Consider the following 50,871-nt stretch of genomic DNA (forward strand, 5'->3'; position numbering starts at 1 on the left):
CCCTGCAGACGACGCTTGCGCTCGTTACGAATAACTGGACGGCGCACGAGCTTCACGACATTTCGACTCAGCGGCAGTCCCCAGTCGCGCATAGCAACCTCAATGACATGGCTCAGGATCGCGAGCTCGCGCACGGTAGTAGATGGAGCTACGGTTCGGAGGCGCTCGTCGCGGAAGGCTGAAATGTCTTGTGGAGAGAGCCCAACCATCGTTCGATATGCAATACCATGTCGCTTGAGGACGTCGATCCTCTGGATTTCCTGGACGGAACCGCGCTTGGTCGGCGAGACTTCTTGCTTGTAGCGCTCAAGGAGCTCGGCGAGCGTCGTCGACTCGAGGATCCGCGTGTCCGGAGCGGCACCGAAGCGATCGACCTGGGCTTCCAGATCGCGAGCCCACTTCTCGGCTTCCTGCTTCGTGTCGAATGACTTGCAGCGGGGCTTCATCCCACGCCGGCGGACCTGAGCTTGCCAACGTCCTCTGAGCTTCCTGATCGTCGCCATGTGATCTCCAACCGTGTTGTCGATCACGCGTAGGATGCCCCGGGAGGGGTGCCAAGAGCTAAGCCAACAAACGACAATCCCGGAAGACGAAGGTTTTAACGCCTAAGCCCCCTAACGAGGTCGCTTGAGATGCCTCAACCGCATTCAAATATTTTTCTTCCTTCTTGGTTGATTTTTCTTCGTGAATGGTTTCTTCTCTCCAAAGATCGATTGCAGGGAGATTCGCCATGGCAAAGCTTACACCATTCGGCGTCGAGCTTCGAAAGCTACGCCTTGACAGAGACATGCGGCTCTTGGACCTTGCTGTGAAGCTGGACCAGAGCACAGCATTTGTTTCTGCGATTGAGACTGGGCGCAAACAGATCCCGGACGGCTATCTTCACAAGATCTCACAGGCGATGAATTTGTCGGCAGAGGAGATCCGTCGGCTGCGTGGGGCCGCTGAGAAGACCCGCAAAGAAGTCAGGGTCGACAACTTGCGCGGAGAGCAACGCGAGCTAGTCGCAGCATTTGCTCGGAAGCTTGACGACGTTCCTAGTGATCTCATGGAGGCGTTGAAGAAGATCGTCTTGAAGTCGATCGGCGGAGAATCGCCATTCTTTCGAAAACGCCGGGGGATCGTGGTGCCCCCTATGTCAACCGACAAGCTGCGGAGATTTGCGGAAAAGATCCGGGAAGTTTTCGTCTCTGATGACCAGGTCGAGTTTCCTATTATGGAGGTTTTGGAGTTCAAGCTGAACAAGATCCTTCCGGACTTCTTTATAGACGTCGAAACGGCGGCAGTGATGGGCGACGACGAGGGCCGAGTATTGGCCGGCTCGAATTCAATTATCTTCCGGGAAGATGTCTATGAAGGCGCGTGTAGGGGGAACCGGCGCGACCGATTTACCGCGTGCCATGAGTTTGCGCACTTCCTTATGCATCGCGATGTCAAGTTTGCCAGATCGCGGGAGGATGCGGACAAGATTTACACCGATAGCGAATGGCAAGCGGATGAGTTCGCCGGAACTTTGATGCTATCGTCGCGACACGTCCACCTGTTCGCTAACTCTGACGCTGCGGCTGAAGCGTGCAACATGAACCCTGCCGCTGCTCGCGTCATGTGGTCAAAATACGTGAAAGAGGGGAGAATCAAATGAGATGAATTCGGAGGACTTACAGCCGGTAGACCGGGCCAGCAGTCCTCCGAAAAGCACTAGTTCCCATGTGTAAACCACTTCCTGATCTAACGGGGTCTAGCCACCCGGTTATTTCAGCAGTCGCCACAAGGGCGTCAGAGCCGGGGCGCGTGCGCCTCGATTCAAACTGATCCGAAAATGGTTTCGGGTCAGAACAATGACCGCGTAACGGACATCTTTGCAATTCGACCATGATTCATTTTAGGAATCCCGTCAACCGTTATTCGGTCATAGCCTTTCTAGAAAGGAAAGGATATGCACGACCGTAGGGTGACTCCGGACATGGTTCCGATCATCAAACTGGCCCGGATAAAGAAGATCCCATACTCTTGGATCTCGGGCTATTACGCAGGGCTGAACTTCGGCCGAATTGCAGATGTGATGAAGGGACGGATGTTCCCTGAAATTCCCCCTGCAAAACAACTACCTCCAGACTTCCCGGCAAGTTGACCTGAGAGGCGCGATCGTTCCGTGTCTCCTGGGAAGTAACCGATACTTACGGGAAGGAGGTGAATTTAGAATGCCTAAATCAACGAAAATCGGCCGCAGCGCGGTCACCGGTCGCTTTACCAAGGTCTCCACGGCCAAAGCAAAGCCCCGCACGCATACAGTCGAGACTGTGAAGAAGAAGTGACGCTATGCCTCGGGTCGCTGTTCATCGTTAGCAACGACCCGAGGTATTCACTCCCGACGCGGGCGTCCACTTTTCGACCTCCTGCTTCGTGTCGAAGGACTTGCAGCAGGGTTTCATGCCGCGACGGCGCACCTGGCTTGCCAGCTTCCTCTTGGTTTACGGATTGTCGCCATGTGATCTCCACTGGATATTGCAGATCACGCGTAGGATGCCCTCAGAGGGCTGCCAAGGATTAACCGGCGCAATCAACAACGGAGCCTCCTGCAATGCCAACCTAATCAGAGCACCATCGCGCGATGAAAGCGATCCGCTACACAAACTTTTCTGGCACGACTCATGCGATAGGGATAAAACGCACCAGCTACGGTTACAGAGAAGGAACTGCCGCGTTGCTCATGTTCAGCATCAAACCGAGATGGGCAAGACTGATCGCAAGCGGCGAGAAGACCTACGAGCTCCGCCGTAGACCCCCTCCCAAAGAAGCTGTTGGGCAAGTCGCCCTTATCTACAGCACTGCACCGGATTCGAAGGTGACATGTGCTTGCAATGTCGTTGAGATAGTTGCTCAATCGAAAGAAGTGCTATGGGATGAAATTGGGAGTAAGACGGGATGTCTGCGTTCCGAGTATCTGGCTTATTTCGATGGGCTAGAGGTCGCGAGTGCCATACGGCTGAGTTTGATGGAAAACATCTTCCCGGAAATGACGCGTGATGAGTTAGAAAAGAAATACAATTTCAAGCCCCCGCAGTCATGGAGATGGGCGGACTCTTTGAACGAAGCTGTTGTTAAACTATGATTTTCGCTGGCGGCGCATCGGGAACGGGAAAAACTACAGCCCTCGAGCGGTTTGTCGCTCGCCATCCTGATTTTGTGCACCTGCGGGCGAGCTCAATCTTAAGAGACTTCTGGCGACCGACCGAGAAGCCCTCCCCTCCGGAGCTCGAGGAAAATCAGCAGACCCTGCGAAACGCCCTGCTCGCCAAACGTCTCACAAGCAAGACTATACTCGACGGGCATTTGACAATACCCGTCGGCGACCACCTCTTCCAAGTGCCAGCCTCTTTTTTCAAGGACCTTCCCCTCCGCGCATTCGTCTTCATGCAAACGGAGCCTCGGCGTCTCCTGCAGCGAAAGGGCATCGAGGCAACAGCTGATGCTTTAGCAATGATGGAAATGCTGCAGAGATCAGAGCTCCAGCAAATGCGACACGTTGCGGCTGAACGTGGATGTCCAATCGAGGTCGTCAACCCGCAGGAGGAGGACGTGCTCGAAAGAGTGCTATTGCATTATGGCACCATCTAACGGTCCAGGCAGTCTACCATTGAAAACATACTCGCACCTGCCTAACCGGTAGTAATTGACAGCACGCTGCCGCAGCTCAAAACCATTTCTGGTCAACAAGCCCCAGAAATCCAGGATCGCTTCCTCTGGCACGGTCAACATAGGTTTCTCGCATTCTAGCCAGGCGATCGACTCATCGATGAGTCGTTGTCCGACGCCCCGCCTACGTTGGTCGGGACGAACCCACAACGTGCAAATCTTGCGCTCATGCGCCTCCTTCTTGAGGATCGCAAATCCCCGCACAGAATCTAGGTCCCGTTCGATGAGCAGCCGCCTGCTCCCATCCGAGAGGCCAGGAGCAACCTTTGAAGCAAACCAATGCTCAATATCGGGATAAAGCGCGTCGAACCCAGATATAAGGCTCAGACCGTTCGAATCCGGACGGGCTGGCGCTACTGGTGCGCTATCGACGTGATGTAGATGCATGAAGGCTCCCGGGCGAGGCGAATCGCTATAATACACTAGACGACATTAACTAGGTAGAGGACCGCTCACCTACGTCTAGGCCATATTGGCCACTTTTGATAGGTCAGCGCAAGGCCGGTGATTAATGCGATCCACCCTGTTGCGGCGACATATGCCCAACCAGTTGGCGGAAAGAATAATTGCATCCAAGTGAATTCCTGTGCTTTCGGCCTCTCGATCAGGAATGAGAAAGAAGAATGCAAACCACTTCCTAAACTTCCAAAAAAAACTACGAGGAATATATATAGTAGGATATTACCTTTTGACCTACGAAATTTGGCCAAAGTTACAAAATCCCCGACGTCACCCTCTCTCCCATCGCCGCTCTTTCGCCAATGGTAGATAAGCATATTGCGCGCAGAACCGTCGGGGAACTCACCGCCAAGATAGGCGTCCCACTCCGGTTCCATTCGTCTTATTTTCCGGAAGCTCGCATGGGAGGCGACGAGGTCAAAACTGATCTCCCGAACAAGAAAGTAGTGGATGGCGGTTATTTGAGGTGATCGCCAAACTCCCTCTTTTGCTCGTTTCTGAACCGCTTCTGGAATACTCCTCGCTTCATTTATTCGTATCTCAGTAATTTCTGACGTCGTGATCGAACTGAGCAGAAACCCGTCTTCACTACTAACATCCGAACTGAATATCTCCGCAGCCCTATTATTCAGTTTGAAGCGAATACGCATATAATGTTCGCCCGGCGACTGAAGTTTCGAGCAGAAATTCTCGTCGAATATAAGAATTGTCCCCTGACCGGCGGAATCTTGTTGGATGTCGGAGCCTTCATCGATCGGATGAACCGTCAAGAAGTGGTCACCGTTCTTCCGAATGAAGAACGATGGCTGACATTCCTGACCATCTTCCACGTCCAGCACTTCATTGAATACAGCGCTTGCTATTTCTCTTTGTCTAAGGCGATAGCCGAGATCCTCGACGGGACCGTCATCCAACGAGAATGGCACGTATAGCTGCAGCGCCGTTAGATCACGCAACTCATGTATCTGGATTCCAAGGTCGAGATAATTGATGTCCTTTTCGCGAGCTTTATGGCCCGTTCGCCTCCACAGATTGACGTGGAGTTCAAGCGCGGGGCGCTTGTCGATTACCGGCTGCCGCTGTGCTCTTCGATACCAAAGTGCCAGTGCGGGCAATCTGCCTTCATTTTCAGAACGCTCCCTCATTCTCGACGCTCAATCCCCATCCCCAATAGCTGAGGCGCCGACCATGCAGGAAGACAATGCCTACTTCAAGCGGGGGTTCGAGACCGCAGTCTTAGGCGACTCACTCATCACCAGGTTTCAAAGAATAACGCGCAACGGATCCGTAATCAGAAACCAAAGTGAAGCGGCGTGGCGTTGGATCTCCAGCTGGAGATGCGCCGCAAACGTGGCCCTTTCAGGCTGGTGATCGGCGGCATAGACGTCTGCGATGCCAAGCGAGAGACTCGCAGACGAAAAAACATATGCTAGATCAAGACCTTAGATGGCGGAGAGGGGGGGATTCGAACCCCCGATGGGCTTGCACCCATGCCGCATTTCGAGTGCGGTGCATTCAACCACTCTGCCACCTCTCCGCGGGCCGGTTGGCGCTCTCTCGAGCGCGGCCGGTTCATAGCGGCAGTTTCCGCCGCTGGCAAGGGCTCTTTAGAAGAATATCTGCGATATGGTGGCTTTCGCCTTGACAAGCAAGAGCGATTCTCTTAATCCGCGCAATGAGGTGGTGTGGTCCTGCCATGCCGCGCCGGGTACGAGCTTGTGCCCGTTCACTGGCGAAGGTTTAGGGTTTCCGAGGCGCTTCGCTCCACGTAACGACTGATAAAAAGACGGCCTTGTCTCTCGAGGCAAAGAGCCGGACCGAACATGAAAGGATAAAATATGTTCGCAGTCATCAAGACCGGCGGTAAGCAGTACCGCGTGGCGGCCAACGACGTCATCACCATCGAAAAGCTCGAAGGCGTTGCTGGCGACAAGATTGAATTCACCGAGATCCTGATGGTCGGCGCCGGCGCCGATGCCACCATCGGTGCTCCGTTTGTCGAAGGTGCCGTAGTCAGCGCCGAAGTTGTGGACCAGGGCCGCGCCAAGAAGGTCATCGCCTTCAAGAAGCGCCGCCGCCAGAACTCCAAGCGCTCGCGCGGCCATCGCCAGCACCAGACGATCGTCCGCATCCTGGACATCGCTGCCGCAGGCGGCAAGGCGAAGAAGGCTTCGAAGAAGACCGAAGCCGCCGCCGAAGAAGCTGCAAACTGAGTTCCAGGATCGAAGGTTTAAAGGAGAACACCAATGGCACACAAGAAAGCTGGCGGTTCGTCGCGCAACGGTCGCGATTCTGAGTCCAAGCGCCTTGGCGTGAAGAAGTTCGGCGGCGAAGCCGTCGTTGCGGGCAACATCATCGTGCGCCAGCGCGGCACGAAGTGGCATGCCGGCGCCAATGTCGGCCTCGGCAAGGATCATACGATTTTTGCGCTTACGGCGGGCAACGTGGACTTCCGTACGAAGGCCAATGGCCGCGTGTACGTGTCTGTAATGCCGAAAGCGGAAGCAGCGGAATAAGCCGGTAGCGCTCTAAAACAGCCGGCGTCTCATCGACCCGGCTGATGCACCCGCAAGGTTCAAAGGCCAGACTTCAAAAGGGGAGATGGGGCAATACCCAACTCCCCTTTTCGCGTCTCTGGAGGAAGAACCATGCAAACCGAGCTCTTGAGGGAAGACCAATCCCGGTCTCCCGAACAAAGGCTGAGGCCTCAGCGGTCAAGGACCGATTGCCCGATATTGTTATCGCCCCGGCTCGTTTTGCGCGCGCCGCATGAAGACGATATCGACGCCCTTGCCCATCTTGCCAACAACGCCAATATCGCCACCATGGTCTCGCGCATGCCGCACCCCTACACCACGGCGGATGCGGCCGATTTCGTGCGACGTGCAAAAGCCGGCACGATTGGCAAGTGCGTCTACGCGATCACGAAAGCGGACAACGGCGCATTCCTCGGCTGCTGCGGGATCGAGCCGCATGCCGACGGCAAGACGGTCGAGCTCGGCTATTGGCTGGGCGAGCCCTACTGGAACCAGGGCTATGCCACGGAAGCGGCGCAAACCTTGACCGATATGGCCTTCCGCACCCGCGACATCGATCAGATCGATGCGCGCTGCCGGGTCATGAACATGGCCTCGCGCCGCGTCATCCAGAAGTGCGGTTTCCAGTTCCAGGGCTCCGGCATGGTCGGCAGCCTGGCGCTCGGCGGCATGGTTGCCGTCGAGTGGTACCGGCTCGACCGCAAGACCTGGGTATCGCTGAGAAGCTGGGGAGGTGTCCGATGAACGCGCTCGTTTCCGAACGCTCGCGCCTCGTTGCCCGTCCCGATCCCGGCCCCTCTCCGGTGATCGAGACGGAGCGGCTGAGACTCCGCCCTCATCGGCTCTCCGATGCGCCAGCGATCGCCGAATCGCTCAGCGACTTTCAGGTCGCGCGCATGCTTGCGCGCGTCCCCGCTCCCTATGACCAGCAGGATGCGCTCGACTGGCTCAACCGCCAGACCGCCAATGTCCTACCGGACTGGACGCTGGCGATCACCGCGGGCGACGATGTCCATATCGGCTGCATCGGCATCGAGCTCCGGCACGGTCGATGGCATGTCGGCTATTGGCTGAACCGGTTCTACTGGGGCAAGGGCCTGGCGAGCGAGGCGGTTTATGCCGCCGTCGAGCGCTTCTTTCGCCGCATGCCGGAGGTGACGCTCCATTCGGGCGTCTTTGCCGACAATCCGGCTTCGCTGCGGCTGCAGGAGAAGCTCGGCTTCAAGGTGACCGGCTGCAGCCAGATCTATGCGCTCGCCCGCAACGCCATGGTGGCACATATCGAGACGCGGCTTGCGGCCGAGGGGCTGCGCCGGCCGGCGTGAACAATCCGAACCCCGCCGGCTCCTCTCCGGCGGGGTTTTCATGTTCAATGAAGCTCGAAGCCGACGGGGAGATGGTCCGATCCCGTCGCTTCGTAATCGGTCCAGGCGTCCTTCAGGCGCGTGATAAGGCCGGCGCTGAGAAAGCAATAATCGAGATGCATGCGCCTTTGCGGGTCGTCCGGATGGATCCAGCTATAGCTTTGCGGAGTCAGCCGACCCAGATGGGCAAGTGCGTCGACCGGATTGCCGACGCGGAGCGAACGTCCGTAAAATGCGTCGGCAGTCCCCGTCATCGCGTTGTATTCCGGCGATTCCGGCTCCATGTTGAAATCGCCCATCACCACGAATTCTTCGGGATGCGGCGGCTCGGCAAAGCCGAAATCGGCGGCTCCGGAAATCGCCCCGCCCTCGAGCGGATAGTTGATGAGGCGCTCTTTCAGGAACTCGATCTGGGAGATCCGCTCGGTGGGCGACACATGGTCGAGGTGTACGGAATAGACGCGCAGCGGGCCCGTGGGCGTGGCGATCAAGGCTTCCGTCGCGCCGCGCTGCAAATTCATCGGGCTCACGGTGCGCGTGCGCGGCAGCATGATCAGCCGCGCACACAGAATCGGCCAGCGCGACAGGATCATGTTGCCGAACTGAAAGCGGCGGTTGATGGCACGGCCGTTCTCGATCGATGAGCCGGCATCGAGGTCGCATGGCGCATGGAAAACGGAGAAATAGCCGGGAAGCAGCTCTTCGAAGGTCCGAACAAGATCGACATTGCCGTTGCGGTGGAAGTTGCGGGTCACTTCCTGCAGGGCGATGATATCGGCGTTGCGAAGGCAAGCGGCGATGCGCTCGGGATCGAAACGCCCGTCGAGACCGATGCCGTATTGGATATTGTAGCTCGTGAAGCGCACGATAGTCTTTGACCTCCAAGATAACCGCCTATATCGATGGCGGCAAATTAGCCGATACAGAAAACAGATGGCAGCCACATGAAATTTCTCGACGAAGCAAAGGTCTATATCCGGTCCGGGGATGGCGGCGCGGGCGCCGTTTCCTTCCGGCGCGAGAAGTTCATCGAGTTCGGCGGTCCGGACGGCGGCGACGGCGGTCGCGGCGGCGATGTCTGGGTGGAGGCCGTCAACGGCCTCAACACCCTCATCGACTTTCGCTACCAGCAGCACTTCAAGGCAAAGACCGGCACGCACGGCATGGGCCGCAACCGCACCGGCGCCAAGGGCGCCGACGTGACGCTGAAGGTGCCGGTCGGCACGCAGATCTTCGAGGAAGACAATGAGACGCTGATTGTTGACATGGTGGAGGAAGGCCAGCGCTATCGTCTCGCCGCCGGCGGCAATGGCGGCTTCGGCAATGCCCATTTCAAATCCTCCACCAACCAGGCGCCAAACTGGGCTAATCCCGGCCTCGAAGGCGAGGAGAAGACCATCTGGCTGCGGCTGAAGCTGATCGCCGATGCCGGTCTCGTCGGCCTGCCGAATGCCGGCAAGTCGACCTTTCTCGCCGCCTGCACCCGCGCCCGGCCGAAGATCGCCAATTATCCGTTCACGACGCTGCACCCCAATCTCGGCGTCGCCACAGTCGACGAACAGGAATTCATCATCGCCGACATTCCGGGCTTGATCGAAGGCGCCCATGAAGGCATCGGCATCGGCGACCGTTTTCTCGGCCATGTCGAGCGCACGCGCGTGCTGCTACACCTCGTCTCCGCGCAGGAGGAGGATGTCGCCAAGGCCTATACGACGGTGCGGCACGAGCTCGATGCCTATGGCGGCGGCCTTGAAGAGAAGCCGCAGATCGTGGCGCTGTCGCAGATCGACGTGCTCGACGATGAGGAGCTGAAGGCCAAATCGAAGGCCCTCGCCAAGGCCTGCGGCACGCCGCCGCTCTTGCTCTCGGCCGTCACCAACAGGGGCATGACGGAAGCGCTGCGGGCGCTGCGTGGCGTCATTGTCGCCGCCAAATCCGGCGAGGAGAACGCGTGAGATGACGAAGACCCGCAAAGCGATCGAGAAATACCGCCGGGTCGTCATCAAGATCGGATCGGCGCTGCTCGTCGACCGCAAGACGGGGCTGAAGAAGGCCTGGCTCGACGCCTTGTGCGCCGATATCGCCGCCCTCAAGGCGAAAGGCGCGGAAGTGCTCGTCGTCTCTTCTGGCGCGATTGCGCTCGGCCGCACGGTGCTCGACCTGCCGGCGGGCGCGCTGAAGCTCGAGGAGAGCCAGGCCGCTGCCGCCGTCGGCCAGATCGCGCTTGCGCGCGCCTGGTCGGAGAGCCTCTCGACCCATGCCATCGTCGCCGGCCAGATCCTGCTCACGCTCGGCGATACCGAGGAGCGCCGCCGCTATCTCAACGCCCGCGCGACGATCGGCCAGCTCTTGAAGCTCGGCTCCGTGCCGATCATCAACGAGAACGACACGGTCGCGACGACCGAGATCCGCTACGGCGACAACGACCGGCTGGCGGCCCGGGTCGCGACGATGGTCGGTGCCGATCTGCTCGTCCTGCTTTCCGATATCGACGGGCTCTATACCGCACCGCCGCATCTCGACCCCGAGGCGCGCTTCCTAGAGACGATCGCGGAGATCACGCCCGAGATCGAGGCGATGGCGGGCGGGGCGGCCTCCGAGCTCTCGCGCGGCGGCATGCGAACGAAGATCGATGCCGGCAAGATCGCCACCACGGCCGGCTGCGCCATGATCATCGCCTCCGGCAAGCCGGACCATCCCCTGGCGGCGATCGAAGCGGGCGCCCGCTCGTCGTGGTTTGCGCCTGCCGGCTCGCCGGTAACCGCGCGCAAGACCTGGATCGCCGGACAGCTTCTTCCCGCCGGCTCGGTGGCAATCGACGCCGGCGCGGAAGCGGCGCTGCGCTCCGGCAAGAGCCTGCTCCCGGCCGGTGTCAGGCAGGTCACGGGAACTTTCAGCCGCGGCGACACGATCGCCATCTTGGGCAACACCGGTCGCGAGATCGCCCGTGGGCTTGCCGGCTACGACGCCGACGAGGCGCGCCAGATCGCCGGCAAGAAATCGGCCGAGATCGGCGCGATCCTCGGCTATGCCGGCCGCGCTGCCATGGTGCACCGCGACGACATGGTGATGACCGCCCCGGCTGCCGCGCGGGCCGAGGAGGAACGAGATGAAAGAGAGGGCAAGCTCCATGCTTGACACGGTCGACAACGGAGAGGACGTCAACGCGATCATGCTGGAGATCGGCCGGCGTGCGAAAGCGGCCGCCCGACCGCTTGCGATTGCCAGCGCCGAGCGCAAGCATGCGGCACTCATCGCCATGGCGGATGCGATCCTCGCGAGGAGCGACGAGATCCTCGCCGCCAATGCGGTCGATCTCGAAAACGCCCACGAGTCGGGTGTCGCAAAAGCCTTCATCGACCGGCTGACGCTGACGGCAAGCCGCATCCGCGACATGGCCGACGGCATTCGCGCGATTGCCGAATTCAAGGATCCGGTCGGCGAAGTGATCGCCGAATGGGACCGCCCCAACGGTCTGCATATCGAGCGCGTGCGCACGCCCCTCGGCGTCATCGGCGTGATCTATGAAAGCCGGCCGAATGTCACGGCCGATGCCGGCGCGCTCTGCCTCAAGGCCGGCAATGCGGTCATCCTGCGCGGCGGTTCCGACAGCTTCCACTCTTCGCGCGCGATCCACGCCTGTCTCGTCGAAGGTCTGAAGGCCGCAGGGCTTCCGGAAGAGGCGATCCAGATGGTGCCGGTCGCCGACCGTGCCGCCGTCGGCGCCATGCTCACCGGCCTCAACGGCGCGATCGACGTGATCGTGCCGCGCGGCGGAAAGAGCCTCGTCGCCCGCGTGCAGAACGAGGCGCGGGTGCCGGTCTTCGCGCATCTGGAAGGCCTCTGTCACATCTATGTCGACGCTTCGGCCGACCTCGATATGGCAAGGAAGATCGTCGTCAACGCCAAGATGCGCCGCACGGGAATCTGCGGTGCCGCCGAAACGCTGCTGATCGACCGCAATGCCGCAGGTAACTTCGCAAAGCCGCTGCTTCAGGCGCTCCTCGATGCCGGCTGTGAAGTGCGCGTATCGGAGGAGCTGAAGGACCTCTTGCCCGGCCTGAAGGCGGCGAGTGACGAGGACTGGGCGACGGAATACCTGGATGCGATCATTTCGGCGAAACTCGTCGACGGCATCTCCGGCGCCATCGGGCACATCAACACCTGGTCTTCCGCCCACACGGAGGCGGTAATCGCCGAGGACCCGGCGATCGTCGAGCGCTTCTTCTCCGAGATCGATTCCGCGATCCTTCTGCACAATGCCTCGACCCAGTTCGCCGATGGCGGCGAATTCGGCATGGGCGGCGAGATCGGCATTGCCACCGGCAAGATGCATGCGCGCGGGCCAGTCGGCGTAGAGCAGCTCACGTCCTTCAAATATCGCGTGCGCGGCACGGGACAGGTGCGGCCCTGACGACACCCGGCGAAGTGAACCCGCGCTATCTGCGCATGCCTTATGTCGAGGGCGGCATGGCGGTCGGTCTGTTCGGCGGCTCCTTCAATCCGCCGCATGACGGCCATGTGCTCGTCGCCGAGACGGCGCTGCGCCGGCTCGGGCTCGACCAGCTCTGGTGGATGGTGACGCCGGGCAACCCGCTAAAGGACCGCAACAATCTCGCGCCGCTTGCAGAGCGCATCGCGTGGAGCGAGAAGATCGCGCGGAATCCTCGCATCAAGGTCACCGCCTTCGAGCAGAAGCTCGGGCAGAGCTACACGGCCCGCACGCTCGAGATCGTGCGGGCGCTGAACCGCGACGTACGCTTCGTCTGGGTCATGGGGGCGGATAATCTCAAGAACTTCCACCGCTGGCAGAACTGGCGCAAGATCGTCGGCACCTTTCCGATCGCCGTCGTCGATCGGCCGGGCTCGACGCTTGCCTATCTTTCGTCGCGCATGGCGAGAACCTTCGGCCACGCGCGCGTCGACGAAGACGATGCGGGAACGCTGGCCTTTCGCCACGCACCGGCCTGGACCTTCATCCACGGGCCGCGCTCGCCCCTGAGCTCGACGGCGCTGCGCTCTACAGCGCCGCGCGTCTCGTCAGACGCGCAAAGCTCGCTGTAGCTTTTGAATTGCTGCATGTTCATATCCATAAATCGGCTTCGATTTAAGAGAATACGCAGCCGCCAAATCGGGGTGATTTCCCATGATTCAATTCTCGTGTCTTGAAACCGTATAGGTTTGGTGCCTACATTTACGGACGGTTCGACCTGAAGCTCGAATCGAAAGTGCTTGTTCTGTTCATTTGGAAAGGAAAAACCCTGACAACAGCACACGCCAAGGGATATGCGATCTCCGCATTCCCGCGCCGCGCGGAAGCAAGCGACGAAGCCGCTGTCCGTGCGCTTCAACTGGTCCTCGAAAGCCTAGAGGACTCAAAGGCAGAAAATATCGTTACCATCGACATTGCCGGAAAATCGGCCCTGGGAGACTTCATGGTCGTCGTCTCCGGGCGGTCGAACAGGCATGTGATGGCTATTGCCGACCACCTGATAACGGACCTGAAGGACGACGGCTTCGGCAACGCCCGCGTCGAAGGTCTCGAGGGTGGTGACTGGGTGCTGATCGACACCGGCGATGTGATCGTTCACATCTTCCGGCCGGAAATCCGCGAGTTCTACAACATCGAAAAGATGTGGGCGGCTCCGGAGATCGAGGACGGCACCCTGCACTGAGACACGCCGCCCGATCCTGACCCATCGTCTCGGGACGGAGCGACGGCCAGTGCCGAACTTGAAATGCGGCTGTCATCGCCGATGAGCGGTGGCAGGCACAGCGGCGCGCGTTGACCAGAAAGTCGCTGCCACACTTTTAAGTTCTGCATCTTTTGTTGGGGACAGATCGGGTCATGCGTATCGGACTTTTCGCAGTCGGCCGCCTGAAGGCGGGGCCGGAAAAGGATCTCGCGGGCCGCTATCTCGACCGTTTCGCAAAGGCCGGGCCGGCCGTCGGCCTCGAACTCGCGCGCGTCGTGGAAGTGAATGAGAGCCGTGCCGCCAACGCCGGAACACGCAAACGCGAGGAGGCCGCCCAGCTTGAAAAGGCGCTCGCCGACGGCAGCCTGCTCGTGCTCCTCGACGAACGCGGCAAGGCGCTCGATTCGGAGGCCTTCGCCAGCCTCCTCGGCACGTTCCGAGACAGCGGCAAACGCGACCTGATGATCGCGATCGGCGGCGCCGACGGCCTCGACTCGGCGCTCCATTCGCGCGCCGACGCCGTGCTGTGTCTCGGCAAAATGACCTGGCCGCACCAGCTCGTGCGCATTCTCATCGCCGAACAGCTTTACCGCGCGGTGACCATCCTTTCGGGCCATCCTTATCATCGAGCGTGAACGACTTTGAGTGGCCTCCCCTCATCCGGCCTGCATTCCGCCTGCTCCGCCCACCAAGGAGCAGCGCCGCTCCACCGCCCCTCTCGCAGCAATAACGAGAATATGTATTGGTGCGCCCAACCAAATCAGATTAGGGTTTCCTAACTTTTTGACGCACGAGACTGGATGAGACCTCAAAGAAATAGAGCCGATTTGGTGCCGGGGGCGCGCTGGGCGCGGCGGATCGGCCGCGGCACTGCGATCGCGGCGGTGTTCCTGTCCATGATCGGTCCGGCGACAGCTCAGGACACGACTGTCGGCGCTCCTGCCGATACGAATACCGTGGAGCAGGGCCCGCCCGATCCGACCGCCGATCTGAAGCTGCGGCGCGACAGCACGGCAAGCGAGCTCGAGGCTCTGTCGAAGACGATCTCGCTTTCGCGCGAGCGCGCCCAGTCTCTCGAACAGACGATCGCCGAGATCGACAAGAGCAACGAGGCATTGCGTGCGGCGCTCGTCGAATCGGCCAAGAAGCGGCAGGAGCTGGATCGCCAGATTGCCGATGGCGAAAGGAAGCTCGGCGATCTGCGCGTGAAGGAAGACGTGGTGCGGCGTTCGCTTCGCGGTCGGCGCGGCGTGCTTGCCGAAGTGCTTGCCGCCTTGCAGCGGATGGGCCGCAACCCGCCGCCGGCGGTCCTGGTGACGCCGGAGGACGCGCTTGCCTCCGTCCGCAGCGCCATTCTGCTCGGCGCCGTCGTTCCGGAAATACGCGAACAAACCGAAAGTCTGGTCGCCGACCTGAAGGCGCTCGCCAACATCCGAAGCGGTATCGCGACCCAGCGCGAGGAGCTGACGGCGGCGATGACGGCCAGTCTCGAGGAAGAACGGCGCATGTCGATGCTCGTTGCCGAAAAGGAAAAGCTGCGGCAGCAGAATGCGACCGAATTGGCGGCCGAACAGCGCAAGGCTGAGGAGCTTGCCTTGCAGGCCACCAATCTCGAGGGCCTGATCGCCTCGCTCGAAACCGAGATCTCCTCGGTGCGCGAAGCGGCCGCGGCCGCGCGCGCCGAGGAAGAGGAGCGCCGCCGGATGAACGAAGCCGAGCGCGAGGCGGCGCGCGAGCTCGCCAAGAGCGCCGTGCCCGACAAAAACCGCATTGCGCCTGCATATGTCTTTTCGGAATTGCGGGAGAGGCTCAGCTATCCCGCCGCGGGGTGGCTTGTACGTCGTTTCGGCGACGCGGACGGCACCGGGCACTCGCTGCAGGGGATCATGCTCGAAACCAATGCAGGCGCGCTGGTGACCACGCCGGCGGATGGGTGGGTGGTCTATGCCGGCAGCTTCCGCAGCTACGGGCAGATGATCATTCTCAATCCCGGCGACGGCTATCACATCGTGCTCGCCGGAATGGAAAGCGTCAGCGTGCGCCCAGGGCAATTCGTCGTGGCCGGCGAGCCGGTTGCGACCATGGGTGCAAAAAGAGTGGCGAGTGCGGCGGCCTTGACGCTGGAAACGGACCGGCCGACACTTTACATTGAGTTCCGGAAAGACGGGAAACCGGTTGATTCCCGACCGTGGTGGACCGCAGCAGAGGTTGGAAAGGCGCGAAATGATACGTAGAGCTTCACTTGTTCTGGTCGGGGCGCTGATGGGGGCGACGGCGATGGGCGTCGTCTATTCGGCAACCATCCCGGCCGTGGCGGCCAATTCGTCGACATACCGGGAACTGGCGATCTTCGGCGACGTGTTTGAACGCGTCCGCGCGCAATACGTGACGCCGCCGCAGGACGACAAGCTGATCGAGAATGCCATCAACGGCATGCTCTCGTCCCTTGATCCCCATTCGAGCTACATGAACTCGGCCGACGCCGAGGACATGCGCACGCAGACGCGCGGCGAGTTCGGTGGCCTCGGAATCGAGGTGACGATGGAAGAGGATCTCGTCAAGGTGACGAGCCCGATCGACGATACGCCCGCCGCACGCGCCGGCGTGCTTGCCGGCGACTTCATTTCCAAGATAGATGGCCAGGACGTGCGCGGCCTGAAACTCGAGGAAGCGGTCGACAAGATGCGCGGTGCCGTCGGCACGCCGATCAAGCTGACGATCCTGCGTAAGGGTGCCGACAAGCCGATCGAGCTGACGATCGTGCGCGACGTGATCGCCGTCCGCGCTGTCAAGGTCCGCACCGAGGGCGATGTCGGCTATCTCAGGGTAATCTCCTTCACCGAAAAGACCTTCGACGACCTGAAGAAGGGCATCGAAAAGATCAAGGCGGAAGTGCCGGCGGACAAGCTCAAGGGCTATGTCCTCGACCTGCGCCTCAATCCGGGCGGCCTGCTCGATCAGGCGATCAATGTCTCCGACGCCTTCCTGGAGCGCGGCGAGGTCGTCTCGACCCGCGGCCGCAACCCGGACGAAACCCGCCGCTTCAACGCGACGCCCGGCGACCTTGCCGACGGCAAGCCGGTTATCGTCCTCGTCAACGGCGGCTCGGCATCGGCATCGGAGATCGTCGCGGGTGCCCTTCAGGATCTGAAGCGCGCGACCGTGCTCGGCACACGCTCCTTCGGTAAGGGATCCGTCCAGACGATCATCCCGCTCGGCGATGCCGGCGCGCTGCGCCTGACGACGGCGCTCTATTACACGCCGTCCGGCAAGTCGATACAGGGCACCGGCATCACACCGGACGTCAAGGTCGAGCAGCCGCTGCCGCCGGAACTCCTGGGCAAGGTGGAGGCGCAGGGCGAATCCGATCTGCGCGGCCACATCAAGGGCCAGAACGAGGACGGCGAGGGCTCCGGATCGGTCGCCTACGTGCCGCCGGAAGCAAAGGACGACATCCAGCTCAACTATGCGCTGGACCTCTTGCGCGGCAAGAAGACGGATCCGGCCTTCCCCGCCAATCCGGAACAGGCCGAGCTCAAGAAATAAGGGCCGACCGAGGACTGACAAAAGGCGCCGGGCTGTTCAACCCGGCGCCTTTCTATTATGCATCGGCGATACAGCCGGATATGCGATGATTCTCCCGCGAAGGTGGCTTTTGCCGGACATGATCGGGAAGAAGTGCACGGATTTCCTGTCGCTGGTCTTTCGAATCGGCCGCGTGACCGACGGGCGATTCAGGCCTGATCTGCAGCGCCGTGCGTCTTTTCAGACGCACAAAGGACGCTGGAGCACTTTGAATTGCTGCATGTTTTTGTCATTAAATCCGGTATGATTTAAGGAAACATGCCGTAAGCTCGACCGAGGCTCCGTTTGGGAACTGATCTCAATGCCCCGCTTGGCCAGAACCGGAAGGAGAAGCCGGCGCGCAAGCGCGATCTCGGACGCGTCCTTCGCTATTCGGGATTGAGCCTAGGGACGCTCGCCGTCATCGGACTTTCCGCGTGGAGCTCCCTTTCTCCCGACGGCTTGACGCGAAGGCCTGCGACGCCGGCAGCGACGGAAGCGACCGCTGTCGCCAATGAGAAACCGGCCGCAAGGAAGCCTGACAGCGAGAGAGTCACCGGGGCGCTCGGCCGCAGCGGCGCGCTCGCCGGCGCCCACGTTGAGAAGGTGCTGACCGATGACGGCGCGACGGTGACGAAATACACGCCGCGGTCGCGCGAAAGCGACGGCCCGGCGCTGACCAATGTCGGGCAACGCGGCCAGGACCCGCGCATGGCGGCGCTTCCGAACGAGGATTTGCTGGAGGACGGCCCCGAGGGCCGCCTGCCGATCATCGGCCCGGGCGGCTTACGACCTATGGACCAGTATGCGCGCCCCTGGTCCGGCGCGCGCGGCACCCGCATCGCGATCGTCGTCGGCGGGCTCGGCCTCAGCCAGACGGGAACGCAGCGCGCCATCCGCGACCTGCCGCCGGAAGTGACGCTCGCCTTTGCCGCGGCCGGCAACAGCCTGCAGCGCTGGATGCAGGATGCGAGGCGCGACGGGCACGAGATCCTGCTGCAGGTGCCGATGGAGCCCTTCGACTTTCCGGATAACGACCCGGGGCCGCATGCTCTCAGCGTTTCCTCGAGCGCCAAGAAGAACCTCGCGGAACTGCACCGGAGCATGGGCCAGATCACCAACTACACCGGGATCATGAACTATCTCGGCGGGCGGTTTCTCTCCGACGCGGATGCGCTGGAGCCCGTGATGCGCGATCTCGGCAAGCGTGGCCTCCTGTTCCTCGACGACGGCACGTCGGCTCAGTCGCTCTCCGGAACGCTTGCCAGCGCCTTCGACGTGCCGCACGGCTTTGCCGATCTCGTCCTCGACGGCGAACTCAGCCGGAGCGCCATCCTGCGCAGGCTCGACGAACTGGAGCGCATCGCGCGGCGTAACGGCACGGCGATCGGCGTCGCTTCCGCCTTCGAAGAAAGCGTCGCGGCAATCGGCGAGTGGATGGAGGAGGCCCAAGGCCGCGGCATCGAATTCGTCGGCGCGGCCGCGCTCGTCAAGGATCCGCAACAAAATTGAGTTACTGCATGTTTCCTTAATCGTATCCGATTTAAGGATAAAAACATGCAGCACTTCAAAATGTTACAGCGACCTTTGCGCGTCTGATAAGACGCGCGGCGCTGTAATCGAGGTCGCGGACACAGCTAAGGAAAAGTGGATATGGGTAAGGACAAAGGCAGGATCGTGAAGGCGGAGGACTTACCCTATCGGCAGTGCGTCGGCGTCATGGTCCTCAATCATGAGGGCCTCGTCTGGGCAGGGCACCGGCTTGCCGTCGGCAATTCGGAATATGACGGCTCGCCGCAGCTCTGGCAGATGCCGCAAGGCGGCATCGACGACGGCGAGGACCCGCTGAAAGCTGCCTATCGCGAGCTTTACGAGGAGACCGGCATTCGCTCGGTTTCGCTCATCGCCGAGGCGCCGGACTGGATCAATTACGACCTGCCGCCGCACCTGATCGGCATCGGCCTCAAGGGCAAATATCGCGGCCAGACGCAGCGCTGGTATGCCTTCCGCTTCGAAGGGGACGAAAGCGAGATCGCCATCAACCCGCCGCCCGGCGGCCACGATCCGGAATTCGACGCCTGGGAGTGGAAGCCGATGCACGAGCTGCCTGGATTGATCGTGCCCTTCAAGCGCAAGGCCTATGAGCAGGTCGTCGCAGCCTTTTCCCACCTGGTGCGCTGAGTGGTTAAAGAGGAAAGCTTGCGGGCATCTCGGCCCACCCACATGCGCGCCCCTCACCCTCTCTGTCATCGATGAAAAAAGAGCGCCGCGCTCCAGAGCGCGGCGCTCGCAATCGAAGAGACTTCACGCTTACTCGGCTTCGTCAGCCGAAGCGGCGTTGAGCTGGCCGTATTTCTCCTCGCCGATCTTGTCGAGCAGGTCGAGCTGGGTCTCCAGGAAATCGATATGGCCTTCCTCGTCGGCGAGCAGTTCTTCGAAGAGCTTCATCGAGACATAGTCGCCGGCGGCGTGACAGATATCGCGGGAGTTCTTGTAGGCCGTGCGGGCGTCGTATTCGCCGGCGAGGTCGGCCTTCAGCACTTCCCTGACATTCTGCCCGATGCGAAGCGGTGCGACGGTCTGCAGGTTCGGATGACCTTCGAGGAAGATGATGCGCGCGATGAGTTTGTCGGCGTGGTGCATCTCCTCGATGGACTCGGCGCGCTCCTTCTTGGCGAGCAGCGTGTAACCCCAGTCTTCGAGAAGACGGTAATGCAGCCAGTACTGGTTTACGGCACCGAGTTCGAGAAAGAGCGCTTCGTTAAGCTGCTCGATGACCTTTGCGTCGCCTTTCAATATCCGCCCTCCGGTTTTCTTCATGGAATTGTCTGAGGCGGGTCATGAAATCAAATATCTCGGCTTCCGTCGAGTGGCGGCTGGCGTGATATTCTTCGGTGGTGCGGATGATGATGTCTACGACGTTGGGGAAGCAGCCGCAGCAACGGCCGCGCTTTTCCATCGCATGATAAACTTTCGCCGGCACGATCAGCTGCCAACAGTCCTCATCGAGGAGGCTGATGATCGTGTCTTCGATCTCTTTTTCACTGATGAAATTGCAACTGCAAACCAGCATTTCGTCTTGCCTGTGACACGCAACGCTCTGATTTTCCGATAAAGCAAAAGAGGATATTTGCCGTCAACAAAAAACTCCTCTCCGTAAAGTTGAAGGGTGCTTTAGATCGATTCTAGACTTGACGAAAATTATCGCATTTTCAGCACATTAGAGGATTCTAAGGAGACGTTTTTTCCTCCAGAACTTGCAATTTCGACGTCGCAAGCTGCGACATTTTTACACAGTTCAGACTGCACGACAGCAATCTCATAGAGCGACATCGATGCGATAGCGGGCGATGTTCAATGGAAATTGCGACCTCTCGGCATGACCTCGGCCACGTCGCTCCCCGCATCGCCCTTTGGCGCCGCATCGGCAGAGAGGCCCAAACGCAATTGCCGGAGCTTCTTCTTGTCGCGAGCATCCGCGCTCGGCCGCAAGGTCTCGTCCGTCCGATCGTTGGCGCCGAATCGCCGCGCTTCCTTGCGCAGGAGGCCGAGCATCGGCGTTATATCCTCGAGGTGATCGGCGACCACGTGAATGACACCGCTTTGGCTCTGTAAGCGGCCACGCACCCTCACAAGTCGCGATCCCATGACCTGCGGTCGGTATTTCTGGAATGTCTTTTCCCAGACGATGATATTGGCAATCCCGGTCTCGTCCTCGATCGTCATGAAGATGACGCCCTTGGCCGAACCTGGCCGTTGGCGGACGAGCACAAGGCCGGCCACAGTTACCCATCTCCCTGTTGCCGTCTTCGCCAGATCTCGATTGCGAAGAATACCCATTCGCGCAAAATCCTCGCGCATGAAGGAAACCGGATGCGCTTTCAGGGAGAGCGTCAGGTAGCGGTAGTCATGGATGACATGTTCGCCTGCGGGCATGTCGGGAAGAGTAACTGCGGGCTCGGCCTGCAGATCCGTGGAATCCACCCCACCGAAAAGCGGCAGACGCTCGACCGCCGACTGCTCATCCAAAGCCTTCACCGCCCAAAGGGCCGCGCGCCGATCAAGACCGATGGAGCGGAAGGCATCGGCATCCGCAAGGCGTTCCAGGACTGAACGGGTCAGTCCGGACCGGGTCCAGAGATCATGAACGGAGCGGTATCCCTCCCCTCGATGCGCAACGAGCGCCTCCATATCCGTTTGGCTCAGCCCTTTGATCAGCCGGAAACCAAGCCGGACGGCCTTCTTGGACTTGATGGCCTCCCGCATTTCGGCGTGACGCGGGTCAACGGCATCCTTGTTGAACAGGCCTTCGCCTTCGAGCAGGGCGTCCCAGTCCGAATGGTTGATGTCGACCGGCAGCACCTTGACCCCGTGTTCGCGGGCATCGCGCACCAATTGCGCCGGCGCATAAAAGCCCATCGGCTGCGAATTCAGGAGGGCCGCGCAGAAGATGTCTGGATAATAGGTCTTGAACCAGGACGAGGCATAGACGAGCGAGGCGAAGGAGGCGGCATGGCTTTCGGGAAAGCCGTATTCGCCAAAACCCTTGATCTGGTTGAAGCAGCGCTCGGCAAACTCCCTCTCGTACCCGTTCGCGACCATGCCTTCGATCATCTTCCGCTCGAAGGTATGGATCGTGCCCGTCCGCTTGAAGGTCGCCATGGCGCGGCGCAGGCGATCCGCCTCGCTCGGCGAAAAGCCGGCGGCGGTGATCGCGATCTGCATCGCCTGTTCCTGGAACAGCGGCACGCCCAGAGTTCTTTCCAAGACCGCCTTCAATTCCAGACTCGGATAGTCGACCGCTTCTCCCCTGCGCTGCGCCTCGCGCCGCTTCAGATAAGGATGCACCATGTTGCCTTGGATGGGGCCGGGGCGAACGATTGCGACCTCGATCACCAGATCGTACATCTCGCGCGGCTGCAGGCGCGGCAACATGCTCATCTGCGCCCGGCTTTCGATCTGGAAGACGCCGACCGTATCGGCGCGGCAGATCATGTCGTACACGGCCTTCTGCTGATCCTGATAGATTTCGGCCAGTATCTTCTCTTCCCCGTAATGCGCCTCGAGGAGCTTGAAGGCCTTGGCGAGGCAGGTGAGCATACCGAGCGCCAGCACGTCGACCTTCAGGATCTTCAACTGGTCGAGATCGTCCTTGTCCCATTCGATCATGTAGCGGTCGGGCATGGCCGTGTTCATGATCGGCACGACCTCGTCGAGCCTGTCGCGGGTAATCACGAAGCCGCCCACATGCTGCGAGAGATGCCGCGGAAAGTTCATGAGCAGGCTGGCATAGGCAAGAACGCGCCTCGTCAGCGGGTCCGCCGCGTCGAGCCCCGCACCTTTCGCCTGCTCTTCGGTGAAGGGCGAGGTCCCCCAGCCCCAGATCGAGCTGACGAGAGCCGACTGCACATCCTCCGAAAGGCCGAAAGCCTTGGCGACCTCGCGCCCGGCGGAGCGCGAGCGATAGCTGATCACCGCGGCGGTGAGGCCCGCATGCTCCCTGCCATAGGTCCTATAGATATATTGGATGACCTCTTCGCGCCGCTCGTGCTCGAAATCGACATCGATATCGGGCGGCTCGTCGCGGTCACGCGACAGGAAGCGGTCAAAGAGCAGCGTAAACTTCTGCGGATCGACATCGGTGATGCCGAGGCAGAAGCAGACCGAGGAATTGGCGGCGGACCCTCGCCCCTGGCAGAGAATGTGCTCACTGCGGGCGAACTTCACCAGCTTGTGGACGGTCAGGAAGTAGGGCTCGTATTTCTTGTCGTGGATGAGTTCGAGCTCGTATTCGATCTGGCGCCTGACCTTTTCCGGCACGCCGTGGGGATAGCGTATCTCCGCGCCTTCCGCGACGAGCCTTCGCAAGCTTTCGGCCGGCGTCTCGCCTTCGGCGTTTTCGTCCGGATATTGATGGCTGAGCTCGTCGAGGCTGAAGGCGAGCCGCTTGAAAAGGCGCTGCGTATTGGCGATCGCCTCGGGGTAGTCGCTGAAAAGCCGCGCCATTTCCTTCGGCCCCTTCAGGTGCCTTTCGGCATTCTTCTGGATGAGGAAACCGGCGCTGGTGATCGTCACATGTTCCCGAATGGCGGTCACGACATCCGCAAGCGGCCGGTAGTGCGGATCGTGATAGAGCGCATCATTGGTGGCGAGAAGCCGGATGCCGTGCTTGCGGGCAACCGCCGCAAGCACGGCGAAATCGTGCCGGTCGAAGCCGTCATAACGCGGCGTCATGCCGAGATAGAGCCGGCCGCCCGCATGTTCCCGCAATTTTTCAAGCAGCGCTCCTAAGGTTTCCGGCTCCGGCCGCCCCTCTCCCTGCATGACGATCAGCAGAAGCTCCTCCTGCCATTCGAGGAGATCGGCGAGATAAAGCGTGCACTCGCCCTTCTTCGAGCGCAGGTTTCCGGCGCTGAGCAGGCGGCAGAGATGTCCCCACCCCCGCCGGTTCCTGGGATAGGCGAGAATGTCCGGCGTTTCGTCGGTAAAAACCAGACGGGCGCCCGGCTGGAAAGGATAGCCCTCCACTTTCGCCTTGGCATGGGCCCTGACGACACCGGCGACGCTGTTGCGATCGGCAATACCGAGACCTGAAAGCCCGACCTTCTTGGCGAAGACGACCATCTCCTCGGCCGGTGCCGCCCCTTCAAGAAAGGAGAAATTCGTGCGCGCGCCGAGTTCGTAGAAGACAGTATCCGCGCTCATGCGAAAACTCCGTGCATGAACCAGCGAGCCGTGGAAACCTCCCTTCCGTAAAGGCCTTCGCGGAACAGCCAGAAACGGCGGCCTTCCTGATCCTCGACCCGGAAATAATCGCGCGTCGGATGGGCCTCGCCATCGATCCACCACTCGGCGGCGATGCGCTCCGGTCCCTCGGCGCGGGCGACGCGATAGTGGGTCTTTCGCCAGTTGAAGCTGCGCGGGGCGCCCTCCGGCACTTCGGCTGTCGCCTCCACCCGTTCGGGATGTGCGAAAATCCGAAGCGGGCGGTTTTCAGGGATAGCCTTGCCTTCAAGGGCGGAAGGCCTCATGGCGGCGGCCACATCTCTCAAAGGTGCAAACCCGCCCGCCCGCTCCGGCAGGTGGCTTTCGAAAAGGGCTGCCTGCATCAGGCAATCCGGCCCGAAACGGGCGGCAACCTTGTCGATAAAGGCCGCCAGCGGCTGGCTTTCATCGGCAACGCCGGAAAAATCCTCTTGCGCCGGATCGAGCCTTTCGCTTCTGATGACCGCAAGCCGGAGGATTTCGAAGCCATATCCGGCATCGAGATCGTCATGGACCGCCTGCAATCGCTCGCGAAAGAGGGCGGCGATGCGATCGGCATCGTTCAAGGGCACGGCCGCATGTGCCCGAACGCGGAACACTCGGCCGTCAACGCGAAACAGGAGGAGCTCGAAGAGCCGCCCGCCTTCGCCGTGTCGCTCCAGCGAGGAACGGACATCCTTGGCGAGATGCCGGGTCAATTCGACTATGTATTCCTCATCCTGAAGCGGCTCGGCGAGCCGGCGCTCGGAGGAGAAGCTCGGCACAGGCAGGCGAGGAGAAAGAGGCTCGTCCTCAAGGCCTCTCGCCTGATCGAGGCGCAGGAGAAGGAAGGAGCCGAAGCGGCGGGCGAGCGGCGCGCGCGGCGCTTCGAGAAGGTCGCCGACCTCTTTCAACCCGACCCGCTCGAGCGCGGCCGCGGTTTCCGCCGGCAGACGCAGCGCCGTGACCGGCAAGGGTGCAAGAACCCAGTCTGCATCATCGGGTGCGATGACGGCCACCTTGCCGTAGCGGGCAGCCGCCCAGGAGAGGCCGGCGGAAGAGGAGACGGTCGCCCGCGCCTCGACGCCGAGCGAAAACAGCCGCGACAGAACATCGCTGACCAGCGCCTTCTCGCCGCCGTGGAGATGCGCGCAGCCGGTGATGTCGAGGAACAGGCCGTCCGTGCCGTCGAGTGCCACGAGCGGCGTGTAGCGATCGCACCAATCCGCAAGCGCTTCCAGAAAAGCCTGATCCGCCGAAGGATCAGCGGCGATCACGTCGAGCGAGGGACACATGGCGCGGGCTTCCGCCGCTCCCTGGCCGCGCTTCAGGCCTATCCTCTCCGCAAGCGTATCAAGCGCGACGAGGCGTATGGCATTGTCGATCTTGGCGACAAAGACGACGGGCGGGTGGTCAGGACGCCCGCGCGAAAGCCACGAGGCGCCCCAACGGCTGCGCGCGACCCGATCGGCCGGCAGATGCGGAAAGTGGATCGACAGGATTCGCTGGCTTGTCGTCTGTCTGAAGAGCGGCGCTCCGGCGCTCGTCGATGGGGTAGAAGCGGCGGTCATGGGCGTTCCATTCCATAAAGATGTCGAGAGGGGCATAAGCCCTGCTTTTTTCGACAAGGAGGTGAAAGGAGGGATGGCCGATGCTGCCGCAAAGCACCGAACCATCGGGAAGAGGACGTTCGCCGGCCGACGCCGGCTTGACCTGGAACCGGAAGAAGGCGCTGCTCGCCTCCTCCTCGCCCGCCTGACGGAAGACGAGGAGAGGCACACCGCCCGCCCGGGCTCTCACATGCAGGCGCCGGCTCTCGCTTAAGGCCAGACAGGCCGGATTGCCGCGGATTTCGAGAACGACCGCGGCGAAGACCGGCACCGAGAGCGCCGTCTCGGCGATCCAGAGCGCATCCTTGACCGTGCGCACCGAGACGAAGAGGAAACGCTCGGCGTCGAGGCCGTAAGATGCGAGTCCAGGCGCATAGGGCTGGCCCGCTTCTTGGCAGGCAAGCGCCTGACTGATCCACAGGATCGGCGCTAGATGCCCCCTCTCCTTTTTCTCCCGCTGATAGAGCGCCGCAAGCGCCGCGACGAAGCCGGCGGCCGCACCCGCATCGCGGGTTTCGGCATTGCGGATTTCCGTCATGCCCTCGAGCGGCAGCCCGCCCTTGAGGACGCCATCGAACTGCGGGACCCCTACGGGCAGGAGCTTGCGGCGGGAGGCCTCTTCCCTCTCGCCCCGAAAGCCGGCGGGGTCGGCCGCGCTCGCCGCCCGGACGCACCCCGGCAGTCTGCGGTCCTCGATCCGCGCAATGGTCTCGCGAAGGGAAAGAACGGTTTGCCGTTGCATGCCGTTCCCGGCCATGACGGTCAACTCCCCACATTTGTTCATGTTATGTTCTTATGGATTCCAGAGCTTGCCGGAAGAGTCAACAGCCAGGCACGAGAATTTATTCCTCATCTTGCCCGGGCAAAATTCGACACTCGAAAAACAAAGGCAAAATCGCTATATGAGGGCAACAAGGAGTGCCCATGGCCCGCATTGACCAGACCGATGATTGGCGGGAACGCCACGCACCGACGCTTTCCACATTCGAGCAGCTCGCGTTTGAAGCCTACAGCCATCTGCCTGAGGAATTCCGCAAGCTGACGACGGACCTCATTATCGAAGTCGCCGATTTTCCGAGTGACGACGTCTTCGAAGACATGGCGCTGGAGACGCCCTTCGACCTGCTCGGCCTCTTCGAAGGCCGCGGCATCGGCGAACGCTTCACCATGGAGACCGGCGAGTTTCCGAACCGGATCACGCTCTATCGCCGCCCGATCCTGGATTACTGGGCGGAAAACGAGGAAACGCTAGGCGACATCATCATCCACGTGCTGATCCACGAGATCGGCCACCATTTCGGCCTTTCCGACGACGACATGGAGCGGATCGAGGCGAGCGTGGAGCACGTCGGCGGTTGAAGCCGCTTCCGTCCGTATTCGCCCTCATCCGGCCTGCCGGCCACCTTCTCCCCGCAAGCGGGGCGAAAGAGACTCGCGGCAACGCCCCGGCACAAAATCCTCTCCCCGCGCGCGGGGGAGAGGGCTAGTCCTCGGGTTAAACCCGAGGAGAGGGGCAATCCCACCCGATAATGACGCCTACTGCTCCGACAACTTCATATCCGGATCGTAGTCCTTGCCCTCCACCTCCTTCACCACCGCCTGACCGCACTGCATATGCTGGGTATCGGCATTGAAGGCGTAGGTGGGCGAGCCGTGCAGCGCCCATCCCTGGTTCAAGGCCGCCGTCACCTTGTGGCAGAACGAAGCGTCGTCGGGACCGGTGAGAAAGCGATAGAGCTTCAAGTTTTTGCCTTTCGTTTTTCGATGATGTCCGCCTTGGCGGCGAGCTTTACCGCCTGCTCGAGATGCAGTCGTTCGACCATGCGGCCGTCAAGATTGATCACGCCCTTACCCGCATTCTCCGGCAACGCAAAGGCATCGATGATCGCCCGCGCCTCCGCGACCGCGGCCTCATCGATGCCGAAGCACCGGTTGGCCTCATTGATCTGCGCCGGATGGATCAGCATCTTGCCGTCATAGCCCATCTCGCGTCCTTGCCGGCACTCCGCCTCGAAACCCTCCTGATCGCGGAAATCGTTGAAGACCGCGTCGATGGCGTCGAGCCCGCTGCCGCGAGCGGCAAGGAGTATCTGCATCAGCCAAGGGATGAGATAGGTGCGGCCGGCAAGGGCTGGAACGCCCGTCTCCTTGCGAAGGTCGTTCAAGCCGACGACGAAGCAATCGAGTCGGCCGCCGAAGGTGCGGCCGACTTCGGCGATTGCCGGCGCGTTGATGACCCCGCGCGGCGTTTCGATCATCGCCCAGAGCCTCAGGCTTTCCGGGGCGTCTTTTTCCGCAAACCAGTCGAGCATGGCTTGGACATCGGCCGGGCTTTCCACCTTGGGCAAGAGGATCGCGTCGGGCTTCGCGGCAAGAGCGGCGGCGAGGTCCGCCTCGCCGAAGCCGGACCCCGTCGCGTTGACGCGGATGATCGCTTCGCCCTCCGGCCGGTTCCCGGCAAGATGCCGGACGAGCGCATCGCGGGCCTCAGCCTTGCGTTCCAGCGAGACCGCATCCTCGAGGTCGAAGATCACGGCATCTGCCGCGAGATCGCGCACCTTGGCGAGCGCGCGCGGATTGTCGGCTGGAACCGAGAGCACCGAACGGCGCAACCGCACGGGATGATGGTCGATCGCTCTTGTCATGCCACCCGTTGTGCCCGCCTTTCAGTTTTTGCGCAAGCGGACACGAATTGGCCCCTCTTGTAAGCCATCCATCCAGCACCCACATGCCCGATAGAAAGGTGACGATCATGCAAAGCATCCGCTCTGTTCTCTTCACGGCCGTAGCCATCACAGTCACGCTCGTGGCCTTCGTCTTCACCGCCTCGCTCGCCCTGGCGCTCGCCGGCATCGCCGCCGTCGTCGCTATCGGCAGCGCGATCGCCGCAAAGCTCAACCGGCGGCCGGCACATGTCCATGCCCGCACGAACCCGACCGGCGCTGAGCGCCAAATGCGGATCTGGAACGACGGGCGCGGCACGATCATCGATCTCTAAGAGCGGGATGAGGAAAAGTGCGAGGCGGTTTCCGCCCGCATTCGGTTCCACCTTCGCGGCCTGCGGCCAGCGAAAGCAGATTCTCCTTCATTTCGGCGCAAAACTGATCTAAACGCTCTTGCAATATTTCCGCTGAAATCGAAGGCCCAAGTCATGGACAAATTCGTCAAGCTCACCGGCGTTGCCGCCCCACTGCCCGTCGTCAACATCGACACGGACATGATCATTCCGAAGGATTACCTGAAGACGATCAAGCGCACCGGTCTTGGCAAGGGCCTTTTCGCCGAAGCCCGCTACAATGAGGACGGCACGGCGAACCCGGATTTCGTCCTCAACAAGCCGGCCTACCAGAATGCCAAGATCCTCGTCGCCGGCGACAATTTCGGCTGCGGCTCCTCGCGCGAGCACGCGCCCTGGGCGCTCCTCGATTTCGGCATCCGCTGCGTCATCTCGACGTCCTTTGCGGACATTTTCTACAACAACTGTTTCAAGAACGGCATCCTGCCGATCGTCGTCAGCCAGGAGAACCTCGACAAGCTGATGGACGACGCCAGCCGCGGCTCCAACGCCATCCTCACGGTCGACCTCGAAGCGCAGGAAATCACCGGCCCGGACGGCGGCTCGATCAAGTTCGAGATCGATGCCTTCAAGCGCCATTGCCTGTTGAACGGCCTCGACGACATCGGCCTGACGCTCGAAAAGGGCGGCGCGATCGACAATTTCGAGAAGGCAAACGCCACCTCGCGCCCTTGGGCCTGAGCCGCGGATGACGGTGAAGCTCGTCTCCTCCGGCTCGCCCTTTGAAAAGACGGCAGGCTATTCGCGTGCCGTCGTCAAGGGCGACTGGTGCTTCGTCTCCGGCACGACCGGCTACGATTATGCCACCATGACCATGCCCGAGACGGTGGAGGAACAGGCGCGCAACTGCCTGAGGACGATCGAGGGTGCACTGAGAGAAGCGGGCTTCTCGCTTTCCGACGTCGTGCGCAACCACTATTACGTCACCGATGCGAGCTTCGCCGACCGGGTCTTTCCGATCTTCGGCGAGGTCTTCGGCGAGATCCGTCCGGCCGCCACCATGGTCGTCTGCGATCTCATCCGCCCGGAAATGCTGATCGAAATCGAGGTCACGGCGTTCCGGGGTTCTTAGCCGGAACACCGATTCAAGGACAAAATCGCAGACACGAGTTGCCCCTCACCCTATCCCTCTCCCCGCGAGCGGGGAGAGGGGACTTGAGAGGGCGCCGCGAGTCCCCTTGGCCCCGCATGCGGGGAGAAGGTGGCCGGCAGGCCGGATAGGGCAATGGCGACGGAACGCGAGGCCGGCGCGGCTCCTCAGCCGATCAGCAGCGCATCGTCGTCGAGCGTCTGGCCGCGGATGCGGCGGAACATAGCGATCAGATCCTCGACCTGCAGCGTCTTGCGGCTGTCGCCGGCGACGTCGAGCACGGTCTCGCCGCCGTGCAGCATGACGGTCCGGTGGCCGAAGTCGAGCGCCTGGCGCATCGAATGCGTCACCATCAGCGTCGTCAGCTTGCGCTCCGAAACGATCTTCTGCGTGAGGTTCATGATGAACTCGGCCATGCCCGGGTCGAGCGCCGCCGTGTGTTCGTCGAGCAGCAGCACTTCCGAGCCGGCGAGCGTCGCCATTACCAGCGAGACCGCCTGGCGCTGACCCCCCGAAAGCAGGTCCATACGATCGCGCATGCGGTTTTCGAGGCCGAGATTGAGCTCGGCGATGCGCTCGCGGAAATGTTCGCGCCGCCTCGATCCGAGTGCCGGCGTGAGGCCGCGTCTCTCGCCGCGCCTGGCGGCAAGCGCCAGGTTCTCCTCAATCGAGAGCGCGCCGCAACTGCCGGTGAGCGGATCCTGAAAGACACGAGCGACGAGGCCGGCGCGGGCGGCCGTACCCTTGCGCGTCACGTCCGTGCTGCCGATCGTCACGCGGCCGCCGCTCGGCAGCACATCGCCGGCAAGCACGCCGAGCAGCGTCGATTTGCCGGCACCGTTCGAGCCGATCACGGTGACAAAGGAGCCTTCCTCGATCGTCAGGCTGACGCCGTTCAGCGCCTGTTTCTGCAGCGGCGTGCCCTTGCCGAAGACGACCTGGATGTTCTCGAGCTTGATCATGCGGCACCTCTGCGGCGCAGACGGGGGAGGATGAGCGCGACGGTGACGAGCACCGCGGTCACGAAATTGAGGTCGGAAGCTTGCAGGCCGAGCGTGTCGGTCGAGAGCGCCACCTGAATGGCGATGCGATACAGGATCGATCCGAACACGCAGCCGACAAGCGCAATGAGGATGCCGCGCGCGCCGAAAAGCGTCTCGCCGATGATGACGGCGGCGAGTCCAACGACGATGGTGCCGACGCCCGAGGTCACGTCGGCAAAGCCGTTGGTCTGGGCAAAGAGCGCGCCACCGAAGGCGACGAGCGCGTTGGAGATCGCCATGCCGAGATAGATCTGGCGGCTGGTGTCGACGCCTTGCGCGCGCGCCATACGTGCATTGGCGCCGGTCGCCCGCATAGCGAGCCCCGCGTCGCTTTCGAGGAAGCGCCAGACGAGGACGACGGCGACGAGCACCAGAATGCCGACGAAAAGCGGCCGCACGTAGAAGTCCCGCAAACCGAGGCCATAGAAGGGCGAGAGCATCGTGTCGGCATTGATCAGCGCGACGTTGGGCTTGCCCATGACGCGAAGGTTGACGGAGAAGAGCGCGATCATCGTCAGGATCGAGGCAAGCAGGTTCAGGATCTTGAACCTGACGTTCAGAAGCGCCGTGACGATGCCCGCGGTCGCCCCGGCAACCATCGCCACAGCCGCGGCGAGCCATGGGTTTACGCCGGCGATGATCAGCACCGCGGTGACGGCGGCGCCGAGCGGAAAGGAGCCGTCGACGGTCAGGTCGGGAAAGTCGAGCACCCGGAAAGCGAGAAAGACGCCGACGGCGACGAAGGCATAGACGAGCCCCAGCTCCACGGCTCCCCAGAAAGCGATTTGACTCAACGCCGGTAGTCCTCTTCTCCGATGCTCCGCAGGCTCAAGACGCATGCGGAACATGCATTCTAAAGTTGGCGCGGGATGCGCACTTTCCTCATCCCGCTCGATAAGCGAACCGCCCCCGTATGGAACGGGGGCGGCAAAAAGGCAACAAACTCTGGTTCGAAAGGCCACAGTTGTTATTCGATCGTGCGGGTCGCCCGGCCGACGACGCTCTCAGGCAGCGAGACACCCATGCGGGTGGCGGCCCCCTTGTTGATCACGAGGTCGGTGCCGTCGGCAACCTTGACGGCGATGTCGCCCGGGTTTTCGCCCTTGAGAACACGGACGACCACTTCGCCCGTCTGCTTGCCGACGTCATAGTAGTTGAAGCCGAGGGCCGCGATCGCGCCGCGGGAGACGGAGTCCGTGTCGGCGGTGAAGAGCGGCACCTTGCTTTCCTCGGCAACGGCGACCGCACCTTCGAGCGCGGAGATGATCGTGTTGTCGGTCGGGATGTAGATCGCGTCGGCACGGCCGACGAGCGCGCGGGCAGCACCCTGCACCTCGGCCGACTTCGTCGCAGCGGATTCGACCACCGTCAAACCGGCCTTCTCGGCCTCCGCCTTGAGCGCCGCCAGCAGCGACACGGAGTTCGCCTCGCCGGAATTGTAGAGATAGCCGATCGTCTTCACGTTCGGCAGGATTTCCTTGATCAGCGCCACATGCTCGGCGACCGGCGACATGTCGGAAAGGCCGGTGACGTTGCCGCCGGGCTTCTCCATGTCTTTGACGAGCTGTGCGCCGAGCGGATCGGAAACGGCGGTGAAGACCACCGGGATGTCGCGGGTGGAGGAGACCACGGCCTGAGCCGACGGCGTCGAGATCGGCACGATGACGCTCGGCGCCTCGCCGGCGAACTGGCGGGCGATCTGCGCGGCGGTCGCCGGATTGCCCTGCGCCGACTCGTAGATGAACTTCAGGTTCTCGCCTTCCTTGTAGCCGGCTGCGGCAAGCGCATCCTTCACGCCGTCGCGGGCGGCATCGAGCGCCGGATGTTCGACGATCGCCGTCACGGCAACCGTGACTTCGTCGGCGTGCGCCGGCAGGGAAAGCGCCACCGTGGCGGCAAGCGCGATGAGAAGCGAACGCATGGGTATCCTCCGATTTTTGGCAAGGGATTTCGGATAGCGTCGCGCCTTCCGCATCCCGCTCAGGAATGATTTCGCCGCCTTCTTAGGAAAGCGAAGGGGTGAAATCAATCGATGGAAACTGCTTCATCCATCAAACTTCTTCATCGATCCCGATCGCCGCTGCGCCGCATTTGGCGAAAGATTAGTCCTCGCCATGATTGGCGATCATCATCGCCTCGAAGGCGAGGCGATCGACCTTGCGCATGCGTTCCGATTCCGACTTGAGCTGGCCGCAGGCGGCGAGGATATCGCGGCCGCGCGGCGTGCGGATCGGCGAGGCGTAGCCGGCCTGGTTGATGAAGTCGGCGAACTTTTCGATCTGCTCCCAGTCCGAGCACTGGTAATTGGTGCCCGGCCACGGATTGAAGGGGATGAGATTGATCTTCGCCGGAATGCCCTTCAGGAGCTTCACCAGCTCCTTGGCGTCTTCCAGGCTGTCGTTGACGTCCTTCAGCATCACATATTCGAAGGTGATGCGCCGGGCGTTTGAAAGCCCCGGATAGGCGCGGCAGGCCTCCATCAGCTCGTTCAGCGGATATTTCTTGTTGATCGGCACCAGCATGTCGCGCAGCTCGTCTTTGACGGCATGCAGCGAGATCGCCAGCATCACGCCGATTTCCTCGCCGGTGCGGTAGATCTCCGGAACGATGCCGGAGGTCGAAAGGGTGATCCGCCGCTTCGAGAGAGAGAGGCCGTCGCCGTCCGAGGCGATGAGGAGCGCCGTCTTGACGTTCTCGAAATTGTAGAGCGGCTCGCCCATGCCCATCATGACGATGTTGGTGATCTTGCGGCCTTCTGCCGGCACGATCGCGCCCTGCGGCGTGTCGCGCTCGGGGAAGTCACCAAGCCGGTCGCGCGCCAAGAGAAGCTGTGAGAGTATCTCCTCGGCGGTCAGGTTGCGCACGAGCTTCTGCGTGCCGGTATGACAGAAGGAGCAGGTGAGCGTGCAGCCGACCTGGCTCGAGATGCAGAGCGTACCGCGGCCTTCCTCGGGAATATAGACCGTCTCGATCTCAACCGGCCGGCCGGCGCCGCGCGGCGGAAAGCGCAGGAGCCACTTGCGCGTCCCGTCGTTCGAGACCTGCTCCTCGACGATCTCCGGCCGGGCGATGGTGAAATGCTCCTTCAGCATCTCACGCATGTCCTTGGAGACGTTCGACATCTCATCGAAGTCCGAAACGCCGCGGACATAGAGCCAGTGCCAGAGCTGGCTGACGCGCATCTTGACCTGACGCTCGGGCACGCCCCTCTCGACAAGCAGCTTCGCCATGTCCTCGCGCAAGAGGCCGATCAGCGACGGCTTGTCAGTCCGCGGCACGACGCGCACCTCCGGCGCCTTGACGATGTCCGCCCTGCTCAAGATCTCTGTGGCTGCCATGCTCGTGTCGTCCTGTCCGTACAGCGAAGGGGTGTCCGGAGAACGGTCCGGATCAAGTCCCAGTCATCGAATTGAAATCGGGCGAGCCTTAAGGTGCGCTCGAAGGGCGCGCGAAGCTCTGAATTGCCGGGCGCTTTAGCATTCTTTTCGCGACGAGTCACCATGAGCGAATGCGAGACGGCGAAAACTGTGCCGTTCGCGTCGATTGAGCCTACAGTTCGCGCAGCACCGGCGCGGCTTTCTGCCCGAGGATGCGCCATGTTCCAGCGAGCCCGATGCCGACCGTCACGACGAGCGCGATGGCGATCGTGGCAACGGCCACGTCCGGCAGGAAGCTCGACGGCAGCGTCATGATGCGGCTGACGACGAACCAGGCCGAAACGCCGCCGGCAAACAGCGCGAACACGGCCGTCGCCAGGCCGAGGATCACATATTCGTAGCTGAAGGCACGGATCAGCGTTCCCCGCGTTGCGCCGAGCGTCTTCAGGACCACTGCGTCATGGATGCGGGCACGATTGCCGGCGGCAAGCGCTCCGGCGAGCACGAGGATGGATGCGATGAGCGCGACGGCAGCAGCGGCGCGGATCGCCGTAGCGAGCTGGCCGAGCAGCGTGTTGACGATGTCGAGCGCGTCCTTGACGCGCACGCTGGTGATCGTCGGATAGGCGTTCGTCACCGCTTTCAGCACCGCCGCCTCCTCTTGCGCCGTGGCATCGGGATCGATGATGGTCGCGAGCCACGCATGCGGCGCGCCGGCAAAGGTGTTCGGCGAGAACACCATGACGAAGTTGATCGACAGCGATTCCCACTCGACCTCGCGGAAATTGGCGATCCTGGCCGTGATGTTGCGGCCGAGCACGTTGACGGTAACCGTGTCGCCGAGCTTCAGACCCAGCTCGCCGGCCTCTTCCGCCGAGAACGACACGAGCGGCTCGCCGCTGTAGTCCTCGGGCCACCAGGCGCCTTCGGTAAGCGTCGAATTCTCCGGCTTCCTCTTGGCATATGTGATGCCGCGGTCGCCGCGCAGCACCCATTGGCCGCCCGGAGGGACATTTCGGCTGTTCACGTCCTCGCCGTTGAAAGCGATGATGCGGCCGCGCAGCATCGGCACCTCGACGACCTTGCCCCTCGGCATCGCCTGGTCGAGCACGGAGCGAAAACCTTCGATCTCGCTGCCCTGAATGTCGACGAAGAAGAAGTTGGGCGCGCGCTCGGTCATGTCGCCGGTGAGCTCGCGCCGGAGATTGCCGTCGATCAGCGCCAACGTCACCAGAAGGGCCAGGCCGAGGCCGAGCGACAGGACCACCGATGGCGTCAGCGCGCCCGGCCGGTGGATATTGCCGATCGCCAGTCTCAGCGCCGGCGAACGGACGCGCGGACTGCGCCGCGCGAGCCAGGATATGAGGAGCGCTACGCCGCGCAGCACGATGAAGGCAAAGGCGATCGCACCGAGAAAGACCAGCGAGATGTAGCGGTCGTACGCCGTCCAGACGGCAAGCCCCGCAAGCGCCGCCAGGCAGGCGGAAGCGCCGAGAAGATAGGGCCAGGCGGGAAAGCCGCTCGGGTCGAAGCCTTGCTGGCGGAAGAGCGCCGTCGCCGGCACCCGGCGCGCGCGCCCAAGCGGCAGAACAGCGAAGGCGAGCGCCGTCAGAAGGCCGAAAAGCGCCGCGAGACCGAGCGCGGAAGGGTAGAGCTCGAACGAAGTGGAGATCGGCAGCACATCGACAAGAAATTGCGCGGCGATAAAGGGGATCAGAGCGCCAAGCACGAGGCCAATCGTAATCCCGATCAGCGCGATCATCAGGATCTGCGCAAGATAGATCATCGCGACCAGCGACGCCGGTGCGCCGAGGCACTTGAAGGTCGCGATCACGCTGCGCTTGCCGTCGAGATAGGACCGTACGGCATTGGCAACGCCGACGCCGCCGACGATAAGCGCCGTCAGCCCGACGAGCGTCAGGAACTGCGAGAAACGGGTGATATTGGCGTTGAGCGACGGAGCGGCATTGCCGCTGGTGCGGATCGACCAGCCGGCGGAGGGGAAGCGCGTCTCCGCTTGCGTGCGGATCAGTTTCACCTGCGCGGGGTCGGGCACACGGACCTTATAGCTATGCTCGACAAGGCTGCCGGTCTGCACCAGCCCGGAGGCAGTGAGCGCCTCGTCGGAAATCATCAACCGGGGAGCGAAGCCGAAACCGTCGGAAACCGCGTCCGGCTCGCGCACGAGCGTGGCGTTGATGCGGATCCGCGCATTGCCGAGCAGGATTTCCGCGCCAGGCGCGATGCCAAGACGTTCAAGCAGCAGCGGTGCAGCGACGGCACCGAACGCATCGCCTTGCCTTGCCAGCAATTCGGCAAGCGGCCTGGCCGGCTCGCTTTCGAGCGTGCCGTAAAGAGGATAGGCGCGGTCGACGGCCTTGAGCTCGACGAGCGCTTGGTTCGAGCCATCGGCAAGCCGCGCCATGGAGCGCAGCCCCGCCGACACCGAAACCGGACCGTGGCTATCGAGGAAAGCACGCTCCTCAGCGGTCGCCACCCGGTTGTTGAGCTCGAAGCGGATATCGCCGGCCAGGAGTTCCTGCCCCCGCGAGGCGATCGTCGCGCTGATCGACTGCGACAGCGAGTTGACGCCGGCGATCGCCGCTGTTCCGAGCGCGATACAGGCGAGGAAAATATAGAAGCCCTTCAAGCCCCCGCGCATCTCCCGGAGCGCCAGCCGTAGGGCAAGGAGCGGACGGAGACGGCGAACGGCACTTGCCTCGCTCATGCCGATGCAGCTCCCTGCCGCACGGAAGTCGTGAGCAATTCGGTTCCGGCATCGGAGACGATTTCGCCGGAGCGCACCCGAATCTGCCTGTCGCAGCGCCCGGCGAGCGCTGCGTCATGCGTGACGAGCACGAGCGTCATGCCGCGCTCGCGCTGTTCGGCAAAGATGAGATCGGCAATCTGCCGGCCGGTCTCCGCGTCGAGATTGCCCGTCGGCTCGTCGGCGATCAGCAGCTTCGGCGACGGCGCCAGCGCCCGCGCGATCGCCACGCGCTGCTGCTCACCGCCCGAAAGCTGCCCGGGATAATGCGTCAGGCGCTCGCCGAGCCCCACCGCGACGAGTTCCCGGCGTGCTATGTCGAAGGCATTCTGCACATTGGCGAGTTCCAGGGGCACTGCGACATTTTCGAGCGCCGTCATGTTCGGGATCAAGTGGAAGGACTGGAAGACGATACCGATATTGCGGCCGCGGAAGTCGGCGATCGCGTCCTCCTTCAACCGGTGGAGGCTCGTGCCGTCGATGATGATTTCGCCGCTATCGAGCCGCTCCAGCCCGGCCATGACCATCAGGAGCGTCGATTTTCCCGACCCGGAAGGGCCGACGATCCCGACCGATTCACCCGCTTCGATCGCAAGACTCACACCCTTCAGCACATGCACCGAGGCTGCCGCCTCGCCCAGAGTCAACTCCGCATTTTTCAGCTCGATGATGGTTTTTGCCACGCCGAATAGTCCTATATGAAATCTGATAAGGCTGACGAAACGATTGCCCCGATCGAGGTCCTGAACCTAGGAACGAACTTATGGCTTTAAAAGACTTTCTCCCGTTTTTCTTGAGCCTCGCAATGACAATCGCGTTATCGGCGACCGCGCGCGCCGAGAGCGTGAGCCTCGTCGGCTTCGGCGATAGCCTCATGGCCGGGTTTCAGCTTCCACCGGAGGACGCTTTTCCGGCGCGCCTCGAGAAGGCGCTGAGGGACAAGGGGCTCGACGTCACCATCGCCAATGCGGGCGTCTCGGGCGACACGACGTCCGGCGGTCTCGCCCGCATCGACTGGTCCGTGCCCGACGGTACCAAGGGTGTTATCCTCGAACTTGGTGCCAACGACGCCTTGCGCGGGATCCCGCCGGAGGAAACGCGCAAGAACCTCGCAGCGATGATCACGCGGCTCAAGGAACGCGGTATCGCCGTGTTGCTCGCAGGGATGCTGGCGCCGCCGAACATGGGGGCGGAATACGCGTCGCGCTTCAACCCGATTTTTCCGGAGCTCGCCAAGGAACACAATCTCGTCTTCTACCCTTTCTTCCTCGACGGTGTCGTGACCGAGGCGGGCCTGAAGCTCGAGGACGGCATGCACCCGAACGGTGACGGGATCGGCATTATGGTCGAGCGCTTTTTGCCGACGGCGGAGCTTTTCGTCCACTCGCTTGCGAAAGGAGAATGACCACGCATCCACAGTTAAGAGAAAGTTAATGTTTCGCAGTATCAAATAATGGTTGCGTGCAGGTGCGATGCGTGATTCGCTGAGTTATCTGCAAGAGATTCGGGGAGCTCGCCATGCCGAGACTATTCACCGCCCTCGAAATTCCGCGCAATGCAGCAATGAGTCTTTCTCTGCTGCGCGGAGGTCTTCCCGGAGCTCGCTGGATCGATGTGGAGAACTATCACATCACCCTGCGCTTCATTGGCGACGTCGATTGGCGCACCGCCGACGAGATCATCGACAGACTTGACCGCATCGAACGGCCCGAGTTCCAGCTTCAACTCTCGGGCACCGGCGCCTTCGGCTCGAAGAAGCCGCATTCGGTCTGGGCCGGCGTCAGCAACAGCCCGGAAATGTATGCGCTCCAGGCGGAGATCGAACGCATCTGCCAGCGCATCGGGCTCGCCCCGGATCCGCGCAAGTTCACCCCGCACGTCACACTCGCGCGGCTGCGTTCCTCGCGCGTCGAGGATGTCGTCGAATATCTCTCCGGACGCGGCAACTTCCTCACCGCGCCCTTCGCCGTCTCGCGCTTTGTCCTGCTGTCGTCGCGCGATTCAGTCGGTGGCGGGCCCTATCTGACGGAAGAGGTCTTCCCGCTTCACGAAGTGCGTTCGAGCTTCGCGAGCAGCGAGGAACAGCCCGCTTCAAGCGCCTGGTAGAGCGCTTCGAAGGCTTCTGCCGTCTGGTAATAGGGGTCCGGAACATCTTCGTTGCGGTCTTCGGCATAGGCTAGGAAGAGATGCACCTTGTGCGCCGCGGCCGGCGGCGCGAGCCTCCTGAGGTCGCGCACATTGCTTCCGTCCATTCCGAGGATGAGGTCGAACGCGGCGAAATCCGCCACCGCTATCTTGCGACCGCGTAAGCCCGCGATGTCTATCCCCTGCGCCCGCGCAATCGCGATCGATCGACGGTCGGGCGGATCGCCGACGTGCCAGGCACCGATGCCGGCGGAATCGACCACGATCGTCTGCCCGCAGCCGGCCCGCTTCGCCAGCTCGCGCATCACGCCTTCCGCAAGCGGTGAGCGGCAGATATTGCCGAGACAAACAAAGAGAATTCTGACCGGTTTCATCTTATTCGAGCGAGTGGCCTACAGCGCCGCGCGTCTCACAGACGCGCAAAGGTCGCTGTAGCTCTTTGAATTGCTGCATGTTTTTATCCTTAAATCGGCTAGGATTTAAGGAAACATGCAGTCGGCGCGGCGAAGTTGCGCCCGAACTTTCTCGGGCGCGACGTCGTTGTTAAATACAAGACGCAGCGAGGAGGAACAGCATGCGCCCGGAAAAATTGGACGAGACGGCCATCGCCGAGCATCTGCACAAGATGGAAGGCTGGGTCCTTGCCGAAGACGGCGCTTCGATCTGGAAGGCGTTCCGCTTCAAGAATTTCGCAGAGGCCTTCTCCTTCATGACGCAATGCGCGCTAGCCGCGGAGAAACTCGATCATCACCCGGAATGGTTCAATGTCTACAACCGCGTAGATGTCACGCTTTCGACCCATGACGCGAACGGCCTGACGGAGCTCGACTTCAAGCTGGCGGCGAAAATGGATCGGGCGGCCGCGGGCCGCATGCCGGACCATTTGAAATAGCGCCCCGCCTTCCCATATCAGGCTGCGATACTACGGCGCCGCGCATCTTGTTTGACGCGCAAAGATCGCTGCAGCACTTTGAATTACCGGAACGGACGCGATGGACGACATCAAGATCGGTGAAATACTTCTCCCCGGCGAGGAATCCGAACAGGAGCGCAGGGAGCGCAAGGTCCGCCGCCGCTTTTGGCCGACCTTCCGCCGAGCAGCCCGGCAAATCCCCTTCAGCCGCGATCTCGTCGCCGCCTATTATTGCGCGGTCGACCCGAACACGCCGACGCGCACGCGTGGCGTTCTGCTGGCGGCGCTCGCTTACTTCGTCCTTCCCCTCGACTTCGTGCCCGACGTGCTGGCCGTCGTCGGCTTCTCCGACGATATCGCCGTACTGACGGCCGCCTTTGCCGCGATCAGCGGACAGATCAGGGAGACGCATTATCAGAAGGCCGACGAGGCCATGCGTGACCGGCCCGACGAATAAGACGGACCGCGGCAACCGACGCGGCAAAGCGCCGACGCGACGCCGTATTCCTGCCGGAAAGTCAAACTCTTGCCTGATTCTTTGTGACATAGATTCCGGGAAAAGGGGCAGTAATCCGCGAAGGCAGCAGAGCGGCCGCTCCCCGATGAAGATTTGAGACAGGATTCCTACCGGGCAACGGCTCTTGCAGTGGCAACGTCGACCGAACCGGCAATCCGCATGCGAACCTTGATGCCAACAGCGATGGGCGGACCGGTGCTCGCGTGCGATAGCCCGTCTGGAAGCAAAAGGGCGGTTTTCCGGGATCGTTGACGGTTTAGTAACCTGAATTAAGTCAAAATAAATTCAAATCGTGACTATGCGTTGCCCGTCCGAGGCTGTATCGGGCGACGTAAGCAAGACAAGCGGCAGGAACCCCATGTTTGTAAGAAAGATCGCAACTGCACTCGCACTCGTACTGGCTGCAGCCGGCGTGGCTTCCGCGCAATCGCCGACGCGAATCCAGCAGTTCAGCGCCTGGGGCGCCTATTCCTACCAGTCCGGCAACGGCAAGGTTTGCTACGTTCTCTCCGTGCCGAAGGAGAAGAGCCCGGCCGGCGTCGATCACGGCGATATCTTCTTCCTCGTCTCGCAGCGCCCCGGCCAGAACATCAGCTACGAGCCGCAGGCGATGATGGGTTACCAGTTGCAGGACAATTCGAAGGTCAATGTGGTGATCGACGGCCGCACCTTCGTCATGTTCACCAAGGGCAATTCCGCCTGGGTCGAAAACGCTGCCGAGGAGCCGGCCCTGGTCGCCGCGATGAAATCCGGCAAGGCCATGTCTGTCACCGCCAAGTCCCGCAGGGGCACGGAAACCAACTACTCCTATTCTCTCTCCGGCATCTCGGCCGCGCTGAAGCAGATCGAGGCGTGCCAGTAAGCCGAAGAAGAGAGTTTTCATCGATTGGAAGCCGGCCCATGGGCCGGCTTTTTTGCATCGGGATCCTAAAGCGCGTCGCGTTCAAACGAATTCACGCGAAGCTCTTTAGATCTTTGTTTTTGTGCATGTCGTTGTCCCAAAACCGCTGCACGCTTTGGGCGACATACATTAGGCCTGTTCAAGCGGTAACCTCCCGCTCGAGCGCCGGTTTTTTCGCCGTCCTTCGCTCCATCCCGCGTCTTTTCCCTTGAGATTTTTGCGGAATGCACCATTTCTTGGACGTGGCTCGGCGCCGGCGGTAGGACGCAGCAGCCGCTATCTGCAGGGTTATCAGAATGCATGTCGGAAATGCGCGCTATCTCGGTCCGCAGGACCTGCCGGAGATACTTCCGGTATTTCCCTTAACGGGCGCGCTCCTGCTTCCCGGCGCACAGCTTCCGCTCAATATCTTCGAGCCACGCTATCTTGCCATGTTCGACGATGCGCTCGCCGGCAACCGGCTGATCGGCATCGTCCAGCCCTCCTTTGCCGAGGGGCGGAACGAGATCGACGCCTCCGCTGTGCCGGCGCTCTGCCAGGTTGGCTGCATCGGCCGGATCACCTCCTTCGCCGAGACCGGCGACGGACGCTACATCACCTCGCTCACCGGCGTCTGCCGCTTTCGCCTCTTCGCCGAAGTCGCGGCCGTTCGCGGCTACCGGCGCTTCCGCATTGGTCCCTTTGCGAGCGATCTTGAAAGTCCGGACGATGAGAACCTCGTCGACCGCGAAGCGCTTCTCGCAGCCTTCCGCGCCTATCTCGACGCCAACAAGCTCGAAGCTGATTGGGAAAGCGTGGAACGGGCGAGCAACCGCACGCTGGTCAATTCCATGGCGATGATGTCGCCTTATGGGCCGGCGGAAAAGCAGGCGCTGCTGGAGGCGCCCGACCTCAAGACGCGTGCCGAGACGCTGATCGCGATCACCGAGATCGTGCTCGCCCGCAACTTCGGCGATCTCGACAATATCCTGCAGTGACGAAAAACCATGGACGTCAACGCCAGCAAGGTCGACCCGAAACTCCTCGAACTGCTCGTCTGCCCTCTGTGCAAGGGACGGCTCAGCTATGACGCGGAGGCCAACGAACTGATCTCGGAAAAGGCCCGCCTCGCCTATCCGATCCGCGACGGCGTGCCGATCATGCTGGTCTCGGAGGCTCGCAAGATTGAGGATTGAGGCTTGCGTTTTCACTAGCGCCAAGCGAGTTCATAGGGGGTAGTTTGCCCTCACCCTGGCCTTCTTCCCGTCAAAACGAGAGAAGTGGCGGCAGCCGCAGGCAATACCCGAACCCGGTTCAAATCGGCTCGCCAGCCAGCAACCGCGGATCGCCTCGACCGGCGACGCCGGCGGCCTGGCGGATGAAGAAGTTCTTGAGCGACGGCAGGCGGTCGACGAGGCCGAGGCCGATGTCGCGGACGACCCGGAGCGGCATGATGTCGTTGGAAAAGAGCCGGTTGAGGACATCCGTCGTGACACCCATGCGGACGGTGTCGAAACGCCGCCAGCTCTGGTAGCGCTCCAGGACCGCAAGCGAGCCGATGTCGAGGCCGAGGCGATCGGCCTCGACGATGGTCTCGGCGAGCGCCGCCACATCCTTGAAGCCGAGATTGAGCCCCTGGCCGGAGATCGGGTGAATGCCGTGCGCGGCATCCCCCGCGAGCGCGAAACGCGGTGCGATGAACTCGCGAGCAAGCGTCAGCCCGAGCGGAAAGGCCCGGCGGCCGCCGACCACCTTGAGATGGCCGAGCTTGTGGCCGAAGCGGCGCTCCAGCTCCTCCTCGAAAATGAAATCATCCTCCTTCACCAGGCGTTCGGCATCATATGTGCTCTCGGTCCAGACGAGCGACGAGCGGTTGTTCTTGAGCGGCAGCGTCGCGAAGGGCCCGGCCGGCAGGAAATGCTCCTCCGCCGTGCCGCCGTGCGGGCGTTCATGCTCGACCGTTGTGACGATGCCGGACTGGCCGTAATCGAATTCCACGACCTTGATGCCGGCCGCCTCGCGCAGCTTCGAACGGATGCCGTCGCAGGCGACCAGAAGGCGCGCCTGCAATTCTTCGCCGCCCGCTAGCGTCACGTGGACCGCGTGCTCGCCGCTCGTAAAGCTCTCAACCATCGTCGACTGCCGGACCGGTATGCCGAAATCCTTGCAGGCGTCGCGCAGCGCCCCCACCAGGGCCGTATTCGGCACCATATGGGCAAAAGGACGCCCCTCGCCGCCGTCGCCTTCGAAGGTCAGGAAGACCGGTCGGACCGGATCGGCCGTCTTCGAATCGGTGATGACCATCCTGAGGATAGGCTGCGCTTCGGGGGCAATCGCACTCCAGACGCCGAGAACATCGAGCATCCGCTCCGCGGCCAACGCGACCGCCGAGGCGCGCTCGTCTTTTCTCCAGGCATCCTCCGGCGCGCCGTCGACCACCGTGACGTGCAGGTGCGGGGCGGCTTTCTTGAGCGAGACGGCAAGCGACAGGCCGACATAGCCGCCCCCGGCAATCAGTACATCGATCATTCGCCTGTCTCTCCCGTCGCACTTGAGCATCGTCTCCCGCCTATATAGATCAATGCCATCGCCGTTCCTACCATCGGAGACCGCCGAAAAATGTCGCGCCCCACCGAAACCGCCACGCCCATGGACGCGCTTCTCGCGATCCTCGATCTCGAAAAGCTCGAAGAGAATCTGTTCCGGGGCCTAAGCCCCCAGGTCGGATGGCAGCGGGTCTTCGGCGGCCAGGTGATCGGCCAGGCGTTGGTCGCCGCCCAGCGCACCGTCGACGAAGGCCGCTACGTCCATTCGCTGCACGCCTATTTCCTCAGGCCGGGCGATCCCGCCGTTCCGATTATCTATGAGGTGGACCGCATCCGCGACGGATCGAGCTTCGCGACGCGGCGTGTGGTGGCGATCCAGCACGGCAAGGCGATCTTCGCGATGTCGGCCTCCTTCCAATATGACGAGGACGGTTTCGAGCATCAGTTCGACATGCCGGCCGTGCCAATGCCGGAAACGCTGCCGGGGGAGCGGGAACTCAAGGAGAAGTTTCTCGTCCATGCGCCGGAAGCGATCCGCCGCTATTGGGAGCGGCCGCGGCCGATCGAGATCCGCCCCGTCTCGGTTGAGCACTATTTCTCGCGCGACAAGCTGCCGCCGACCCAGGACGTGTGGGTGAAAGCCGTCGGCGCGGTACCGGACGAACGGCATCTGCAGGCGGCCATTCTCGCCTATCTCTCCGACATGACGCTTCTCGACACGTCGCTTTACGCGCACGGCACCTCGGTGTTCGACCGCAAACTGCAGGTCGCGAGCCTCGACCATGCCATGTGGTTTCATCGCCCGTGCAAGATGGACAACTGGCTGCTCTACACGCAGGACAGCCCGAGCGCACACGGCGCCCGCGGCATGACGCGCGGCAGCCTGTTCGACCGATCCGGCGTTCTGATTGCCTCGGTGGCACAGGAAGGACTGATCCGCAAAAAGGCAACTGAATAAAGACTGAGCATTTTTTAATTTTTGCCCATTTTTTGGGCTGTTTTATTGATGTCTTTTTCGGCATATCAGGGCGCCACTCCCCTGAAAAGTGGTTTTTTCGTGTCTTTTCCTCGATTTAAGCCCTCCCATCGAATCTGGCACGCCCCTTGAATGTGATTTTCCAGTTGCCCGGCGCCTCAGGCGCTTGAAGCAGCAAGGAGAGACGGCCTCCGGCCGGAGGCAGACAAGGATGGGAAACCGATGAAAATTGTGATGGCCATTATCAAGCCGTTCAAGCTCGATGAGGTCCGCGAAGCCCTTACTGCCGTTGGCATCCAGGGCTTGACCGTGACCGAAGTGAAGGGCTACGGCCGCCAGAAGGGGCACACCGAGATTTACCGCGGCACCGAATATGCCGTGAGCTTCCTGCCGAAGCTGAAGATCGAGATCGCGGTTCCGACGGAGATCGTCGACAAGGCCGTCGAAGCCATCGCTTCGGCCGCCAAGACCGGACAGATCGGCGACGGCAAGATCTTCGTCTATTCGATCGACCATGCCGTGCGCATCCGCACCGGCGAAACCGACTCAGAAGCGCTGTAAACCGCGCCGTTCAGGGAGCTTTTTTCGATGTCGTCATTCAACCTTTCCACCTCTCTTCGACGCGTGGGCGCAACCGCTGCCGCCTTGCTCGCGCCGGTCGTTGCGTTTGCCCAGGAGGCCGCGCCTGCCGCGGCCGAGGCGGCTGCCGCAACGCCCGTCCCGGACAAGGGCGATACCACCTGGATGCTGCTGTCGACCATTCTCGTCCTGCTGATGACCGTTCCCGGCCTCGCGCTCTTCTATGGCGGTCTCGTGCGCGCCAAGAACATGCTGTCGGTGCTAATGCAGGTCCTGATGATCACCGCGGTCGTCATGATCATCTGGGTCACCTATGGCTATTCGCTCGCCTTCACCGATGGCGGCTCGCTCAACTCCTTCATCGGCGGCTTCTCGAAGATGTTCCTGGCCGGCGTCGACACGACGACGCTCGCGGAAAGCTTCTCCAAGGGCGTCTTCATCCCTGAATACGTCTTCGTGGTGTTCCAGATGACCTTCGCCTGCATCACGCCGGCTCTGATCGTCGGCGCCTTCGCCGAGCGCATCAAGTTCTCGGCCGTGATGCTCTTCGTCATCCTGTGGGTCACCTTCGTCTACTTCCCGATCGCCCACATGGTCTGGTTCTGGGGTGGCCCGAGCGCCTATACGGCTCCGACCGGCCTGATCTTCTCCTTCGGCGCGATCGACTTCGCCGGCGGCACCGTCGTCCACATCAATGCCGGTATCGCGGGCCTCGTCGGCGCCATCTTGCTGGGCAAGCGCACGGGCTACAAGCGGGAGATCATGGCTCCGCATTCGATGACGCTCACCATGGTCGGCGCCTCGCTGCTGTGGGTCGGCTGGTTCGGCTTCAATGCCGGCTCGAATCTTGAAGCCAACGCCTATGCCGCTCTCGCCATGATCAACACCTTCCTGGCGACCGCAGCAGCCATCGTCTCCTGGGCCGTGGTTGAAACGCTCGTTCGTGGCAAGGCCTCGATGCTCGGTGCCGCCTCCGGTGCGGTTGCGGGTCTCGTTGCCGTTACCCCGGCTGCCGGCTTTGCCGGTCCGATGGGGGCGATCGTGCTCGGCCTCGCCGTTTCGCCGGTCTGCTACTTCTTCGTCGACGTGGTGAAGAACAAGTTCAACTACGACGACAGCCTCGACGTCTTCGGCATTCACGGCGTCGGCGGCATCCTCGGTGCGATTGCGACCGGTATCCTCGTCAACCCGGCCCTCGGGGGCGCCGGCATCGTCGACTACTCCACGGCCGACTTCGCCGCCGGCTACGCCGGCACGGCAACCCAGGTCTGGGCGCAGCTCAAGGGCGTCCTGGTTACGGTCGTTTGGTCCGGTATCGGCTCGTTCATCCTCTACAAGGTGGTCGATGCGATCGTCGGCCTGCGCGTCTCGGTCGAAGCGGAGCGCGAAGGTCTCGACCTCTCCTCGCACGGCGAAGCCGCCTATCACACCAGCTAAGCGTGATTGCGGCGCCGCCTGCAGGGGCGCCGCCAACAGTCCCGTCGCGGTCCGCATACTGCGGATCGCCCTTCGCCCGGATCCTCGCGATCCGGGCTTTTTTTGCCTCAATGGTCCCCATCCACCGCTATTTCGACCACACACGCGCATGGTTAATGTCGCATTAACCCTACTCCGCGTAGGTTGATTCCATGGCACGCAATGTGCCCGGAGCGTTCCGCCCCCCGCAGGTTCGGCGGTGCAAGGATGCTCTGCAATCAATGGCTGGAATGTTCTCACCGTTCACTTGAAGAAGCGTGGCGTTCCGGCGGGTCGAAACGGGCAGCAGGCAACATGAGCAGAAGCAATCCCGCAACGCTTGACAGCCGTTCCAACCGGTTCGTGCTGACCACCTTCGTATGGCGCCAGATCGCCTCGCTGGCGGGCTTTGCCTTGATCGGCGCACTGGCGCTTGCCGTTGCCGCGCTTTCGACCTGGAACGTCGCCGATCCAAGCTTTTCCTACGCAACCTCCGACGAGCCGACCAACCTGCTCGGTTACGGTGGCGCTGCCTTCGCCGACATCTTCATGCAGTTCTTCGGCCTGGCGAGCGTCGTGGCGCTGCTGCCGGCCGTCGCCTGGGCCTTCGTTCTCATCGGCAACAAACCCTTCGACAAGGTCCTGAAGCGACTTGGCCTCTGGTTCGCGGGCTCGGTGCTGGCGAGCGCGGCCTTGAGCTGCGTGCCGGCGCCGATCACCTGGCCGCTGCCGAACGGCCTCGGCGGCGTCTTCGGCGATATGATCCTGCGTTTTCCGGCGCTCTTCACCGGCACATTCCCGACCGGCACCTTTGCGACGATCCTCGCCTGCCTTTTCGCCGCGCCTGCCGCCTGGTGCCTGATCTACAGCGCCGGCCTCATCGGCGTCAGCGACGAGGAAGAGGAGGAACCGGCGCCGGAGTCCGCACCCAGCAAGGCGCGCACCATACGCGACGAGCTCGATGAGGAGGACGAGGAAGGACCCTTTACCCTCCTGATGGGGTCGCTCGCGCATATGCGCTTTACCGCCCAGGCCCGACTGCGCCGCATGTTCGGCATGAGCGCGACGCGCGCCGCCAAGCGGCATTACGACGAACCCTACGACTTCAACAACGATGAATTCGGCACGCTGAACGAGCCGGCACGGCCGAAAGCGCTTGCCGGCGATCGCGTCGAGCCGTCGCTCGATCGCGCCGAGCGTCGCATCGTCACGCCGCCGTCGATGATGGTCGATGAGGACGACGATCCGCCCTTCGATATCGACGAGCCCCGGCCCGCCGGCATCCTGCCGGACGAAGACGTCGCCGCCGACTGGGCACCGCGGCCCGCGCCGCCAAAGCCGACGATAGCAATGGCGGGCTCGCGTGTGGCACCGCCGCCGGCGCGGCCGAAGAGCGGCCAGGGCGTCGAGCGCGAGGCGCAGCGCTCCTTCGTCGCGGACGACGGCGATTTCACGCTGCCGCCGATCCATTTCCTCGCGGAGCCGAAGAATGTCGCGCGCGATGCCTCGCTCTCTGCCGATGCGCTCGAACAGAACGCCCGCATGCTCGAGGGCGTGCTCGAGGATTTCGGCGTCAAGGGCGAGATCATCCATGTCCGCCCCGGTCCGGTCGTCACGCTCTACGAGCTGGAGCCGGCACCGGGCATCAAGTCCTCGCGCGTCATCGGCCTTGCCGACGACATTGCCCGCTCCATGAGCGCGATCGCCGCCCGCGTCGCCGTCGTGCCGGGCCGCAACGCCATCGGCATCGAGCTGCCGAACCAGCGGCGCGAGATGGTCTATCTGCGCGAGCTGATCGGCTCGCGCGACTTTGAGACGACCAAGACCAAGCTCGCCATGGCGTTCGGCAAGACCATCGGCGGCGAGGCGGTGATCGCCGACCTCGCCAAGATGCCGCATCTGCTCGTCGCCGGCACCACCGGGTCAGGCAAGTCGGTGGCGATCAACACCATGATCCTGTCGCTGCTCTACCGGCTCACACCCGAGCAGTGCCGGCTGATCATGATCGATCCGAAGATGCTCGAACTCTCCGTCTATGACGGCATCCCGCATCTGCTCTCGCCGGTCGTGACCGATCCGAAGAAGGCCGTTGTCGCGCTGAAATGGACGGTGCGCGAGATGGAAGAGCGCTACAAGAAGATGTCGAAGATCGGCGTGCGCAACATCGACGGCTTCAACAACCGCGTCGAGCAGGCGCTCGCCAAGGGCGAGGCGATCACCCGCACCGTCCAGACCGGCTTCGACCGCCAAACCGGCGAGGCGATCTACGAGACGGAGGAATTCGACCTTTCCCCGATGCCCTATATCGTCGTCATCATCGACGAGATGGCCGACCTGATGATGGTCGCCGGCAAGGACATCGAGGGCGCCGTCCAGCGGCTCGCCCAGATGGCTCGCGCCGCGGGCATCCACGTCATCATGGCGACACAGCGCCCGTCGGTCGACGTCATCACCGGTACGATCAAGGCGAACTTCCCGACGCGCATCTCCTTCCAGGTGACGTCCAAGATCGACAGCCGCACCATCCTCGGGGAACAGGGGGCCGAGCAGCTCCTGGGCATGGGCGACATGCTCTACATGGCCGGTGGCGGCCGCATTCAGCGCGTACACGGCCCCTTCGTCTCCGACACCGAGGTCGAGGAGGTCGTCGCCTATTTGAAGACCCAGGGCGCGCCGCAATATCTCGATGCGATCACGGAAGACGACGACGAGGAGAACGAAGGCGGCGGACCGGCCGGCACTTCGAACCTCGCCGATTCCGAAGACCCCTACGACCAGGCGGTGGCGATTGTCCTGCGAGACGGCAAGGCTTCGACGTCCTACGTGCAGCGGCGCCTCGGTATAGGTTATAATAGAGCGGCATCGCTGATCGAACGAATGGAGCAGGAAGGCATCATCGGCCCCGCGAACCATGCGGGCAAGCGCGAGATCCTGGTGCCGACCGAGGCGGAAATCACCGGCCGTTAGAATTAGGGCGACGGCCGGTAACGGTCATTTGAGAATGGAGCCTGTCGCGGGAGATACAACGCCTTGAAGGCGCCCCACTTGCTCGCCAAATGATGCCGAAATGAAGGAGACTGCGATGATGGAGAAAAAATCCGGCGACGGCCGCAATCGGGCAATCTCGCGGCGCGTCTTCGTGGGCGGCCTTGCTGCGCTCGCCGGCCTGACTGCCACGACATTCGACGCGAGGGAGGCTTCGGCACAGGCGCCCGCTATAGCGCAAAAGATCGCCGATCATTTCTCGTCGGTGAAGACAATGGCCGGAGAATTCGTGCAGTTCGGCCCGCGTGGCGAACAGACGGGCGGCAAATTTTACATCCGCCGGCCGGGGCGCATCCGCTTCAATTACGAGGCCCCCTCGCCGATGCGGGTGATCGCCGACGGCAGGTCCGTCGTCATCGGCAACATGAAACTTAAGACCTGGGACATCTATCCGCTGTCGAAGACGCCGCTCAACCTGCTCTTGAGCGAAAGGATCGACTTGAGCAGTAGGATGGTGCGAGGCGTCAAGGTCGAATCGGACCTCATCACCATCGTGCTCGGCGACCGCTCGATTTTCGGCGATTCGACGATCACGATGATGTTCGATCCGAAGACCTATGATCTTAGGCAATGGACGATCACCGATGCGCAGAAGAAGGACACGTCGGTGATGATCTTCAACGTCCGGACGGGCATGCAGCTGGATGACAAGGTCTTCCGCATCCCCTATGACGAGGTGCGGAACAAGGGAGGCAAATGAGCTGGCGCGCCCAGCCTGAATGCCACTGCATGTCTCCTTAGATCGACCTCGATCTAAGGAGACATGCAGCAGTTCAGAGTGCTACAGCGACC

The 50,871-nt window shown here is 62.1% G+C and carries 53 protein-coding genes, 1 tRNA gene and 2 pseudogenes (1 of these 56 running past the window's edge); 34 read left to right on the plus strand and 22 right to left on the minus strand.

The window, feature by feature from the left end; translation table 11 throughout:
* Window positions 1-503 carry the 5' portion of a site-specific integrase gene (locus AYK65_RS15870; protein WP_081158960.1) on the minus strand. Its footprint begins 490 nt before the window's first position, so 503 of the gene's 993 nt are visible here — the first part of the coding sequence; the start codon lies at window positions 501-503; its stop codon lies beyond the left edge, outside the window.
* 58 nt (window positions 504-561) lie between these two features.
* A complete protein-coding gene (locus tag AYK65_RS32410) occupies window positions 562-732 on the minus strand; it encodes a hypothetical protein (RefSeq protein ID WP_172402003.1) in 171 nt (56 codons plus the stop codon).
* Between AYK65_RS32410 and AYK65_RS15875 the strand changes: the two genes are divergently transcribed.
* Window positions 731-1,642 (plus strand): helix-turn-helix domain-containing protein, encoded by a 912-nt coding sequence (locus AYK65_RS15875; RefSeq protein WP_172402004.1) that lies wholly within the window; start codon window positions 731-733, stop codon window positions 1,640-1,642. The genes AYK65_RS32410 and AYK65_RS15875 overlap by 2 nt on opposite strands.
* 321 nt (window positions 1,643-1,963) lie before the next feature.
* On the plus strand, window positions 1,964-2,131 hold the full coding sequence (locus AYK65_RS15880; protein WP_244559985.1) for a hypothetical protein: 168 nt from the start codon (window positions 1,964-1,966) through the stop codon (window positions 2,129-2,131).
* A 250-nt stretch (window positions 2,132-2,381) separates the two neighbouring features.
* On the opposite strand, the pseudogene AYK65_RS32980 reads toward AYK65_RS15880, so the two are convergent.
* Window positions 2,382-2,488: pseudogene (locus AYK65_RS32980) on the minus strand (site-specific integrase); the annotation flags it as partial.
* A 123-nt stretch (window positions 2,489-2,611) separates the two neighbouring features.
* On the opposite strand from AYK65_RS32980, the gene AYK65_RS15885 reads away from it, so the two are divergent.
* Together AYK65_RS15885 and AYK65_RS15890 are read left to right on the plus strand one after the other, a co-directional pair.
* Complete coding sequence (locus tag AYK65_RS15885; protein ID WP_081158965.1) at window positions 2,612-3,112, plus strand: ASCH domain-containing protein; 501 nt, start codon at window positions 2,612-2,614, stop codon at window positions 3,110-3,112.
* Window positions 3,109-3,618 (plus strand): AAA family ATPase, encoded by a 510-nt coding sequence (locus AYK65_RS15890; RefSeq protein WP_081158966.1) that lies wholly within the window; start codon window positions 3,109-3,111, stop codon window positions 3,616-3,618. The genes AYK65_RS15885 and AYK65_RS15890 overlap by 4 nt, the downstream gene beginning before the upstream one ends.
* Here AYK65_RS15890 and AYK65_RS33850 read toward each other — a convergent pair.
* The 3 genes from AYK65_RS33850 to AYK65_RS15905 form a co-directional block, all read right to left on the minus strand.
* The gene (locus tag AYK65_RS33850; protein WP_081158968.1) at window positions 3,595-4,083 is read right to left on the minus strand and encodes a GNAT family N-acetyltransferase; all 489 of its coding nucleotides are present in this window, start codon (window positions 4,081-4,083) and stop codon (window positions 3,595-3,597) included. The genes AYK65_RS15890 and AYK65_RS33850 overlap by 24 nt on opposite strands.
* A gap of 65 nt (window positions 4,084-4,148) precedes the next feature.
* The gene (locus AYK65_RS15900) at window positions 4,149-5,300 is read right to left on the minus strand and encodes a hypothetical protein (protein WP_139793195.1); all 1,152 of its coding nucleotides are present in this window, start codon (window positions 5,298-5,300) and stop codon (window positions 4,149-4,151) included.
* A gap of 302 nt (window positions 5,301-5,602) precedes the next feature.
* Window positions 5,603-5,692, minus strand: a tRNA-Ser gene (locus tag AYK65_RS15905).
* 301 nt (window positions 5,693-5,993) lie between these two features.
* Between AYK65_RS15905 and rplU the strand changes: the two are divergent.
* The 4 genes and pseudogenes from rplU to AYK65_RS15925 form a co-directional block, all read left to right on the plus strand.
* Window positions 5,994-6,305 (plus strand): annotated as a pseudogene (gene rplU, locus AYK65_RS15910) (50S ribosomal protein L21); the annotation flags it as partial.
* 96 nt (window positions 6,306-6,401) lie between these two features.
* The gene (gene rpmA, locus AYK65_RS15915; RefSeq protein ID WP_026615463.1) at window positions 6,402-6,671 is read left to right on the plus strand and encodes a 50S ribosomal protein L27; all 270 of its coding nucleotides are present in this window, start codon (window positions 6,402-6,404) and stop codon (window positions 6,669-6,671) included.
* 132 nt (window positions 6,672-6,803) lie between these two features.
* Complete coding sequence (locus tag AYK65_RS15920) at window positions 6,804-7,436, plus strand: GNAT family N-acetyltransferase (protein WP_026615462.1); 633 nt, start codon at window positions 6,804-6,806, stop codon at window positions 7,434-7,436.
* Window positions 7,433-8,017, plus strand: coding sequence for a GNAT family N-acetyltransferase (locus tag AYK65_RS15925; protein ID WP_026615461.1), 585 nt, complete (start codon window positions 7,433-7,435; stop codon window positions 8,015-8,017). The genes AYK65_RS15920 and AYK65_RS15925 overlap by 4 nt, the downstream gene beginning before the upstream one ends.
* 44 nt (window positions 8,018-8,061) lie before the next feature.
* Here AYK65_RS15925 and AYK65_RS15930 read toward each other — a convergent pair whose 3' ends face one another.
* Window positions 8,062-8,922 (minus strand): endonuclease/exonuclease/phosphatase family protein, encoded by an 861-nt coding sequence (locus AYK65_RS15930; RefSeq protein WP_046120542.1) that lies wholly within the window; start codon window positions 8,920-8,922, stop codon window positions 8,062-8,064.
* A gap of 78 nt (window positions 8,923-9,000) precedes the next feature.
* Between AYK65_RS15930 and obgE the strand changes: the two genes are divergently transcribed.
* The 10 genes from obgE (at window position 9,001) to AYK65_RS15985 (ending at window position 19,497) form a co-directional block, all read left to right on the plus strand.
* Entirely contained in the window at window positions 9,001-10,011 is a 1,011-nt protein-coding gene (gene obgE / locus AYK65_RS15935; RefSeq protein WP_026615459.1) for a GTPase ObgE, read from the plus strand.
* 1 nt (window position 10,012) lies between these two features.
* Window positions 10,013-11,194: a glutamate 5-kinase gene (proB, locus tag AYK65_RS15940; RefSeq protein WP_026615458.1), complete on the plus strand. Its 1,182-nt coding sequence runs from the start codon at window positions 10,013-10,015 to the stop codon at window positions 11,192-11,194.
* Window positions 11,187-12,470 (plus strand): glutamate-5-semialdehyde dehydrogenase, encoded by a 1,284-nt coding sequence (locus tag AYK65_RS15945; protein WP_026615457.1) that lies wholly within the window; start codon window positions 11,187-11,189, stop codon window positions 12,468-12,470. Before proB ends, AYK65_RS15945 begins: the two co-directional genes overlap by 8 nt.
* A gap of 14 nt (window positions 12,471-12,484) precedes the next feature.
* The gene (locus tag AYK65_RS15950) at window positions 12,485-13,120 is read left to right on the plus strand and encodes a nicotinate-nucleotide adenylyltransferase (protein ID WP_081158971.1); all 636 of its coding nucleotides are present in this window, start codon (window positions 12,485-12,487) and stop codon (window positions 13,118-13,120) included.
* A gap of 128 nt (window positions 13,121-13,248) precedes the next feature.
* Window positions 13,249-13,731, plus strand: a complete 483-nt coding sequence (rsfS, locus tag AYK65_RS15955; protein ID WP_420810256.1) for a ribosome silencing factor — start codon at window positions 13,249-13,251, stop codon at window positions 13,729-13,731.
* Between the two features lie 173 nt (window positions 13,732-13,904).
* Window positions 13,905-14,387, plus strand: a complete 483-nt coding sequence (gene rlmH / locus AYK65_RS15960) for a 23S rRNA (pseudouridine(1915)-N(3))-methyltransferase RlmH (protein ID WP_026615455.1) — start codon at window positions 13,905-13,907, stop codon at window positions 14,385-14,387.
* Window positions 14,388-14,552: 165 nt separating this feature from the next.
* A complete protein-coding gene (locus AYK65_RS15965) occupies window positions 14,553-15,986 on the plus strand; it encodes a murein hydrolase activator EnvC family protein (protein ID WP_046120543.1) in 1,434 nt (477 codons plus the stop codon).
* Window positions 15,976-17,298, plus strand: coding sequence for a S41 family peptidase (locus AYK65_RS15970; RefSeq protein WP_026615453.1), 1,323 nt, complete (start codon window positions 15,976-15,978; stop codon window positions 17,296-17,298). The genes AYK65_RS15965 and AYK65_RS15970 overlap by 11 nt, the downstream gene beginning before the upstream one ends.
* 324 nt (window positions 17,299-17,622) lie before the next feature.
* Window positions 17,623-18,828, plus strand: coding sequence for a divergent polysaccharide deacetylase family protein (locus AYK65_RS15980; RefSeq protein ID WP_081158974.1), 1,206 nt, complete (start codon window positions 17,623-17,625; stop codon window positions 18,826-18,828).
* A gap of 141 nt (window positions 18,829-18,969) precedes the next feature.
* A complete protein-coding gene (locus AYK65_RS15985) occupies window positions 18,970-19,497 on the plus strand; it encodes an RNA pyrophosphohydrolase (RefSeq protein WP_026615451.1) in 528 nt (175 codons plus the stop codon).
* Between the two features lie 129 nt (window positions 19,498-19,626).
* On the opposite strand, the gene bfr is transcribed toward AYK65_RS15985, so the two are convergent.
* The 5 genes from bfr to AYK65_RS32985 form a co-directional block, all read right to left on the minus strand.
* Window positions 19,627-20,112: a bacterioferritin gene (gene bfr, locus AYK65_RS15990; RefSeq protein ID WP_026615450.1), complete on the minus strand. Its 486-nt coding sequence runs from the start codon at window positions 20,110-20,112 to the stop codon at window positions 19,627-19,629.
* Window positions 20,078-20,389, minus strand: coding sequence for a (2Fe-2S)-binding protein (locus AYK65_RS15995; protein WP_026620093.1), 312 nt, complete (start codon window positions 20,387-20,389; stop codon window positions 20,078-20,080). Before AYK65_RS15995 ends, bfr begins: the two co-directional genes overlap by 35 nt.
* Before the next feature lie 281 nt (window positions 20,390-20,670).
* Window positions 20,671-24,021 carry an error-prone DNA polymerase gene (locus tag AYK65_RS16000; protein ID WP_081158976.1) on the minus strand — a complete coding sequence of 1,117 codons (3,351 nt, stop codon included), beginning with the start codon at window positions 24,019-24,021 and terminating at the stop codon, window positions 20,671-20,673.
* Window positions 24,018-25,562, minus strand: coding sequence for a Y-family DNA polymerase (locus tag AYK65_RS16005; protein ID WP_275531667.1), 1,545 nt, complete (start codon window positions 25,560-25,562; stop codon window positions 24,018-24,020). Before AYK65_RS16005 ends, AYK65_RS16000 begins: the two co-directional genes overlap by 4 nt.
* Window positions 25,474-26,454, minus strand: coding sequence for an ImuA family protein (locus AYK65_RS32985; RefSeq protein ID WP_034885542.1), 981 nt, complete (start codon window positions 26,452-26,454; stop codon window positions 25,474-25,476). The genes AYK65_RS16005 and AYK65_RS32985 overlap by 89 nt, the downstream gene beginning before the upstream one ends.
* Before the next feature lie 140 nt (window positions 26,455-26,594).
* Here AYK65_RS32985 and AYK65_RS16010 point away from each other — a divergent pair, with 140 nt between their 5' ends.
* Window positions 26,595-27,029: a metallopeptidase family protein gene (locus AYK65_RS16010; protein WP_026615445.1), complete on the plus strand. Its 435-nt coding sequence runs from the start codon at window positions 26,595-26,597 to the stop codon at window positions 27,027-27,029.
* A gap of 177 nt (window positions 27,030-27,206) precedes the next feature.
* On the opposite strand, the gene AYK65_RS16015 is transcribed toward AYK65_RS16010, so the two are convergent.
* Window positions 27,207-27,413 (minus strand): DUF1737 domain-containing protein, encoded by a 207-nt coding sequence (locus tag AYK65_RS16015; protein ID WP_026615444.1) that lies wholly within the window; start codon window positions 27,411-27,413, stop codon window positions 27,207-27,209.
* A complete protein-coding gene (locus AYK65_RS16020; protein WP_081158979.1) occupies window positions 27,410-28,315 on the minus strand; it encodes an HpcH/HpaI aldolase/citrate lyase family protein in 906 nt (301 codons plus the stop codon). Before AYK65_RS16020 ends, AYK65_RS16015 begins: the two co-directional genes overlap by 4 nt.
* 107 nt (window positions 28,316-28,422) lie before the next feature.
* Between AYK65_RS16020 and AYK65_RS16025 the strand changes: the two genes are divergently transcribed.
* The 3 genes from AYK65_RS16025 to AYK65_RS16035 all read left to right on the plus strand — a co-directional run bounded on the left by AYK65_RS16025 (window position 28,423) and on the right by AYK65_RS16035 (window position 29,818).
* Entirely contained in the window at window positions 28,423-28,668 is a 246-nt protein-coding gene (locus tag AYK65_RS16025) for a hypothetical protein (RefSeq protein WP_026615442.1), read from the plus strand.
* A 153-nt stretch (window positions 28,669-28,821) separates the two neighbouring features.
* A complete protein-coding gene (gene leuD / locus AYK65_RS16030) occupies window positions 28,822-29,427 on the plus strand; it encodes a 3-isopropylmalate dehydratase small subunit (protein ID WP_026615441.1) in 606 nt (201 codons plus the stop codon).
* Window positions 29,428-29,434: 7 nt separating this feature from the next.
* Window positions 29,435-29,818 (plus strand): RidA family protein, encoded by a 384-nt coding sequence (locus tag AYK65_RS16035; RefSeq protein WP_046120546.1) that lies wholly within the window; start codon window positions 29,435-29,437, stop codon window positions 29,816-29,818.
* A 185-nt stretch (window positions 29,819-30,003) separates the two neighbouring features.
* Here AYK65_RS16035 and AYK65_RS16040 read toward each other — a convergent pair whose 3' ends face one another.
* The 6 genes from AYK65_RS16040 to AYK65_RS16065 form a co-directional block, all read right to left on the minus strand.
* Window positions 30,004-30,798, minus strand: coding sequence for an ABC transporter ATP-binding protein (locus AYK65_RS16040; protein WP_026615439.1), 795 nt, complete (start codon window positions 30,796-30,798; stop codon window positions 30,004-30,006).
* On the minus strand, window positions 30,795-31,673 hold the full coding sequence (locus AYK65_RS16045; protein WP_026615438.1) for an ABC transporter permease: 879 nt from the start codon (window positions 31,671-31,673) through the stop codon (window positions 30,795-30,797). Before AYK65_RS16045 ends, AYK65_RS16040 begins: the two co-directional genes overlap by 4 nt.
* A 173-nt stretch (window positions 31,674-31,846) precedes the next feature.
* Window positions 31,847-32,800, minus strand: coding sequence for an ABC transporter substrate-binding protein (locus AYK65_RS16050; RefSeq protein WP_081158980.1), 954 nt, complete (start codon window positions 32,798-32,800; stop codon window positions 31,847-31,849).
* Between the two features lie 181 nt (window positions 32,801-32,981).
* A complete protein-coding gene (gene rlmN, locus AYK65_RS16055) occupies window positions 32,982-34,217 on the minus strand; it encodes a dual-specificity RNA methyltransferase RlmN (RefSeq protein ID WP_081158982.1) in 1,236 nt (411 codons plus the stop codon).
* 211 nt (window positions 34,218-34,428) lie between these two features.
* A complete protein-coding gene (locus AYK65_RS16060) occupies window positions 34,429-36,984 on the minus strand; it encodes an ABC transporter permease (RefSeq protein WP_081158984.1) in 2,556 nt (851 codons plus the stop codon).
* Window positions 36,981-37,706, minus strand: a complete 726-nt coding sequence (locus AYK65_RS16065) for an ABC transporter ATP-binding protein (protein ID WP_026615434.1) — start codon at window positions 37,704-37,706, stop codon at window positions 36,981-36,983. The genes AYK65_RS16060 and AYK65_RS16065 overlap by 4 nt, the downstream gene beginning before the upstream one ends.
* An 80-nt stretch (window positions 37,707-37,786) precedes the next feature.
* Between AYK65_RS16065 and AYK65_RS16070 the strand changes: the two genes are divergently transcribed.
* Entirely contained in the window at window positions 37,787-38,428 is a 642-nt protein-coding gene (locus tag AYK65_RS16070) for an arylesterase (RefSeq protein ID WP_046120549.1), read from the plus strand.
* Between the two features lie 113 nt (window positions 38,429-38,541).
* A complete protein-coding gene (gene thpR / locus AYK65_RS16075; RefSeq protein WP_026615432.1) occupies window positions 38,542-39,129 on the plus strand; it encodes an RNA 2',3'-cyclic phosphodiesterase in 588 nt (195 codons plus the stop codon).
* Here the strand turns inward: thpR and AYK65_RS16080 are convergent.
* Entirely contained in the window at window positions 39,069-39,542 is a 474-nt protein-coding gene (locus AYK65_RS16080) for a low molecular weight protein-tyrosine-phosphatase (RefSeq protein ID WP_026615431.1), read from the minus strand. The two genes, thpR and AYK65_RS16080, sit on opposite strands and share 61 nt — an antisense overlap.
* Window positions 39,543-39,742: 200 nt before the next feature.
* On the opposite strand from AYK65_RS16080, the gene AYK65_RS16085 reads away from it, so the two are divergent.
* From AYK65_RS16085 to AYK65_RS16105, 5 genes are all read left to right on the plus strand, one after another.
* Entirely contained in the window at window positions 39,743-40,060 is a 318-nt protein-coding gene (locus AYK65_RS16085) for a 4a-hydroxytetrahydrobiopterin dehydratase (protein WP_026615430.1), read from the plus strand.
* Between the two features lie 100 nt (window positions 40,061-40,160).
* A complete protein-coding gene (locus AYK65_RS16090; RefSeq protein WP_026615429.1) occupies window positions 40,161-40,538 on the plus strand; it encodes a YkvA family protein in 378 nt (125 codons plus the stop codon).
* 418 nt (window positions 40,539-40,956) lie between these two features.
* Complete coding sequence (locus AYK65_RS16095; RefSeq protein ID WP_026615428.1) at window positions 40,957-41,460, plus strand: invasion associated locus B family protein; 504 nt, start codon at window positions 40,957-40,959, stop codon at window positions 41,458-41,460.
* 335 nt (window positions 41,461-41,795) lie between these two features.
* Window positions 41,796-42,476 carry an LON peptidase substrate-binding domain-containing protein gene (locus tag AYK65_RS16100; RefSeq protein WP_026615427.1) on the plus strand — a complete coding sequence of 227 codons (681 nt, stop codon included), beginning with the start codon at window positions 41,796-41,798 and terminating at the stop codon, window positions 42,474-42,476.
* Between the two features lie 9 nt (window positions 42,477-42,485).
* Window positions 42,486-42,674 (plus strand): Trm112 family protein, encoded by a 189-nt coding sequence (locus AYK65_RS16105; protein WP_026615426.1) that lies wholly within the window; start codon window positions 42,486-42,488, stop codon window positions 42,672-42,674.
* Between the two features lie 118 nt (window positions 42,675-42,792).
* Here the strand turns inward: AYK65_RS16105 and AYK65_RS16110 are convergent, their stop codons facing one another.
* Complete coding sequence (locus AYK65_RS16110; protein ID WP_046120551.1) at window positions 42,793-44,007, minus strand: ubiquinone biosynthesis hydroxylase; 1,215 nt, start codon at window positions 44,005-44,007, stop codon at window positions 42,793-42,795.
* A gap of 90 nt (window positions 44,008-44,097) precedes the next feature.
* On the opposite strand from AYK65_RS16110, the gene tesB reads away from it, so the two are divergent.
* The 5 genes from tesB (at window position 44,098) to AYK65_RS16135 (ending at window position 50,779) form a co-directional block, all read left to right on the plus strand.
* Window positions 44,098-44,982: an acyl-CoA thioesterase II gene (gene tesB / locus AYK65_RS16115; protein ID WP_026615424.1), complete on the plus strand. Its 885-nt coding sequence runs from the start codon at window positions 44,098-44,100 to the stop codon at window positions 44,980-44,982.
* Window positions 44,983-45,222: 240 nt separating this feature from the next.
* Window positions 45,223-45,561 carry a P-II family nitrogen regulator gene (locus AYK65_RS16120; RefSeq protein WP_046120552.1) on the plus strand — a complete coding sequence of 113 codons (339 nt, stop codon included), beginning with the start codon at window positions 45,223-45,225 and terminating at the stop codon, window positions 45,559-45,561.
* 27 nt (window positions 45,562-45,588) lie between these two features.
* On the plus strand, window positions 45,589-47,016 hold the full coding sequence (locus AYK65_RS16125) for an ammonium transporter (protein WP_026615422.1): 1,428 nt from the start codon (window positions 45,589-45,591) through the stop codon (window positions 47,014-47,016).
* Between the two features lie 333 nt (window positions 47,017-47,349).
* A complete protein-coding gene (locus AYK65_RS16130) occupies window positions 47,350-50,001 on the plus strand; it encodes an FtsK/SpoIIIE family DNA translocase (RefSeq protein WP_081158985.1) in 2,652 nt (883 codons plus the stop codon).
* Window positions 50,002-50,116: 115 nt separating this feature from the next.
* The gene (locus AYK65_RS16135) at window positions 50,117-50,779 is read left to right on the plus strand and encodes an outer membrane lipoprotein carrier protein LolA (RefSeq protein ID WP_026615420.1); all 663 of its coding nucleotides are present in this window, start codon (window positions 50,117-50,119) and stop codon (window positions 50,777-50,779) included.
* Window positions 50,780-50,871: the final 92 nt, after the last annotated feature.

Source organism: Ensifer aridi (genome assembly GCF_002078505.1).
Taxonomy (GTDB): Bacteria; Pseudomonadota; Alphaproteobacteria; order Rhizobiales; family Rhizobiaceae; genus Sinorhizobium; species Sinorhizobium aridi.

Excerpts from the sequence above, each read along its gene's own strand:
- AYK65_RS33850 (WP_081158968.1), bottom strand. The coding sequence starts at position 4,083 with ATGCATCTACATCACGTCGATAGCGCACCAGTAGCGCCAGCCCGTCCG.
- rlmN (WP_081158982.1), bottom strand. The coding sequence starts at position 34,217 with ATGGCAGCCACAGAGATCTTGAGCAGGGCGGACATCGTCAAGGCGCCG.
- AYK65_RS15925 (WP_026615461.1), top strand. The coding sequence starts at position 7,433 with ATGAACGCGCTCGTTTCCGAACGCTCGCGCCTCGTTGCCCGTCCCGAT.
- AYK65_RS16130 (WP_081158985.1), top strand. The coding sequence starts at position 47,350 with ATGAGCAGAAGCAATCCCGCAACGCTTGACAGCCGTTCCAACCGGTTC.
- AYK65_RS16000 (WP_081158976.1), bottom strand. The coding sequence starts at position 24,021 with ATGAGCGCGGATACTGTCTTCTACGAACTCGGCGCGCGCACGAATTTC.
- AYK65_RS16035 (WP_046120546.1), top strand. The coding sequence starts at position 29,435 with ATGACGGTGAAGCTCGTCTCCTCCGGCTCGCCCTTTGAAAAGACGGCA.
- AYK65_RS15995 (WP_026620093.1), bottom strand. The coding sequence starts at position 20,389 with ATGCTGGTTTGCAGTTGCAATTTCATCAGTGAAAAAGAGATCGAAGAC.
- AYK65_RS16085 (WP_026615430.1), top strand. The coding sequence starts at position 39,743 with ATGCGCCCGGAAAAATTGGACGAGACGGCCATCGCCGAGCATCTGCAC.
- AYK65_RS15900 (WP_139793195.1), bottom strand. The coding sequence starts at position 5,300 with ATGAGGGAGCGTTCTGAAAATGAAGGCAGATTGCCCGCACTGGCACTT.
- AYK65_RS16090 (WP_026615429.1), top strand. The coding sequence starts at position 40,161 with ATGGACGACATCAAGATCGGTGAAATACTTCTCCCCGGCGAGGAATCC.
- AYK65_RS16020 (WP_081158979.1), bottom strand. The coding sequence starts at position 28,315 with ATGACAAGAGCGATCGACCATCATCCCGTGCGGTTGCGCCGTTCGGTG.
- AYK65_RS16120 (WP_046120552.1), top strand. The coding sequence starts at position 45,223 with ATGAAAATTGTGATGGCCATTATCAAGCCGTTCAAGCTCGATGAGGTC.
- obgE (WP_026615459.1), top strand. The coding sequence starts at position 9,001 with ATGAAATTTCTCGACGAAGCAAAGGTCTATATCCGGTCCGGGGATGGC.
- tesB (WP_026615424.1), top strand. The coding sequence starts at position 44,098 with ATGTCGCGCCCCACCGAAACCGCCACGCCCATGGACGCGCTTCTCGCG.
- AYK65_RS15985 (WP_026615451.1), top strand. The coding sequence starts at position 18,970 with ATGGGTAAGGACAAAGGCAGGATCGTGAAGGCGGAGGACTTACCCTAT.
- AYK65_RS16050 (WP_081158980.1), bottom strand. The coding sequence starts at position 32,800 with ATGCGTTCGCTTCTCATCGCGCTTGCCGCCACGGTGGCGCTTTCCCTG.
- AYK65_RS16025 (WP_026615442.1), top strand. The coding sequence starts at position 28,423 with ATGCAAAGCATCCGCTCTGTTCTCTTCACGGCCGTAGCCATCACAGTC.
- AYK65_RS15965 (WP_046120543.1), top strand. The coding sequence starts at position 14,553 with ATGAGACCTCAAAGAAATAGAGCCGATTTGGTGCCGGGGGCGCGCTGG.
- rpmA (WP_026615463.1), top strand. The coding sequence starts at position 6,402 with ATGGCACACAAGAAAGCTGGCGGTTCGTCGCGCAACGGTCGCGATTCT.
- AYK65_RS16040 (WP_026615439.1), bottom strand. The coding sequence starts at position 30,798 with ATGATCAAGCTCGAGAACATCCAGGTCGTCTTCGGCAAGGGCACGCCG.
- AYK65_RS15945 (WP_026615457.1), top strand. The coding sequence starts at position 11,187 with ATGCTTGACACGGTCGACAACGGAGAGGACGTCAACGCGATCATGCTG.
- AYK65_RS16060 (WP_081158984.1), bottom strand. The coding sequence starts at position 36,984 with ATGAGCGAGGCAAGTGCCGTTCGCCGTCTCCGTCCGCTCCTTGCCCTA.
- AYK65_RS15970 (WP_026615453.1), top strand. The coding sequence starts at position 15,976 with ATGATACGTAGAGCTTCACTTGTTCTGGTCGGGGCGCTGATGGGGGCG.
- AYK65_RS15875 (WP_172402004.1), top strand. The coding sequence starts at position 731 with ATGGCAAAGCTTACACCATTCGGCGTCGAGCTTCGAAAGCTACGCCTT.
- rlmH (WP_026615455.1), top strand. The coding sequence starts at position 13,905 with ATGCGTATCGGACTTTTCGCAGTCGGCCGCCTGAAGGCGGGGCCGGAA.
- AYK65_RS16095 (WP_026615428.1), top strand. The coding sequence starts at position 40,957 with ATGTTTGTAAGAAAGATCGCAACTGCACTCGCACTCGTACTGGCTGCA.
- proB (WP_026615458.1), top strand. The coding sequence starts at position 10,013 with ATGACGAAGACCCGCAAAGCGATCGAGAAATACCGCCGGGTCGTCATC.
- AYK65_RS32985 (WP_034885542.1), bottom strand. The coding sequence starts at position 26,454 with ATGAACAAATGTGGGGAGTTGACCGTCATGGCCGGGAACGGCATGCAA.
- AYK65_RS16070 (WP_046120549.1), top strand. The coding sequence starts at position 37,787 with ATGGCTTTAAAAGACTTTCTCCCGTTTTTCTTGAGCCTCGCAATGACA.
- AYK65_RS15880 (WP_244559985.1), top strand. The coding sequence starts at position 1,964 with ATGGTTCCGATCATCAAACTGGCCCGGATAAAGAAGATCCCATACTCT.
- AYK65_RS15890 (WP_081158966.1), top strand. The coding sequence starts at position 3,109 with ATGATTTTCGCTGGCGGCGCATCGGGAACGGGAAAAACTACAGCCCTC.
- AYK65_RS15885 (WP_081158965.1), top strand. The coding sequence starts at position 2,612 with ATGAAAGCGATCCGCTACACAAACTTTTCTGGCACGACTCATGCGATA.
- AYK65_RS16080 (WP_026615431.1), bottom strand. The coding sequence starts at position 39,542 with ATGAAACCGGTCAGAATTCTCTTTGTTTGTCTCGGCAATATCTGCCGC.
- AYK65_RS16105 (WP_026615426.1), top strand. The coding sequence starts at position 42,486 with ATGGACGTCAACGCCAGCAAGGTCGACCCGAAACTCCTCGAACTGCTC.
- AYK65_RS15920 (WP_026615462.1), top strand. The coding sequence starts at position 6,804 with ATGCAAACCGAGCTCTTGAGGGAAGACCAATCCCGGTCTCCCGAACAA.
- AYK65_RS16135 (WP_026615420.1), top strand. The coding sequence starts at position 50,117 with ATGATGGAGAAAAAATCCGGCGACGGCCGCAATCGGGCAATCTCGCGG.
- AYK65_RS32410 (WP_172402003.1), bottom strand. The coding sequence starts at position 732 with ATGGCGAATCTCCCTGCAATCGATCTTTGGAGAGAAGAAACCATTCAC.
- AYK65_RS16110 (WP_046120551.1), bottom strand. The coding sequence starts at position 44,007 with ATGATCGATGTACTGATTGCCGGGGGCGGCTATGTCGGCCTGTCGCTT.
- AYK65_RS16125 (WP_026615422.1), top strand. The coding sequence starts at position 45,589 with ATGTCGTCATTCAACCTTTCCACCTCTCTTCGACGCGTGGGCGCAACC.
- AYK65_RS16100 (WP_026615427.1), top strand. The coding sequence starts at position 41,796 with ATGCATGTCGGAAATGCGCGCTATCTCGGTCCGCAGGACCTGCCGGAG.
- thpR (WP_026615432.1), top strand. The coding sequence starts at position 38,542 with ATGCCGAGACTATTCACCGCCCTCGAAATTCCGCGCAATGCAGCAATG.
- leuD (WP_026615441.1), top strand. The coding sequence starts at position 28,822 with ATGGACAAATTCGTCAAGCTCACCGGCGTTGCCGCCCCACTGCCCGTC.
- AYK65_RS16010 (WP_026615445.1), top strand. The coding sequence starts at position 26,595 with ATGGCCCGCATTGACCAGACCGATGATTGGCGGGAACGCCACGCACCG.